Origin of the sequence: Dethiosulfovibrio peptidovorans DSM 11002 (assembly GCF_000172975.1) — a bacterium.
In the GTDB taxonomy this organism is placed as follows: domain Bacteria; phylum Synergistota; class Synergistia; order Synergistales; family Dethiosulfovibrionaceae; genus Dethiosulfovibrio; species Dethiosulfovibrio peptidovorans.
Map to the genome: position 1 here is coordinate 617055 of NZ_ABTR02000001.1, position 57671 is coordinate 674725.

The following is a 57671-nucleotide window of genomic DNA, read 5'->3' on the forward strand; positions in this document are numbered from 1 at the left end:
ACCTGATGACGGGCTTCTCCATCGCTCCCCTCCAGGCCGTGACGGTTACCGGCATGACCGTAGCGGCGATGAGCCTCCTCTTCACCGCCTTCCTGATCCTCAGAAGGATAATCGTAGGTCCCGAGGCGGAGGGACTCTTCACCCTGATGGCGATAAACTTCTTTCTGATGGGGGTGACCATGATCTCCGTAGGCATAGGAGGAGAATACATAGGCCGAGTCTACCAAGAGGTAAGACAGAGACCTCGCTACGTCGTCAGACAGGTCTATCAGGAGGAGGAAGAACTATGAGTAAACCGGCTATAGTGGTCTTCGCCTATAACGAGGTGGGATACCGCTGCCTGGAAACCCTGTTCGACATGGAAGCCAACGTGGTGGCGGTAGTTACCTACACCGACGACCCCGACGAGGAAATATGGTTCCGATCGGTGGCCGAACTGGCCAGGAGCAGAGGTATAGAGCCCTTGCTCGACCTGGACCTGAAGGACCAGCAGAACGTAAAGACGATAAAGAAACTCAAGCCCAAGCTGATCTTCTCCTTTTACTACCGCGACGTCATACCGGAGAAGATCCTCAAGATCGCAAAGCTGGGAGCCTACAACATGCACGGATCACTGCTGCCCCGCTACAGAGGAAGGGCCTGCGTCAACTGGGCCATACTGAACGGGGAGAAAGAGACTGGAGCGACGCTCCACCGCATGACCTCTAAGGTAGACAGAGGCGAGGTAATAGACCAGGAAGTCGTCAGGATCGAGGAAACCGATGGGGCCAAAGAGGTCTTCCTGAAGGTATGCGACGCGGCGGCGGAGATAGTGGCAAGGACCCTTCCTGAACTGGAGTCGGGCAGGGTCGTCGGAGCCGCTCAGGACGAGACCATGGCCACCGAGTTCGGAGGCAGGAGACCAGAGGACGGAATAATACGCTGGTCCAACGACAGCCGAAGGATATACAACCTCATAAGGGCCGTGACCCATCCCTACCCCGGAGCCTACACCGACTACAGAGGCAAAAAGCTCTTCATCTGGTGGGGAAAACCCCAGGAAGGGACCTCACTGGGGAAACCCGGCGAGGTGCTGTCGCTGGACCCCCTAACCGTGGCGACCGGACGGGGAAACCTCAGGGTACTGAGGGCCCAGCTGGATGGAGAGATCGAGATGGACGGACCGGACTTCGCCCGGAAAAACCTGAACGTAGGGACCCTGCTGGGACAGGACTAAAGACGGAGGAAAAACATGAACGTATTCTTGTTAGGAGCAAACGGCTTCATAGGATCCCATCTGATAGATAGGATACTGGAAAAGACCGACTGGACAGTGACGGCCTTTGACCTGAGAGACGACAACCTGAGAGGCTCGGACAACCCCAGGCTATCGATCAAACTGGGGGATCTCTACGAGGAGGATCGCTGGATAGAGGACGAGATAGCCCGCAGCGACGTGGTTATCCCTCTGGCCGGGATAGCCAAACCGGCCTATTACATAACCAACCCCCTTATGACCTTCGAACTGGACTTCGAACAGAACCTCAAGATAGTCCGGATGTGCGCCGAACACGGAATAAGGATTATCTTCCCCTCCACATCTGAGGTGTACGGCATGAGCACCGGAGACTGGCTTATGGAGGACGAGAGCCTGCTTATCCAGGGGCCGATAAAGAACAGCAGATGGATATACAGCTGCAGCAAACAGATGATGGACAGGGTCATAGCCGCCTACGGTCAGGAAAAGGGACTTCCCTACACCCTGTTCAGGCCCTTCAACTGGATAGGCCCCAGACTGGATACCTTCAGGGACGCAGAAAATAGAAAGGCCCGTTCCATAACCCAGATGATCTACGACGTCTCGGTCGGGCGACCGATAACGCTGGTCGACGGAGGAAGGCAGAGGCGAAGCTTTACCTACGTCACAGACGGGGTGGACGCCCTTATAGCCATAATAGCCGACGTAAAAAAGAGCGCCGACGGCGAGATCTTCAACATAGGAAATCCCGACAGCAACCACTCCATAAAGGGGCTGGCGGTTGCGGTGGTGGATGCGATGAAGGACTTCCCAAAATTTGCCGAGGCCGCTTCCAAGGCTACCTTCGTGGAGAAGGACTCGACCGAGTATTACGGCAGAGGCTACGAGGACGTACAGGACAGAAAACCGTCCATATCCAAGGCGGAGGAGCTGCTGGACTGGCACCCCCAGGTCGACTTCCACGAGGCGGTCAGAAGGACCGTGGCCTTCTATGCGGATCGCCCTTAAAGTCGACGTCGACACACTGAGGGGATACCTCGAGGGAGTTCCCCGTCTGCTGAGACTGATGGACCGAAGGGGAATAAGGGGATCGTTCTTCTTCTCCTTCGGACCGGACAACTCGGGCAAGGCGGTACGACGGATATTCAGAAAGGGATTCATATCCAAGATGGTCCGAACCAATGCGCCTGGGACCTACGGCCTCAAGACCATGATGTACGGAACTCTGCTTCCGGCGCCCATGATAGTTCCCTCCGACCCCTCGATACTTAAAGAGGTCGCAAAGAGCGGCCAGGATACGGGGATACACTCCTGGGATCACGTGAAGTGGCAGGACCGTCTGGACCACCTGTCGGAATCGGAGATAGAGTCTCTTCTTCGAAAAGCCGGGAATATGTACCGAAAGGTTCTAGGGACGCCGTCTCTCTGCTGCGCCGCTCCGGCCTGGAAGACCAATCTCGCCAGCCTTTCCGTGCAGGACCGGATGGGACTTCTCTATGCCAGCGACTCCAGAGGGAAAACTCCCTTTCTTCCGTCTCTGAGGGGGAGGGTTTTCAGAACTCCTCAGATACCCACGACCCTCCCCACCATGGACGAGATACTCGGAAGGGACGGCTGCACTGCCGACAACGTCAACGACATCTACATGTCGCTTTTGACGGAGGGGCTGAACGTACACACGGTCCACGCGGAGATGGAGGGCATGTCTATGCTTTCCAAGCTGGACGAATTCGTGAAAAGGGCGAAATCCGACGGCACCGAGTTCGTTACCCTCAAGGAGGAGGCGGAGAAACTGAATAAAGAGGAACTTCCGATCTGCGAGATGAACCAAGGAGAGATCCCCGGCAGAGCCGGAGCGGTCTCGCTACAGGGGAGGGAGGTAGATAACCTTGAGGATAGGGGTCGATCTGGGAGGACATAAGATAGCCGCCGGAGTCGTGGAAAAGGGCAAGGTAGTAAACCGGGCCTGGGAACCCACCCCCAGGTCCAGAACGCCGGAGGAGACCACCGAAGCGGTGGAAAGACTGGTCAATTCCCTGAAGGTGAAGTCGACAGGATCCGTAGGGATAGGGCTCCCGGGGATGCTGTCCCTTGATAGAAGATCTGTGGTGAGACTGACCAACCTGCCTCGATGGGAGAACTTCCCCATGGCGGAGATCCTCGAGAAAAAGCTGTCCCTTCCGGTCACACTGGACAACGACGGCAACTGCGCGGCCCTGGGAGAGATGGAGTCGGGAGAGGCAGTTGGGATGAAGAACTTCGTGATGATGACCCTGGGCACGGGCATAGGAGGGGCTATCGTATCAGGAGGTCGTCTGATAAGAGGTCACAGAGGTCTGGCCGGAGAGATAGGACACGTGGCCCTCCTCCACAGCGCCCCCTGCAACTGCGGCGGCATGGGACACGGCGAGACCCTATTCTCGGCGGACACCTTCGACCTTCGGTGTTCGGGAAAAGGGGTTCCGTCGGTGCCGGAGCTCTGGGACCGACGGAACGACGAAGAGCACAGGGACTTCTGGAACCGGTCCCTGGAGGGGCTGGCCTGCGTGATTATATCGGCGATACACCTTCTCGATCCGGAGGCTATCGTCCTGGCAGGGGGGCTGTCGAACCTGCGAGGACTCGTCCGGGAGCTGCAACCTTTCCTGGAGGAGCGGCTGGCCATAGCTTTTCGACCGATGCCTCCTTTGAAAATATCCTCTCTCGGAAAGGACGGTCCAGTTATAGGAGCGGCGTCTCTGACGAGCACTCCCTGAGATAGTGGGACAGGACGAACCCCGGAGCGGAGGACGAGGCCAACAGGGAATAACAGCCGAGGGCGTGGATGAACTCTACGGGGTAGTCCATCTGACTCCAGACTGTGAATCCCCTATCGGCCAAGGAGGCTATACCCACCCCGGCGTAGCTGCCGGGGTTCTTCATGTCTCCCTCTGCCTGGCTACAGGCTATGACGTGGGGTTTGGGAAGCCCGTCGAAAGCCCTCTCGACCGCATGGAGAGCCCCGGAAGGGGCGTTGCCCGCTCCATAGCCCAATATGGCCAACACCCGCTCCTCCCCGGAAAGCCTGGGAGAAAAACCGGGGGTACAGAACAGCCAGGCCATCCGGCTACCTATATTCCTCGCCACATCCGGGCCGTGGCCCATGGCCTTCTCCGCCAGAGGAGACAAGGTATGGGAAAGAGGCTGTCTCACCGTTCCCTTTCTGTCCTTCCTGGCCCACTCCGGGTTGAAGTACATAGGCTGACCGTTGGTGGCCACGTAGGCGTCGGGATGAAGAGCCTGTGCCTTGTGGGCCCTGTTACCCGGGATCAGCTTCCAGTTGCAGTAGATCCATACCCCGGAGATATCCGAAAAGGCCACCTGGGCCGCTCCCCTGAGGTTTACCGTGACGTCCTCGGGCATATAATCCAACGTGAGCTGACTGCCTGTAAGCACTATTGGCACGTCCACATGGGGAAAACACAGGCTGAGCCAGGCAGAGGTATAGGCCATGGTGTCCGTTCCGTGAAGGATCAGAAAACCGGTAGCGCCGTTCTCTAGCTCTATAGCGATCGACGACGCCAGCTCTACCCAATGGCCCGGGTCTAGGTCGGAGCTGTCCAGTCCAGGGACTCCCCAGGGTTCGCGACATATCACGTCCACGTCTCTGCCAGCGAAAAAACCGGTGAGATGATCCCTCAGGGCACCTACCACCGTGCTGTCCGGCCCCTTGCCTCCTCCCTCTCCGAAGGCGCTGGCTATTGTGCCTCCGGTGAAAAGCACTACCAATCTCTGCAAATCCCGTCACGTCCTTTTTTCGCAAAATAAGGGTCCGGACGTATCCGTCCGGACCCGGTTCAAACGATATAGCCCCTACTCCACCAGCTCGTAGGCCTTGGAGGGAGCTCCACAGACCGGGCATTTGTCCGGAGCGGCTCCCTCCTCGATGTGACCACACACGGTGCACAGATAGTAGTCCACCGCCCTCTTCTCTGAGAGGTGCTCCAGGGCTCTTTTATACAGCTCGGCGTGGACCTTCTCCACCTCGTTGGCCAGGGAAAAGCCCTTATGGGCCTTCTTCTCACCCTCCGCCTCGGCGTCGTCGATGAAAGGAGGATACATCTCGGTGTACTCGTAGGTCTCGCCGGCTATGGCATCCTTGAGATTGGTCTCGGTGTCGCATATCTTGCCCATGTTGCGATAGTGCGTCTTGGCGTGAAGCGTCTCCGCCGCAGCGGCGGCCCTGAAGAGCTTGGCAACGGAGGTGAAACCTTCCTTATCTGCCACCTCGGAGTAGAAGAGATACTTTCTGTTGGCCTGGGACTCGCCGGAAAATGCCTCGGCGAGGTTGGCCATAGTCTTTTCGCCCATGATCAATTCCCCCTTGAAAAGATTTATATACTCTCTCAGGGGCATTATATCACGTGGGCTACCTCCGAGAAAATCGTTGATTCCGCCAGTTCAGGGGGTTATCGCCGTAGGGAATGGACCATCGATCGCACAGATCCCTCACGCAGAGAAGATGGATCACAGGAACTCCGCTACGTAGAAAACGGGAAAGCAGCCCCTCCGATGGCATGGATTCGAAGGGCTTCGACGTCGTCCCGCCAGGGAAGGAAGCCGATTGGTCCGAGTCACCGAATGTCACCGAGGCCCCCCCGACCCCTACGAAACATCCTATTTCACCGTCGGCGGCCTCGTCGTAAAGGGCCATCCTGACCTCGACACTCTTATCGAGGGACTCCTCGTAGATAAATCTCTCCTCCGATCCAAGTCTCAGGGCCTCGTCCAAGGACAGATCACGCCACTCCGGAAACAGAGGGGCATCGTATCTGTCGTCGTCTCCTCCCAGGGAGAACCCCAAAAGCTCGAAATCCAAAGAACCTCTGTCCTCCAGGAGCTTGACCATGTCCACAACGTTGAAGCCGACCCGGTTGGCCCCGTACATCGACGACCCCAGAGAGCAGATCAGAAGAGAGCGGAACCCCATTGCGTCGCAGGCGGACAGCACCGCCACCAGCAACCCCGGGAAAGAGCCGCTGGCTCCTATCGCCACGGAGTCACCCCTTTTCAACCCCATACGGCGAAATTCTCCTACCAGAGCCGCGGCGAAAAGGGGGTTCGACGAGGCTGTCTTGTCCTCCAGATGGCCCAGAGTGGTCGTGAGAGGGGTAAACTCCTCTCCTATCACTCCGATTCCGTATGGATCCAGGTCGGGGGACGCCACGATCCCCAATGCCTCTCTCTCGGACCTCAGGATCCTCAGGGAGTTCTCCATCGTTATCGAGGCGGCGATACCTTCGTCGCATCCCCATGAAAACGACCTCGGCAGGAGCGTGCTTCCCATAAGACAGCAGCATAACAGGACGCTACGATAAAGGCCCCCCTTAAGGGGGGCCTTCAATAGATCGATCACGGCAGAGCTATCTCTCGAGAGGTCCGTAACCGATGAAATCGTTCCACCACTGGGGATAGCCGGTGATCTTGAAGTTCCTGTAGCCCAGGGCGTAGTTACCCAGAAGGTGGTCGCCCAGCTTCAGCCAGGTACGGTTCCAGTCAACTGCCCTGTCGTAGGCGAAGCGGGTCAGCTGGTCGATGGCCTGGTTCTTCTTGCCCTGTCTCCAGAGCTTGGCCGCGTCCTTCTGTACCGCGTAGGTCTCGGTGAACTGCTCCCTCATCTTGGGATCCCTGAGGGCGTAGATCTCCTTGATGGCCTCGCAGTAGCGAAGTGTGGTCATCTCCTGGACGTAGGTGTTGACCCACCAACCGGAGTCGCGGCGGAAGTCCTCGTAACGGGATCCGACCTCGTAGAACTTGGGAAGCTTCCTCATGATCGGCCAAAGAGGGGTAAGGTAGGTCGTGTCGGGAGCGCCGTATCCGAACCAGCTGATGCCCTTGATCGGTGCGGGAAGCTTTGGATCAACCTCTCCGATGTGTACATAGCAGGTTCTGTGCATGTTGATGGATCTCTCCCAGGCACCCTCACCCTTGTTGGCGATTCTGATGGGGTTGCCCCAGGGTCCGGCGGCAGGTCCCTCGGTGAGGTCGTAATCGGTGCCCTCGTAGTAATCTCCCTTGATCTTGAAGATGTCCCAGGTGGAGAGCTTCTTATCGGGCTTCACGAAGAGGGGATAGTTATGCTCCTTGGGACTCTGCTTGAGAGAGGGAGCTACCAGTTCCTGGGCCCTCCAGACCCGCCTGGTGGAGTAGAGCCTGTCGTGATAGGGAGCGTAGACCTGGGCGGGGCTGAAACTCTTCCAGTTTACGTTGCCGTCTATCCAGCCCTTGTTGACGCCGTAGGAGACGATATTGGGAGAGTGCATGACGTTCTCCTTGTCGGTCAGGTCGATATCCCTGAGCCTGGCCCTGTTGGCCGCCACGAAGAACATATCGTCGGGCATGCGGACGGCGCACCAGAGGTCGCGGCCGTAAAATTCGGCGATCCAAACCTCGTCTCCATCGGTGATGTTGATGGTCTCTCCGCTGCCAGCCCAACCGAACTCCTCGACCAGGTCTCCCATGATCTTGACGGCCTCACGGGCGGTAGCGGCCCGCTCCAGGGCTATGTCCTGAGCCAGCCAACAGTCGATGATGCCGTCGCTGTCCTTCACCAGGTCCTTCTTTATCTCCTCGTTATCGGTTCCGAAGGTGGACTCGCCCATGGCGACGCCCATCTCGTTCATGAAGGAGTAACGACTCTTGAAGTAACGATAGGTATGGCTGGCCTGGGGCATCTCCCCCATGACGTCGCCGGGCTCGTAACCGTGATCGTTCATTATCAGCTTGCGAACCGATCCTTCCGGCCAATCCTTCTCCTCTATGATCCATAGTTTGAAGTTGGCACTGGTGGAATCGTCGTTATGGGTGATGATGGAAGTTCCGTTCACGGTGGCGTTCTTGCCGACTGCGACCACCGTACAGGCCGAGGCGACCAAGGCCATGGCCATTACCAGGCACAGCGCGACAGCAAAAGATGCCAGTTTCTTGTTCCTCATCGCTCACACTCCTTTATATAAATCCGGTTATCTCTACAAAAACTCTAGCCTTCTAGCCGCTATTTCAGCTTTCTCGACGGACCACCTCCGTTCATCCCGACTTTTAGAAACTCAGTTCCAGAAGACCCTAGTACTGTGGGCCTTTGTCGGGTCATGGAGATAATAGCCGATGCCGTTCTCCATGAGACCGTCGAACTCGGGCCACTGAAGCTGTATCTCCTTCTCGGGGAAAAAGTCGTTCATCTGACGGATCAGCTCGGCTATGGAGGACAGATGTCGCCCTACACGATATTTCATGGGGCTGCCGAACTCTATATCGTATTCGGGAACACAGTACAGAAGGCCATGCTCCGAGGCGGTCTGGAGGAACTCGTCCTTACCCTCCATCATTAGCTCCTCGGTTATCTTACCGGCCACCCGATCTATGAAGGGTTCCATTGTCTCCATCAGGACGGCCAGGACCCCCTCATATCCCTGCTCGGGGACGGGGGAGAAGTCTCCGACCTCCCTGTGAGAGAGCCCTCTCAAGCTCTTGGGGCTGGCCTCGCATTTCATCGGGAAGGTGGTGGCACTTAGCTCCATGGCCGCCATCATGGCAACGTCCAGAGCCCTGTCGTGGGCCACGTAGGTGCTAACCACCGGATACATCAGCGACGCCTCGTGGGTATCGCAGTACAGGTCGGCCTTTTCCTTCCTTATCAGCTCCATGATGGCGTAGGCCAGCTGTTCCGTCAGGTTACCGTCGGGACGACCGGGATATGTCCTGTTGAGGTTTCTGGCGTCTGTGTACGCCAGATTCTGCTTGGACGGATAGTGGACGTAGGTGAAGGGATCGGGCCACTGGTCCAGAGGATCGGTGGATCGATCTCCTATACGGTAGGCCCTGGGGCCGTGTTCGGTCTGCACATGTAGAAACTTGGGATAGGCGTTACCCAGCATGCCCACCTTGGAGGCGCTCAGGTTGGCGTGGGGAATTATGAACACCCTTCCCTTGGAGACGGAGATATTCTCCATGGCCACATAGGCCGCTAGCATGGTGGCAGGTTCGTAGGGATGGGTCCCCCCTAAAAAGACCAGGGTCCCACCTGGCACGCCCGAGTCGAACAGATAGACCGGCGTGTCCACTCCCGTTCCTTTTATGCCCTCGAAATAATCGCTGAGCATCACCTTCTCGGTGAAGGCCTCCGACACGACCACGGGTTCCTTGAAGTTCCGAAGCTCCATGAACTCCTTAGCGCCCAAAAAAGCGATAACCGCAACTACAGCCAGTACCGCTAGCTTTCTCTTTACCCCTGGGATCTCTCTTCTCTTCATCAAAACCACCTTACTTTATGTGAAGGACCCTGAGGACGAAGGGTATAAGGGTATAGGCATATACCACATCGTATATCAGGCTGGTCCTGGTCTTCCTGAAGAAGAGATTCCTTAGAAGCAGGAGTCCGAAAAAGGCGACTATAACGTAGTAGATCTGATGGATAACCTGGTTCAGCACCGTCGTCATGATCTTCTCCTCCTCACCGGATCACTAAAAACTTGAACGCGTTGGCGTTGATCAACATAAACAATGCGACCAGCCCCATGAACAGGGCCGGGACGAAAATTCCCTTGAGGAAGGACATATAGCTGCCCTCATAGCCCGACACCTCTATAGCCACCCTGCCGGATATCCTAGAGGGAGGAAGACAGTCTCCCAGAGGGAACATCAGGCTCAGGGCCGTCGCCACTATGGTCACGTCGAAGCCGACGGAGTTGAAGAGGAATATCATAGGAGTTCCCAGTATTATGGCGCTCCCGTAGCTAAGCGACCCCTGAGCCATCGGCAGCACGAAAAGGGCCGTCAGATATATGAAGATGGTCGGAAGGGTAACGAAGGTTATGGCTATAAGCCCTCTGACCCCGGTGGCGGTCATTATGTTGACCAGTACCCCTACGCTGATGACCGTGGCCAACAGAGGAAAGACCTGCTCCATCGTCTCCAGGACGGTATTTCCCCATTCTCCGACTGAACGCTTGATCGGAGAGCAAAGCACGGCCACTCCCGCGGAGATAAGAAAGTTGAGAGGTAACCCAACGGTGGGAACGCTGAAGGCCATGTACTTGGACAGAAGGACTATCACCAAAAAGGTGAGCATCGGAGCTAGTATACGGAACCAGTTCATGCCTTCCGGAGGAATCGGAAGTTCCTCCAGGATCTTCTCCTTGGGCTCGGGCTCCCCTCCCCTCAGCAGATAGACCACGGTGAAGACGGTGATCACCAGGATGGGGGCCAGAAGGGGAACGGAGAATCCTACGTAGGGCATGTTGGCCTGAGCGGCCATCAACATGGCCCAGAGGTTTATGGGAGGCGCCGCCGCCGCCAACATGGACGTGACGTATATGAAGGCAGTGGTCCTGACCGACGTGATACCCATGTACCGTAGGACCGTGGCGATCATGCCTCCCACGACGAACATCGATACGCTTCCCGCACCGGTGAGAGCGCCGGGGATCAGCATTATCACAGCCAGTATGGAAAAGAGCATCCACTTGCGATGGTAGAAACGCTCCACCATCTTGCGAATCAGGGCGTTCATGGCCCCGGTGGCGGAGTACATGTTGATGAAGACCGAGGCGGTGATGAAGATGAGCCCCACGTCGAAATAGGTGAAGGTCCCCTCCACGAGAAGCCTGACGGGAAACCACAGCCGCCCCGCCAGGGCACCGGCTATGGCTGTGATGACCATGGAGATCTCCGGCGACTTGAGCTTCCAGCTACAAAGGGCGAAGACCACCGCCATCACCGCCAGGACCATGGAAGTCTCGGCGTACATAGACAAAATCGACTTCCTCCTCGGCTACTTCGAGTACATATCCTTGACCACGTCCATAAAGTCGATGGTCTCGTCTATGATGGTCAGGGGAGCTCCGTTGGCCTCGGCCAGATCGGTAAAACGTCCGTCCCAGTCGCTGTCGTTCTTGACTATGAAACCCTGGGCATAGGGGGCTACGACGTCGATGGAACGTTCGTCGGCGCTGCCGGGCTTGCCTCTCCTGGCCTTACCCTCTATATGGGCAGCTATGACCTGGATCCCCTCTTTCTTGCAGGTCTCCATTATGGCTCCAAGCCTGTCGATCTCGTCGTCGATTGTGATCCCAGAGGCTCCGAGCCCCTTAGCGGACGAACCGATCATCACGAGCACCGTCTTATAACCACCGGATAGGATGTCCTCCGGCGTGGGCTCGGCATTGTAGGTCATGTCCTTCACAGCCTTGGACCGGCTGACAAGAAGCCGCCCCATCTTGCCTCCCGGTCCCTGACCGGCGTTGGTTATCAGAAGGGGCTCATCGCCCTTTAAAGGCGCGTCGCCGGTGACCGCCGCCATGGCGGAACCGACGAAAAACGAAAACAACGAAACGAGAACAGCTAGCACCACGGTGTTTCTTCTCATAAAAAATCGACCTCCCCAAAAAGATAGAAGAAAAAAACTTCTCTCACTACTTATTTAGAGTATCCCTTTTCACCCTATGAGGTCAACGATACACATTTGTTTTTTCAGAACAAAAAGGCAGGTTTATGCCGCCAACCGACAATAACAGATACATAAACAAAAATCAGAAGGCTCCTCAATGAAAAAAGGAATCCCTCTGATTTCATGGCCTAGCCTATTAAGTTATATTTTGTTCCCAAGAGTTTCGCCTCCATGGGAAAATCTTGAGAAGAACAGGGCCGCTCCGAGATAGACCGCCACTCCCGCTAGAGAGAGAAAGATAGACCGTCTCCCTACGTTACCTCTTACAGGCTCGGAGTCGAATGGAACCCCCTCCGCCAGGGCCAAGTCCCTAAGGTTGAGGAGATGGATAACGGTATACCCCTCCTTCAGAGACCTGCCTATAACCCCGTCACCTCCATGGGCTCCGGGCTTGGAGATGCCCGGAGGAAGTGACAGGACCGCCGGATCGTCTCCCATATTGGCGCTTGATCCCCCTATGGATACCACCACTTTGGGTTTCACCCGACCGATGAAGTCCATCTTCCAGTCGACGACCTCTTCCTTGGAGGACAAGGACAGCACGGGGACACCGGCTTTCATCGCAGCGGACGTCATTATGTCGATCCCCTCGGGGGAGATTCCCGATCCCACCTCGCCACCCCCTCCCAGGGTATAGCAGTAGGCTCTCGTGCTGAGGAATCCTCTTTTTCTGAGCACCTTCGCCATGGTGGGCCAAGGTGCCTTGGGATCGTTGCATCCCCAGGTGGAGGACCCAAGGGAGACCACCAGATGTACGTCCAGGTCGTAGAACTCCGACGCCATCAGCATGTTCAACAACAAGCCCGGGAAAGAGGAAGAAGACATTATCACCACCGGATCCCCCGCCGAAAGCCCCATAGATCGAAACCATCGAAGAAAGATGACTGCCCAATCGGGATGGCAGGCGGTCCTCTTGGAAGGGAGGCTGCCGAGGGTCGTAGACAGAGGACTCCACTCCAGGCCTATGAGCCCTAGGTTCCATGGATCGTCGGTGATGGAAGGAAAGGACCCGATGGAGCGCCGCCAGTCGGCCACCGACGTCTCCGCCTCTCTCACGCCGAACCAAAGCCGCTCCTCATCCATAGAAAGCCCGTCGCCTCCGACAAGATATATCAAGGCCATGACTCCTGTAAGCATAAGCAGAGACAGTATGCGACGACGGGAGCGTCTTCTGAGTCTGTCCCTGTATTCTCCGAGATCGAAGGTCACGACAGATAGCCTCCTATCGCAGCTACCACGGAGAAGCCCATGGATGTAGCGAAGGCGGCGGAGAAGGAGGATGTCAGGGTAACAAGAGGTCCCTGCCTCTGAAAATCGGCTGCCATCAACCCAGGAACCGCCCAGCCCAACCACAGGGCTCCCGGATCGGAAAAACCTCCCAGAATCATCTTTACCAGAAGAGCCACCGCCATGGAGAGGGCGATTCTCTGTCGACCGTAGATGACGAAGACCCTGGAGAGACTCTCCATGATGGTCCAGACGACGAAGGCCGCCGTCAGAGCCCATAATATCCTTACCGGGCTCCCCAAAGACATGGCCAGCACTCCGGGAGTTATAACCCCGCCGCAGGAGAGTCCGGTCCTCTCGTAAAAGTACATGCCTAGCAGGATCCCGATCAACAGGAGCCAAAGAGAGCTTTCCATCAAGACATCCTCTCAAGAATAATTTTGGCGTCCAACGGCAGGCCGTGGACGACATTGCCGCATCCGAAGACCAACCCAGCCCGTGACACCAGGGCTATAAGGTCCTCAGGCCTGTCGAGACCGACATAACGGGCTCCTCCACTTCGGAAAAAAGGCCTGTCCCCTATCACTATCCGGTCCTTCCAGCTCTCTTTCTCGATCCAGGGGGCGAACACCCTGAGACGGTTGCCCCTGTCCCTTCGATGGTTGAAGAGTACCGTGACGTCCTCTCTCCTCCATCCCAGAGAGTAGAAAAGCGACTCGCTCGACACCACGTCATTGGCGGAAAAGGCGAAGGCCAGCTTTCCCCCTCCCGCGTCCAGCACGGAGAAATCGGCAATATCAGGAAGGAGAGACTTTATCCCCTCCGTCACCTCCGGGCCCACGACCCCCGAAATACGACAGGCCTCCAGAGCCAAGGCTTCGTTGGAGACCCGATAGGATCGCGGCTCCGGAAGCTCCGGAACTACGGTGATCATACACCCCTTATTCTTCAACAAGGCCCGAACGAGAGGCCTATCCGCCTCCGCCCCAAGTAGGACCCTGCCGCCACCAGGGATCCCCTTACATAGGGCGACCGAGGCGGAATCCTCGTCGTTTCCCCAAGCGTCCTGGTGATCCGGTCTGACGTTTGTCAAGACGGTCAAAGTCGGATCGAGCCATAGGGAGGCGAGGTGCTGAAGGTCGGGAGATACAGCGCTGTTCTCCATAACGACCGCCTCGGCGTCCGACGGCATAGCATTTATCCACCATTTCATCTCTCTGACGTGAGCTCCGGAAGATCGATATATGGGCAGCTCCCCTCGAAGCGTGAGCGTCCTCGGTATCACTCCCGTTATCCTACCGTAGGCCTCGATCCCACCGGACACCAGGGCCCTGTGGATAAGTCGAACAACCGAGCTTTTGCCCCGGCTTCCTGTAACCAATATTCTTATGTTCACTCTATCAGTCCTTAATCCTGTCGTATATGTCGGCCAAGGCCACTATCCTGCCGCAGAGGGGGGATATCCTCGCCCTTAAGACCTCTAGGATAACCCGATCCGTCCCATTTTTCGTGATGGGTCGTGGCTATCTGTCTAGCCATCTCCAGCCACTCCGAATCGCCGAGTATATCGACGGCGTAGTCGGGATGACGGCGCATCTCGTCAAACTCCTCGTCGGTCAGAGGCCCCGGCTGGGACGGCCCCCTACTATGGCGACCAACCCGGCGAACTCACAGGAAAAACACTTTTTCAGATTGGAGACCATCACAGTAGCGATCGCGTCCAACGAGGCGGAGGAAAAACACCTCGGGAGAGGCGAATTCGACGAAATCCAAGCTATGACAATCATCTGGAAAACGAAAGACACCGACTATGGACGCAGAGATCCTGGGGATTGTCGCCGAACCAAAAGACCTCCAGCCTCTCGATAAGTCTGGCCATCTGCTCCGTCTCGTAGGGGAAGTCCTCCCTCGTGCGGAAGAACCCGTCGTCCCTGCCGGACAGGACCGGGGTGGAGGCTATGGTCGACAACACCGGGACCTTCAAGCCTCCGTTTGCGATCTCCGCAGCGGCTATGGCCTCCGGTATCACGGCGTAAGGCACCACGTTGTAGGCCACACCTATCCGCACCACCGGATGGAGGTAGCAGTAGACGAACCAGAAAAAGACGGCCGAGGTCCCCCTCCTCCTCACCGTCGACCACCCTCTTTCATCTCTCCGGCTCCCCTCTTGAACGGAAAGGACACCTCGAACGACATCCCCCGATCGGACAAGACGACCAGTCCCCCCCCTATCTGCCTTACCAGACCTCTGACGACGGTAAGCCCCAGGCTGTCCTCTTTATCCAGATCGTCGCAGCCGACGCCGTCGTCGGAGACGATCAAAGACACATTTCCGTTCTCGGACCTGAAGTCGACCTTTACCGTGCCACTTTCCCTGCCGGAAAAAGCGTGTTTGTAGGCGTTGGTGACCAGCTCGTTCACTATCAGACCGCAGGGTATGGCCACATCGACGTGGAGCCTGGTGTCGTCCGCCTCGACCTCTAAAGAGATATCCCGGCCATCTCCGTAGGTAGAGGAGATGATCCCGGTCAGTTCATCCAGATAATCGGCGAACTTTATATCGGAGAACTGAGAGTTTCTGTAGAGAAGCTCGTGGACGTAAGCCATGGCGAGCACTCTGCTTCGGCTTTCCAGAAAGGCGCTCACCACCGTGGGGTCGTCCGACCTGGACGCCTGTAGGCTCATCAGGCTCGAGACCACCTGAAGATTATTCTTGACCCTGTGATGAACCTCCTGCAACAGGATGTCCTTATCGTGCAGGGACGACTTCAACTCTCTATCCGCTATGACGAAATCGGTCCGATCCTCCACCATGGCCAACAAAATCGAAGGAGCCCCTTCGTCGTCGGTTATGGGCACCCTGGTCACTCGGAAGAAACGGGCGGTCAAACCGTCGGGTCCCGCAACATCGTAGGAAAGATCGGTCACCACCGGTCTGCCGGTCTCGAAGGCCTTACGGTCGTCCCGCACCATTATGTCTGCCAGTTCCGATGGGAACAGATCCCCTTCTGTCATGCCCAGGGCCTCCTCGGCGGGGATCTCCAGTACCTGGGAAAGCTTCGAATTCCATATGACGTAGGCCCCACCTACAGATAGGTCCTTGGCCGTGACCCCCACCGGCAGGTTATCGACGAGGGTGGACAGGAAGGCACCCTGAGAGAGAAGCTGTTCCTCCACCATTCTCTGAGAGGAGATGTCTCTTATGATCCCCAGGACGGAGATGACCTTGCTGTCGTCTGGCCCCCTCTCGGGCAGGAGGCGGACCTCCACCGTACCCCCCTCGAGCAGGGGGACCTCCATGACCTCTTGGTCTCCCTTTTGAAACACCCTCATAAGATTTTCCCTCGAAAGGGCGATACAGAGGCTTGAAAGCCCCGAGTCCTCCGGGGTCCGTCCCAAAGCCTCTCCCGGATCCACCCCCAACAGGGAACGCACGGCACCGGAGATGGAGCGAAAACGCCCGTCCGGACCTATTCTGAAGACCATGTCGGGCAACCCCTCCGCCAGAGATCGAAATTCCCTTTCGCTGGCCTCTATCCTCCTCGTGGCGGCCCGGATCTCCTCGGTCCTCCTGCGTACCTGCTCCTCCAGATATTCGGCCTCCTGTACCAGAGACTCCTGGGCTATCTTCAAATTAAGATGGGCCTCCACCCTTAGCAAAAGCTCCTGAGAGAAGAATGGCTTTACCACATAGTCTACAGCCCCCAGGGAGAGCCCTTTTATCCTGCTTTCCATATCGTTGATGGAGGACACGAACATAACAGGTATATGCCTCAGGGCTTGATCCGATTTTAGAACCCTGCAGACGTCGAAACCGGACATGCCGGGCATCTGAACGTCCATCAGGAACAGGTCAGGGGGCTCCCGTTCCGCAAGAGCCAGACAGGACGGACCGTCCAAAGCGACCGAGACCCGACATATAGGCGACAGAAGTTCCACCATCAGGTCCAGAAAAGCTCTGGAATCGTCTACTACCATGACAAGACTCTGAGATATGTCCTTCATCGGATCTCCTCCAAAGGGGATTTGATCATTAGATTATAGGGGATACCGCTAGGGATAACAAAGAAGGGGATGGGACGGAAAAACCGTCCCATCCCCTGTGGAGGAAGAAATACAGATCAGTAACCCACCACGTCGCCGTCCCTGCGGGAGTCGGCTCCTCCTATGAGGGTCGATTTATCGGGGTCGAAACATATCCCCTGAGCCCCTCCGAAATAGAGGTCGAACTCGTCCTTTACCTTTATCTTATGTCCTCTGAGCTTCAGGACATCCAGGGTACTCTGGGGAATTCGAGACTCCAGCTGAAGAACGTCCGGCTTGGTCCCGATGGCCCGGCAGGTAAACCTGGGAGCCTCTATGGCCTCGTCCATGGTCATGCCGAAATCCACTACATTGGTCATTATCTGAGCCACCGAGGTTATGATCCTCCAGGCTCCGGGAGTTCCCAATGCCATGAAAGGTCTACCTTGAGGATCGACCACTATGGTCGGACTCATGGAGGAAAGAGGCCTCTTCCCCGGCTCGGGAGCGTTTACGCTCTTCGGATTGGAGGAAAAATCGTCCATCTCGTCGTTGTAGACGAACCCGAACTCCGGATCGATCATGCTGGCTCCGAAGAAATAGTTGACCGTCTGGGTCATGGAGACTATGTTCCCCGACACATCCGCCACGGAGACGTGGGTAGTGGACCAGTGCTCGTCTACGGAGGGGTCGCTCTTGGGCACCTCCTGCATTGCTTTGTTCTCGTCTATCCTCTCCGCCAGGGTCTTGGCGTACTTCTTGGACTCAAGCATACCGTAGGGGATGTTTACGAAAGACGGGTCACCGAGGAAGTTACCCCTGTCCGAAAAGGCCATCTTGAAGGCCTCAGCCATGGTATGGATCGTTCTGGGAGAGTTGTGCCCCCAGTCGGAGAGGGGGAAGTTCTCCAGTATGTTAAGTATCTCGACCAGGGTTATACCTCCGGAAGAAGGAGGACACATGGAATAGATCCTGTAGTCCCTGTAGGTCCCCTCGGAGGGGAGTCTCAGCACCGGCTGATAGCGCTGAAGATCGTTCATGGTCATGATACCGCCCTGGTTGCGGATGTTGTCCACCATGGAACGGCCGATGGGGCCGTTGTAGAAGGCGTTCTTTCCATCCTTCGCTATCAGGCGGAAGGCCTTGGCCAGCTTGGGCTGCTTCACTATGGAGCCCGCCTCCAGGGGAAGACCGTCCTTGAGGAAGGGGTTGTCCTTCTCCGGAGTGAACTTGGACAGATCGCCGAAGTGACTTTCCACAGCTCCCGCAGTTGTCGGAGAAAGTGGGACCCCCTGTTCGGCGAGTCTTATGGCGGGCTCTATCACCTCGGCCAGGGTCATCGTTCCGTAGAGATCCAAAGCCATCTGATAGCCTGCCAGGGTTCCGGGAACTCCGACCGCCAGAGGACCGTAGGCGCTAATCTTGTCCGCCTTGGCCTTCTCCGAGGAATACATATCCTTCGTGGCCCCGGAAGGAGCCTCCTCGCGGTAGTCCAGAGCGACGACCTTTCCGGTGTCGGCCATCCGGATCACCATGAAACCGCCTCCGCCTATGCCGGAAGCGTTGGGCTCCACAACGTTGAGAGCCAAACCCGTCGCCACGGCGGCGTCCACAGCGTTTCCGCCCTTCTTCAGTATCTCGACTCCCGCCTCAGCGGCTAACCTGTTGGCGGCGGCCACCATTCCCTTGGAAGCGGTTACATCCTTCACCTCGTGAGATCCGGCTCCGAAAGCGACTCCCACCGAGACCGTCACGACCGCCACAGCGGTCGCCAAACCAATTATTCTTCTCCTCACTTCTTTCCCTCCTCGTTTTTCTCTCTACTTCCCGTCGAACCGATCGTCCGATAGGGGCAACAGGAAAGCTCCTATACCGCTCTCTATCATTTCCTCGTAAGAGGGGATGTTCTCCACCTCTACGGCTCCGCCCTCTTTGACGTCCCCGAGCATCTCCACGAAAAGCTTTATGGCCTCCACGTGTCTGGCGGTCCTCAGGTCCAGAGGCTGATCCCCCTCGTAAGGGATGAACAGCCTTCCCAGCTCCGCCGCCTTCAGGTAGGCCTTATCCTCACCGGTCAGCACCAGGGCCTCGTCGGTTCGACCTCTGAGTCGTCCCTGACTTGGGTTGCCCGACTCCATGAGTATGGCCATAGTGTCGGTGTTGTCGCCCCACTCTCTGTGGCTGAGGCCTCTGAAGTTGACCGGCGAAGGCTCGAGCCTCATGGGGACACCTCCCATCTCCAGCTCCATTGACACCATGGCAGCCAGCTCCATGGCCCTGTCGTGAGCCACTATCGCGTTGACCACCGGGTACTCCGGAGATGCCTCGTGAAGGTCGAAGGCCAGGTCCACCTTCTCCTCCCTGAGCAGCTGAATCACCGCATATGCAACCTGCTGGGTCAGGGCATCGTCCTTCACCCCCGGATAGGCCCTGTTGAGATTGCTCTTGGAGCTTCCCGCCAACTGTTGCCCCGACTGAGCGTGTATGTATATGTCCGGATCGGGCCACTGATAGACCGGGTTGCTCGCCCTGGAGCCGTAACGGAACCAACGGGTCCCTCCCGGAACGTCCAGATGAAAATACTGAGGCGACGCCTCCTGAGGCGAGTTGTGTCCCATGGCCGTCATGTTGGCGAAGGGTATCACTAGGAGCTTACCCTTGGTAACCCGAGCTCTCTCGAGGTATATGATCGCCGTCATAGTACCGGCCGGTTCGTTGGGATGGGTTCCTCCCATGATCATCACAGTACCTCCAGGAACTCCGCTGTCCTGAACGTAGACGGGGGTATCCGCCGGGGTCCCCTCGAGTGGCTCGAACCAGTCGGAGAGCATCCTCTTTACGAACCCCTCGGAGGGCTTCACTGGATCGGGCTCTCTCATCGCCAGAAAACTTTGGGCCGACAGGAAAGAGAGGACGCAAACCGCCACCAGCAGGGCTACCGCCGTAGCGGCATTTCCCTTAAAAGTCTTCACGGTCACACCTCCCTACTTGACCAAAAGGAAACGGAGCACCAAGGGGACGAGCACCATGGCGGCTGTCACCTGCTTCCAGAAGGAGCGCTCTCTGAACATACAACGAACCACGAGAGCCATCACGAACAGGACTATAGCTCTGTATATCAAGGTCATCATCCGGCTCCACCTCCTAGAAAATCAACTTCGCCAGAGGCTCGGCCATCAGTATTACGGCTATGCCCCATCCGGCTGTGAGGACCGCGGGGAACATACAGTGCCGCAGTACCTTGAAGTAATTGTCCTCCCCTACCACCTGGGCGGCGAATATACCGGCCAAGGCCGTGGGGGGCATCAGGTCGCCCAAAGACGCCACCAGGCTGAGGGCGGAGGCCACCACTATCTCGTTTTGCCCGAGCAGGGCGAGCAGGAAAGGCACTCCCAGTACCGAGGCGGATCCGAAGGACGAGACCGCACCGAAAAGTGGCATGGACGTCGCTATACCCAGATAGAGGGTCCATGAAGGCAAAGCCAGGGCCGAGACGACGACGAAACCTCTCACACCGGTCAGGGTCATTATCTGTATGAACATACCGACCCCCATAAGTATTCCCATGACTGGAAGGGCCTCGTCGACCGCCTCCGTCACGGTTTCCAGTGGGTTCCATCTGGACCCGGAAAGCAGTCCCGCCGCGGAGGCCAGAAGAAAATCGAGGGGCATGCCCAAAGACGGCCATATATGGGGAAACATCCTCTCTCCCCCCAACAGGACCACCAGCACCACCACTGGCAGGAAGAGCCTCGGCGTCAGAACGACCCCGCTCATTCTGGCCAGTTCGGCGTCCAGTGCGGCCTCGTCTCGCTCTTTCCTGACGTAGGGGTATATGAGCAGAAGGGAACAGACCACCGCCAGAGGGAGAGTGCATATCAACAGAGGGAAACCGAAACCCACGTAGGGGATATCGACTCCGGCCCCTATTATCATGGCCGGTATGCTTATGGGAGGGGCTATCATCCCGAACAGAGCTCCCATGGATATGGCCGCGGCGGTCTTCACCACCGGAACCCCCAGTTTTATCAATACCGGAGCCACCAGAGCACCGGTCGTAAGGACCGCCGCGGTGGACGATCCGGTTATCATGCCAGGGACCATTATGAGAAACATTATCCCCAGACTCAGAAAGACCGGATAGTTCCTGAATCGCCTTATGACCCAGGCGGCCACCGAGTCGAGTAGACCTATACGCTGCACCACCTTCATGAAGATCATGGCGGTGGCTATTATCAGTATGGTATCTATGTAGCCGAACTCTCCCTCGATCAGGTGCCTTATGGGAACGCCGTTTCCAGACGCCAGAGCTCCGGATATGGCCGCCAAGGCCATGGCGACGGCTATGGGGAGCTTCCAGGCGAAGGCGGAAAAGGCGAAAACCCCTATCATCAGGAGGGTGTATATTCCCTCCGGCCAAAACCACGACATAGCGTAGATCTACCTACAGGATTTCCCAGGAAGCGAGGATCTTCTCCAGAGGAGCCTTGGTCCCTCTGACGTTGGGGACGACCTCGGGCTCCACCGGTTTATCTCCGAGAAGACTCTCGAAAAGACCATCCTGATCCGCCCCGTCCACCAGGATCAGGCCGTCCGAATATGGCACGGCGGCGGAGATGAACAGATCGGACAAGGTCCCTCTGCGCCCCGGGCCTCCGACGTGCATGACCAACACCTTGACTCCGTCGGCCTTCGCCTTGTCCAGCAGGGCCTCGGCTCTAGCCACCTCCTGATCCTTGTCGATTCCGGCGGCTCCCAGTCCCTTGGAGCTACCACCCACCACCGCTATGAGTACCTTGTGATCCGACAGATCATCGGCCTTCATTAGAGGATCGTAATCGGGCTTGACGCTCAAGGACTTGAGCACTACCTTGACCATCATGGCATCCGGGCTCTGTCCCACCGAGGTCAGGGCGACGTCCGCCGCCGAAGCGAAGGACACGGTAGTCACGATCACCATGAAAGCCGCCGCAAGACCTATAAGATATCTTTTCATCTCATTACCTCCTCGAAAATATGAAAAAACTGTAAGGCAGCGAGATCTGAAATTCCTCCCGCTGCCCTACAGTTTAAGCTCGAATATCCAAGGAATCCATATTTTCTATCTTTTTTATCACGGCAACCCTCCGCGGTAGTAGCTTCTGGGACGGCCGCTTCTTCCGTCCTCCTGACGACGCACCTTTTTGATCTGTCCCTTTCTAACCAGGTACTCCAGATACCTATTGGCGGTGGGATAGGAGACCCCCGTCAGATCTGCCACCTCCGAGGCGGACAGATAGACCCCCTCCGATAAAAGCGAATCGTAGATTTTACGGGCGGTTTCCTCCGAGATTCCTCTGTCCCCTCCCTCCCACCGTCCGGCCCTCCTGTAACGGGAGAGCTCCCTATGAAGGCCTATCCTGGCGGAGAAATCGGCCAGTCGAATCGGTTTGCAGACAAAATCGTCCGCTCCCGCTATGATCAGCTCCCGGGCGACATCCGGTCGCTCCTCCACGGTAAGGGCCATGAGCACCACCGACGAGGAGAGCTTTCTGGCCCTTCGTATAACCTCTAGTCCACTCATTATCGGCATATGAAAATCCACCAACAGTACGTCGACAGTGTCGTCTGAGACCCAGTTCAGAGCGGTCTCGGGATCGTCGGAGGTCCTCATGGACCACCCCAAAGAGGAAGCCATAACCTCCAGCGTGTAGAGGACTTCCCTATCGTCGTCAACCGCGCCCAGATAAAGGCTCATATTTTCCACTCCTATCCTCGAAAGGCGGGGCGCTCAGCTCGACCGAGGCTCCGCCGTCCGGACCGCTCCCCAACTCGAACTTCCAACCGTGAGAATCGGTCACATCTTTCACGAAAGCCAGTCCTAGGCCGGACGATCCCCACCGGGATCCCCCCTTGTCGATATCGTCTCCGAACCCCGGACCGTTATCCCTGACGAAAAGGACGATATTCCCGTCCCGACTCTCCGAGACTCCGAGGAAGATCCTGGGATCCGAACGCCCTACCGTCGCCCTGTGGGAGTTGTCCAGCAGATTCACCACAGCCCGGGAAAACCTTATTAGATTGACCCTTATAGAACGGTTCCTCAACTCCTCCGGTATCTCCAGACGCAAAGCCGACGACCACTCCAGCGGCCTTATCTGGGAAAGCGAGTAATCCAACAGATCCGACACCGACACGACCTGTACCGCCGTGGGATCTTTTATCTCCGATATCATCTGGTTCATCCTGGAGGCCGCCCCCTGAATCCTGTCGGAGTGGCGAACCGCCGTGGGATCCGTCGAAGTCTGGGATATCACGTCCGACAATCCCATCACCGCCGTCAGAGGCCTCTTCAGATCGTGGACCAGATACTGCATCTCTCGATAGACCCGGCTCTCGGTCTGATCCTGCCTGAGCCTGGACAGCTCTCTTTCCCTTTTTCTCAACAGCCTGAGCTGGGCCAACCTCTTCTCATAGCCGACGAAAAGCTCCGTTATTACCAAGGCCATGGCGAAACTGAAAACGAAGGACATCGTTCCGACCACGTCGAGCACCACGTCCCTGTCCATCAGTGTAGCCACCTCCTTGATCGCCAGACTGAGCTCGCCCCATCCGAAACCGTAGTCGGTCAGCTTGGGAATGACATCGAGCCACTGCATCGACAGGACCAACGCCCCCAAAACTATCGTCCTGTTTCCCGGCCTCACAACATCCCGACTCAGATACTGGACCATGGCCACGCTGATCAGCGCCATCACGGCGGGGCCTCCGAAGTGGGGAACCGAGGGCATTCGAAAGGCCCACGCCGCCACGTAGGAACCGGGGATTCCCAGCAGAGGTATCCATCGGCCGGGACCGAAATTATCTAAGTCTCTGAAACACTGTCCCAGCAGAAACCATCCTGTGTAGAGCATAAAGGCCCTGACCGCGTTGGTCCCCACCAAGACAGTGGCTGAGACCAGAAGAAAACCGCTGTCCAGAAGCCTAACCGATCTGTCCAACGTGGACAGGACCGCCCTTATGGGCCAATCGACGAAATGGGACAAAACCCAGGCAAAGAGCAACCCGGAGGCCCACAACACCAAGGCCGGCCTTCTCTCCGACAATACCATCACCCCTTCGAATCAAGGGTACAGCACTACGACCCCCAATGGAAGTTTTTACTTATTTGACAGGACAAAACTTTCAGGCTAGGATGACTAAAGACGGAAATCCTGCAAGAAATAACTTATATGATTTTTTTCAACTACGAAAGGGGCGAAAGCCTTGCTCAAAGAGAAGATAATCGCCGGGATGAAGGACTTCTCCACCACTCAAGCCAAGGTGGCCCGTTTCATACTGGAGAACCCCAGGGAGGCCCCGTTCATGACGGCAAACCAGATGGCGGAGTCGGTGGACACCAGCGAATCGTCGGTAATACGGTTCGCATCCATGCTCGGCTATTCCGGCTATCCCGAGCTGAAGGAGGCAATGAAGAGTCTTTTGCTGGACCAGATGACCACCATAGAGAGAATGGCCGTCTACGACGACGACCCGAGGGAATCGCCCTGTCACAGAATAATGACTCTGGACATGCTGGACCTGGGAGAATCACAGACCAACCTGAACCCCCAGGGCATCCGTTCCTGGGCCTCGGAGGTACTCGAGGCCCCCGCCATCTACATGGCTGCCCAGAGAAGCTCCCTCGCTCTGGCGGGATACCTTTCCTTCTACCTCAGCTGGTTCCATCCCTCGGTGCACCAGCTGAACGACACCCTCATAAGAGAACAAATGACCACGGCGCCTAAGGGCAGCATGATGATAGGGATAAGCTTCCCCAGATATTCCAGATGGACCGTAGATGCCATGAAGCTGGGCCGATCTCTGGGACTGACCCTGACGGCTATAAGCGACAGCCCCCATAACCCGATGACGGAGGCCGACCCGGAACACGTGTTGACCGCTCCGTGCAGGCATATTTCCTTCATCGACTCTCTGACCGCTCCGATGAGCCTGATGAACTGTCTGATCATGGCGGTCGCGGACGAGATGGGCGATGAAGCCAAGAAAAGGCTCCAGGAACTGGAAGAACTCTGGACAGAAAACCCGGTCTATACGGTCAAGTGAACCGTAAAACTATCAGGAGGTGTGAAGGGGAATGGATTTCGGCAAATTGATACCCAGGAGCTACAAAAACGAGCTCAGAAAGGCGGTACGAGGCGAGGGAATATACCTTTACGACGAGGACGGCAGGGAGTTTATCGACGGATGTAGCGGAGCCCTTATCTCCAGCCTGGGACACGGCAACAAAGAGGTGGCGAAGGCCGTATACGATCAGCTCGTTAAGCTGGAGTTCGCCCATCCCTCCAGGTGGAGAAACGACGCCACCCTTGAGGCGGCGGAAGAAGTGGCGTCCATAGCTCCCGGAGATCTGAAGAACGTCTGGTTCGTCAGCGGAGGCAGCGAGGCCATAGAGTCGGCCCTCAAGATCGCCAGACAGTATTTCGTCGAAAGAGACGGCAAGGGATCCGGCAAGACCACTTTCATAGCTCGTTGGAACTCATACCACGGTTCCACCATAGGGACCATGGGACTGGCCGGAAGCATGCCTCGCCGGAGGGACTTCACACCCCTTTTCCAGGAGACGCCGAAGATCCAGCCCCACTACTGCTACAGATGTCCCTACGGACAGACCTATCCGTCCTGCGATTTGAGGTGCGCCAGATCCCTGGAGAACGAGATACTCCGCCTGGGACCGGAAAGGGTACTGGCCTTCGTGGCCGAACCGGTGGTGGGTTCCACGGTGGGAGGGCTCCATCCTCCGGTGGAATACTGGCCCATCGTCAGGGAGATCTGCACCAAATACGACGTACTGCTCATCGCCGACGAGGTCATGACCGGAATAGGCCGCACAGGCAAGGCCTTCTGCGTGAACCACTGGGACGTGATTCCCGACATCATATGCTCCGCCAAGGCCATGGCCAGCGGCTACTCCCCCGCCGGTGCCATATTGGTCAGCCAAAAACTGGTAGACGTATTGAAGGGAGGCTCCGGAGCCTTCCAGCACGGGCATACATACAACGCCAACCCCGCCACGGCCGCGGCGGTGACGGCAACCCTTCGGATAATGAAGCGGGACGGATTATTCGAGAACGCCGCCGCCAGAGGCGAGGAACTCATGAAGGGGCTGAGGGAACTCATGGACATTCCCATAGTGGGAGAGGTCCGAGGCATGGGGCTCATGAGAGGTGTAGAGATAGTGGCGGACAAGGCCACCAAGGCTCCGTTCCCGGCGAAGACCAAGGCCGCCGCCGTGGTCACATCCTGCTGCATGGACCACGGCCTGGTCGTATACCCCGGAACGGGGATGATCAGCGGAGTGGCGGGAGATCAGTTCCTGGTGGCCCCTCCTCTGATAGTCACGTCGGAGCAGATAGGGGAAATACTTGCCAGACTCCGCAGCGGCTTGGAGGATGCAGTAAAAAAACTTAACGGTTAGATATCGCCAACCAACGCACGGGAGGTGGTCGAAAAAACGGGCATGGAGAACCGACGGTAACGAGAGAGGAAACATTTCCCTAAATCCGAGAGGAGGAGATCGAAAAGATGAAGAGAAAGGCTATAGCACTTGCCCTGTTGTTCGCGGTGGCTTTGACCGGCACCGCCATGGCGAAAACGTTTATAACCATAGGATCCGGAGGGGTCGGAGGCACCTACTACCCCCTGGGAGGCTCTATGGCCGAGGTACTGACCAAGGCAGACATAGACGTCAAGGCTACATCCCGCTCCACCGCGGCATCGAAGGAAAACTGCCGCCTGGTCGCATCGGGCAGAGCCCAGATAGGCATGACCATGGGGTCCACCCTCTACCAGGCCTTCACCGGCACTGGGGCCTTCGAGAAGGACGGCAAGCTCCCCCTGGAGATCCTCTTCAACATGTATCCCGCCCCGGAACATCTCGTCACCACCAACAGGACCGGGATCACCACCTTTGAGGATCTCAAGGGTAAAAGGGTCTCCATAGGAGCCCCCGGAAGCGGCAACCAGGTACTGGCCAGGATGATACTGGCAGCCGCCGGAATAGATCCGGAGAAAGACTTCTCCATGCAGCAGCTGACCCAGCCGGAAGCCGCCATGGCCCTCAAGGACGGCAATCTGGACGCGGTGTTCTGGAACTTCGCCGCTCCGGGATCGGCGGTTCTCGAGGTCGCGGCGGTTCGCGACGTCGTCCTCATCCCCCTTCCGGAGGATCTTGTGAAGAAGGTCGTGGAGGAGAACTCCTTCCTCTTTCCCTACACCATAAAGAAAGAGGTCTACCCCGGCCAGCCGGAGGACGTCCTCACCGTGGCAGACGGCAACTACCTGGTTGTCAAGAAGGGGATGGACGAGAAGCTCGGCTACGACCTTACCAAGACTCTCATAGAGAACAGAAAGGCCTTCATGCAGGTAACCCAGCAGGCGGTCCACTTCGCCCCTGAAGAGGCCAGCGTGGGGATAATCCCCTTCACCCCGGGAGCGGTGAAATTCTTCAAGGAGAAGGGCATCGAGATCGACTAAGGGCGACAAGAAGATTCCATGCAATAGAGGGCTCCCGAAATTTCCGGGAGCCCTTATATCCCCCACTTCGGAGGTTTTCATATGAGCGAAGAAATCCTAAAAAACCCGCTTCCGGTGGAGGAACCGGACTCCAAAAAACGGACCCTCACGGGATGGCAATACACGCTGGTGGCGGGGTTGGCCTTGGCCGCTTCGTCCTTTCACCTCTACACCGCCGCCTTCGGGCTTTTCGCCGCCATGTACCAGCGCAGCGTTCACTGGCTTTTCATGGGCGTCATACTGTTTCTGATATACCCGGCATCCAAAAACCGACCTAAAGACCGCATAGACCCTCTGGACTGGGTCCTGGCGATCCTGCTCTCGATAGGTTGTCTCAACATATTGCTGAACTGGCAGGAGATAGCCATCAGACAGGGGGCCCCCATAGCCTCCGACGTCTATCTTGGAGTGATAATGGTGGTCCTCGTCATAGAGGGGACCAGGAGAGCCATGGGATGGCCGCTTCCGATTATGGCGATCATATCGTTGCTCTACGCGTTCTTCGGCCCCTACTTCCCCGGGATACTGGCCCACGGAGGGATCCCCATAGGGGAGCTGGCTCCCTTCCAGTACCTCAGGACCGACGGGATATTCGGGGTACCCCTGGGGGTCTCGGCCAGCTTCATCTTCCTTTTCGTCCTCTTCGGGGCCTTCCTGAGCACGTCCGGAGCAGGACAGTTCTTCATAGATCTGGCCGTCGCTCTGACCGGACGCAGTCAGGGAGGACCGGGAAAGGCGGCGGTGGTCTCCAGCGCCCTCATGGGAACGGTATCCGGGAGCTCCTGCGCCAACACGGTCACAACAGGGGCATTCACCATCCCATTGATGAAGCAGTCGGGCTACAGCAGCGAGTTCGCCGGCGCCATAGTGGCGGCGGCCTCAACGGGGGGACAGGTGATGCCCCCTGTAATGGGAGCGGCAGCATTCATAATGGCCCAGTTCCTCGGAATATCCTACTGGGAGATCGTCGTGGCAGCGGCCATACCGGCCACGCTGTACTTCGTCTCCATAATGGCGATGGTCCACTTCAGGGCCGGAAAGATCGGCATGAAGCGGCTTAGCGGAGAGGACCTGCCCAAAGCCGGCAAGGTGCTCAAAGAGGGATGGCATCTGCTGATCCCCATAATTACCTTGATAGCGTTCCTCGCCACCGGCTACTCGCCGGTGAAGGCGGTCTTCTGGTCCATAGTCTTTTTGATCGGCTGCTCCTGGCTCGGCAAAAAGGAACACCGCATGACCCCTGGAAGAATACTCCAGGCCATGATAGACGGCGCCATAGGAGCAGTGGACGTGGCAGCGGCATGCGCCTGCTCTGGGATAGTCATAGGGGTAATAGGGATCACCGGAGTAGGACTGGCCTTCTCATCCTTCGTCCTCAGCCTATCCCACGGCATACTGCCTTTTGCTCTGATGCTCACCATGGTCGGATCGATAATACTCGGAATGGGAGTTCCCACCACGGCTCAGTACATCATAACCTCGACCCTGGCGGCTCCTGCCCTGGCGGAGATGGGCGTTCCCATGATGGCGGCCCACCTCTTCTGCCTCTACTTCGGGGTTTTAGCGGACGTGACTCCTCCCGTGGCCCTGGCCACCTATGCGGCATCTGGGATAGCGAAGTCGAACCCGATGAAGACCGGCTTCACCGCTCTGATCGTCGCGGTGGCGGGATTCCTCGTTCCATATATGTTCGTGTATAACCACTATCTCTTGTTCCAGGGCAACATCTTCCAGATAGCCATAGGTTGCGGCTCGGCCTTCCTGTGCATCATCGGCCTGGCCTCCGGGGTTCAGGGCTACTTCCTGACCCACATAAACATCGTGGAGAGAGCCGCCTTGCTAGCGACGCCGTTTTTGATAATAGCTCCCTACATGACCGCCAATCTGATAGCTGTTGGGCTCATGGTAGCGGTGTTCATGTTCCAGAAACTCAAGCTTTCGAGAGCCGCCCAGCTCTCATCCAACGGATAAGAGGGAGACGAAGTACGACGTTAGAAAGGAGTTGTGCAGTCCAATGCCCATAAAAGTGGTTAAACCGGTCATGTCGCCTTCCGAGGCGGTCTCCTCCATAGAGGACGGAGCCTCGATCATGGTCGGAGGATTCAACTACGGAGGTGTTCCCTACACCTTGGTGGAGGCCCTCTGCGAAGCCGGCACCAAGGACCTGCATCTGATAGCCAACGACACGGTCTACGCCGACGACAGACACCCCGACGGGGTGGGACACGGTTCCCTGGTGGTGAATGGACAGGTATCCAAGGTTACGGCCTCCCATATAGGTCTCAACAAGGTGACCCAAAAGCTCTACAACGAGGGGAAGATGGAGCTGGAGCTCGTCCCTCAGGGAACCTTCGTCGAGAGGATAAGGGCCGGTGGATTCGGCCTCGGCGGATTCCTCACCCCTACAGGGGTAGGCACGGTCGTGGAGGAAGGCAAACAGGTGATGGAGGTCCAGGGCAAAAAGTACATCCTGGAGCTCCCCCTGAAAGCCGACGTGGCATTGATAAAAGCCCACAGAGCGGACCGCTACGGGAACCTGACCTACTTCGGAACGAGTAGAAACTTCAATCCCGCCATGGCCACGGCGGCGGAACTGGTCATAGCGGAGGTGGACTCGGTGGTGGAACAGGGGGAGATCGACCCCAACGACGTGGTCACTCCGGGAATCCTTGTGGATATTCTAGTGCTGAAGGGGGACTCCTACTATGCTTCCCGTACTTGATGGAGAACTGATACGCCATCGAATAGCCCGACGGATCGCGATGGACCTGGAGGACGGCTCGGTCGTAAACCTGGGGATAGGAATTCCCACCCTGGTATCGGACCACATACCGGAAGGAGTCGAGGTCGTCTTCCAGACAGAGAACGGAGTGGTCGGAGCGGGACCTAAACCGGAAAAGACCGACTGGCGCTTCATAGGCGCAGGAGGCAGATGTCTGACCATACTGCCAGGAGGCGCCCTGGTGGCCAGCGACTTCAGCTTCGGAATGATAAGAGGCGGCCATCTGGACGCCACCGTGCTGGGAGCCCTCCAGATAGACGAGGACGCCAATCTGGCTAACTGGATGGTACCGGGCAAGATGGTGCCGGGAATGGGAGGAGCCATGGACCTGGTCTCGGGGGCCAGAAGGGTCATAGTCGCCACCACCCACGTAACCAAAAAGGGAGAACCCAAGATAATACCCAAGTGCACCCTCCCCCTAACCGGAGCCAACGTGGTGGACACGGTAGTCACCGAATTCGCCCTGTTCCGTTTTATGGAGGGGAAGCTGACCCTCTGCGAGATAGCACCGGAGGTCACACTCGAGGACATAGAGGAACACACGGCAGCCTCCTTCGCCGTGGTAAAGGACCTACCCACTATGAAGGGCTGCGACATGGAGAAAGAGGAGCGTGAAGCCTGATGGGCAAACCGGTAATATTGAGCGCCTGTAGGACTCCCGGGGGTAAATACGGAGGTTCCCTTTCCAAGAAGACCGCTCCGGACCTGGGGGCCATAGCGATAGCCGAGGCTATAAGACGTTCCGGCGTATCACCGGACGACCTGGGAGAGGTGATAATGGGCAACGGATGGCAAGCGGGAGTGGGAGCCAACCCTGCCCGCATCGCCATGTATCGTGCCGGTGTTCCTTCGTCGATTCCGGCCTTCACGGTGAATAAGAGATGCGGTTCCAGCGTCAAGACCGCCATGCTGATAGCCGACAGGATCCGCCTGGGGGACATAAAGGCAGGGGTCGCCGGAGGGATGGAGAGCGCAAGCAACGTCCCCTACCTGCTGGAGGGAGCCAGATGGGGATACCGAATGGGAGACAAGACGGCCTTGGACGGCCTCCACAGGGACGGATTCATGTGTCCTCTGGCTGGGATGATGATGGGCGCCACCGGGGAGATTCTGGCGGAGGAAAACTCCATATCCCGAGAGGAACAGGACTGTTACGCCCTGGAAAGCCACAGAAAAGCCGTAGCGGCCATAGAGTCGGGGGCCTTCAGGGAAGAGATAGTTCCCGTGACCATAAAGGACCGTAAAAAGGGCGAGATAACGGTGGACACCGACGAGATACCCAGGGCTGACACCTCTCTGGAAAAGCTGGCGAAACTGCCCCCGGTGTTCCGAAAGGACGGTACCATCTCGGCGGGCAGCAGCTCAGCCCTCTGCGACGCCGGAAGCGCCATGGTCATAGCCGACGAGGACTGGGCAAGGGCTAACGGCTACGAGCCTCTGGCGGAGATACTGGGCTACTCTCCCGGAGCGCTGGACGCCGAACACATGGGGCTTGGACCTACCGTAGCCACCCCGAAAGCCCTGGAGATGGCCGGGCTGAAATTGGAGGACATGGATCTGATAGAGCTGAACGAGGCCTTCGCGGTGCAGGTCCTGGCGGTACATAGAAACATGCCCTTCGACATGGACAGATGCAACGTCTTCGGAGGAGCCATAGCCCTGGGACACCCCATAGGCGCGACCGGGGCCAAGCTCATAGCTACCATGGTCTACGGCCTCAGACACAGGGACCAGGAGCTCGGGCTGGTCACTGCCTGCATAGGCGGCGGCCAGGGGGTCGCCATGGTACTCAAACGCCTCTAGCTCGGATATCCCATAAAAGAATCGACGGGGACCTCTTTAAGGGTCCCCGTTTTTCACGGACAAGATAAAGATCAGTAAAGATCAATTCTCAGATACGCTTAACCTTGCCAATCCACGGTGGAGTACAAATATACTCTGTTGCATTTAGTTCTATATATAGACACTAATTTGACAATTACTCCGTCTAGATCTATCCTCGTTAATGGGGAGACCGCTTTCTGAACCAAAGGTCTAGTTTTTGGGGTATAAAGGTAGGCGCATGTTTAGAGGGGTTCCAAATCTCACATCATCGCAGGAGGGTGGAACTATGTCGAAATTGAGCAAAAAGCGCATCGAGGTAAACGGCGTTCAGATGGACGTGGCGGCCGACGATAACGAGATGCTGGTCAACGTCATCCGCAGGCAGCTCGGACTCACTGGAACGAAACTGGGATGCGGCAAAGGACAGTGTGGAGCCTGCAACGTCATAATGGACGGCAAGGTTGTAAGATCCTGCATAACCAAATGGAGCAAGGTCCCCGAATGCGCCGAGATACTGACGGTCGAGGGGCTCGGCACTCCTACCGCGCTTCACGCCATACAGTGGGCCTTCATAGCCAACGCCGCGGTTCAGTGCGGCTTCTGCACCCCTGGCTTCATCATGGCGGCCAAGGCGTTGCTGGACGAAAACCCCTCCCCCACCAGGGAAGAGGTCCGAGAATGGTTCCAAAAGACCAGAAACGTCTGCCGATGCACCGGCTACAGACACATAGTCGACGCTGTAATGGAGGCTGCCGAGGTGCTAAGAGGCGAAAAGCCTATGACCGACTTCGCCAAAAAGCTCAACCCGGACGGGACCCTCTGGGGCTCCTCCTATCCCAGACCCAGCGCCGCCTTCAAGGTCACAGGTCTCTGGGATTTCGGCGACGACGCCAGGGACAAGCTGCCTGAAGGGGCACTCTACGCGGCCATAGCCCAGGCCGAGGTCTCCCACGCCAACATAAAATCCATAGACACCTCCGAGGCAGAGGCGATGCCGGGAGTCTTCAAGGTCATAACCGCCAAGGACGTCAAGGGGAACAACCGTATCAACGGCCTGACCTTCCCGAGCAACAAGGGAGACGGATGGGACCGCCCCATTCTCTGCGACGAGAAGATATTCCAGTACGGCGACGCCTACGCTATGGTCTGCGCCGACACGGAGGAACATGCCAGAGAGGCGGCCAAGGCGATCAAGGTCGACCTGGAGGTCCTTCCAGCCTACCTCAACGCCATGGACGCCAAGGCGGACGACGCCATAGAGATCCATCCGGGAACGCCCAACGTCTACTACGAGCAGGGGATAATCAAGGGCGACGAGACCTCGGAGATAATGAAAAAATGCGCCTTCGAGGTGGATGGAGATTTCTACCTACAGAGACAGCCCCATCTGACCATGGAAACCGACGTGGGATACGGCTACTACGACGAGGACGGGGTTCTCTGCATCCACTCCAAGAGCATCGGAATCCACATACACCACGCCATGATAGTGGACGGTCTTGGCCTCGAGCCGGAGAAACTCCGTCTCATACAGAACAACGCCGGCGGAACCTTCGGCTATAAGTTCAGCCCCACCATGGAATCCCTCATAGGGGTAGCGGTTATGGCCACGGACAGGCCCGTTTTCCTGCGTTACGACATGGAGCAGCACATAACCTACACGGGCAAGAGATCGCCGTTCTGGATGAACATGCGCTACGGAGCGGACGAAAAGGGACAGATAAAGGCCATGGAGTCGGAATACTACGTAGACCACGGCCCCTACTCGGAGTTCGGAGACCTTCTGACGGTCAGAGGGGTTCAGTTCATGGGATCCCCCTACGGTATAGAGAACATAAGGGGAAAGGGATACACCGTCTGCACCAACCACGCCTGGGGCTCGGCCTTCCGGGGATACGGGTCTCCTCAGGCCTTCCTGGCGACGGAGGTCCTGATGGACATGCTTGCGGAGAAGATGGGCATGGACCCCCTGGATATAAGGGAGAAAAACGTTAACGTCTGCGCCGAGACCGGCGGGACCTTCCCGTCGGGACAACCCTTCGACGCCTATCCGTTCCCCGAGATGGTCCGGCGAATACGCCCCAAATACGAGGAGGCCAAGAAGAAGGCCAAGGCCGAGTCCACCGACCAGGTCAAACGTGGCGTGGGAATCTCTCTGGGCATATACGGTTGCGGCCTGGACGGAGAGGACAGCAGCTCCGCCGCGGTAGAGATGCTCCCCGACGGGGTCAGAGTCTACGACGCCTGGGAGGATCACGGCCAGGGAGCGGACGCCGGTACCAGAGGCACCGCGTCCAAGGCGCTCGAGCCACTGGGGCTGAAACCGGAACAGATAAAGCTCTACAAAAACGACACGGCCAAGTGCCCCAACTCGGGACCTGCCGGAGGCAGCCGTTCCCAGGTTATGACCGGCAATGCCATAAGGGTGGCCTGCGAGAAACTCCTCCACTCCCTCGAAAAGGACGACGGCACCTACCGAACCTACGACGAGATGGTCGCTGAGAAGCTGCCCCTCAAGTACGAGGGAACCTGGACAGCCACCATGTGCTCCGCCTGCGATCCCGTCACGGGACAGGGAGAGCCCTTCCCCGTCTACATGTACGGCCTTTTCATGACCGAGGTCGCCGTGGACGTAGCCACGGGAAAGACCACCGTCGAGGGAATGACCCTTATAGGCGACGTGGGAACCATAAACAACAAGGAGGTCGTGGACGGACAACTTTACGGAGGTATGGCCCAGGGCATAGGCCTGGCTCTCACGGAGGATTTCGAGGACATAGACAGACAGAGGACAATAGCCTCCTGCGGAGTGCCCTACATCAAGGACATACCGGACGCCCTGACGCTGGACTACGTCGAGACCCCGAGGGAACACGGCCCCTTCGGAGCCGCCGGATGCGGCGAGCTTCCTCTGACTTCACCTCACGCCTCGGTGATAAACGCAATCCACGACGCCACGGGAGCCTGGGTAACCCATCTGCCAGCAACCCCTGCAAAAGTTAAGGCAGCCATGGAGGAACTCCGTTAGAGAGGAGACGATACCGCTATGGACAACCGCCGGATGAGGGAACTTGAGGAAATGTGTATCCAGGAAGACCCTCCCTTCTGTCAGGCAGCATGCCCTCTGGGCATGGACGGCAGGGGACTCTGTTCCGATCTGGCGGCGGGAACGGTCGACAAGGCCAGAGCGAAGGTGGAGGAGGGGATTCCCGTGCCCCTCCTCCTCTGTCGTATATGCGACGAGCCCTGCAAAACAGCCTGCCCGAAGGGACGCTCCGGAGACGCCATATCCATGGCACTTCTGGAGCGCTACTCCCTGGAGAACGGCAAGACTCCGAGAAAGAGGCCGTCCTTCCTGCCGCCAAGAACGGACCGAATAGCCCTCGTGGGCTCCGGGCTGGCCGCCATGGCCGCCATGGAGAGCCTGAGGGCTAAACGCTATCTGCCCCGGGTATACATCCCGGACGGAGACCTTGCCGCCCGACTGAGAGAGGACGACAGGATGCCTCGGGATCTGCTGGACGAGACGTTGGAACGACTTCTGGAAGGGTTGAACGTAGTGGCGGAGAGCCCTTCTCTGGAGGAGCTGTCCGAGTTCGACGGGGTCGTCATAGCAGACGGATCTCCCCTGAGATACCCCGGTCCGACGGACGACGTCACCTTCGCCACCGAAGTGGCCGGACTGTTCTCCCTGCCCCTGCCGTCCGGCTCCCCCTCCACCGAGGCCAGGAGAGGGCTGGAGGCGGTCCTCTCCCTGGAGAGACACCTACAGGGGGCCTCCCTTGAATCGGAACGGACGAAAAAGGCCGACAGAAACACCAGGCTGAGGGCACCGGAGGACGACACCCCATCGGAGGCGATCGTTCCCAGAGGGGGAACCTACAGCTCCGAGGAGGCCACAGCCGAGGCGGCCAGATGTCTTACATGTCAATGTCTCATATGCCACCCCTGGTGTCTGTATCTACAGGAATACGGGGGGTCGCCTAGAAAATATATAAGGACCTATCACAACAACCTCATAATCAACAAGGGAAACAGGACGGCCAACAGGATGATAGACTCCTGCAGCCTCTGCGGGCTATGCGCCGAGGTCTGCCCGACCGGTCTGGACGTAGGCCAGGCCAGCTTGGAGTCCAGGAGAAAGATGGTGGATACCGGCCACATGCCTCCGTCGCACCACGACTACCCCCTCAGGGACATGGCCTCCGCCCTGGAGGAGACAGACTTCCTGCTGGATCCCACCGGTGGCTCGCCCGAATGGCTTTTCTTCCCTGGATGCCAGCTGGGGGCATCCGAGCCTCGCTGGGTAACCGAATCCTACCGCTACCTTACGGACCGGCTCGAATCCGTCGCCCTATGGGTAAGCTGCTGCGGCGCCCCCGCCAGATGGGGAGGCAGAGAGGCCCTCTACATGGACGTAATGGACCTGTGGATCGAGAGATGGGAGGAGCTGGGCCGCCCCAAGGTCGTGACCGCCTGCTCCACCTGCCACGGTCTGTTGAAGGAAAGGCTTCCGGAGGACACAGCCGTCACCCTGTGGGAGACGATGGATAAACTGGGCCTCCCCGAGGAAGGAGACGTCTCCGCCGAGACTGTCACCGTCAGCGACCCCTGCACGGCCAGAGACGACCGGACAGCTCAAGAGGCGGTCAGGAACCTGCTTAGAAGGCGGGGCCTGGCCCTGGAGGAACATCCCCGTTCCGGCAGGACCACCGAATGCTGCGGCTTCGGAGGACTGGTCTTCTCAGCCAACCCCGACCTGGCGAAAAGGTCCGCCGCCAGAAGGGTACAGGAGGCAGGACACCCTATGGTGGTATCCTGCGCCATGTGCCGGGAGCTATACGCCAGGACCGGTCATCCCACCTGGCATATACTGGAACTGCTACTCTCCCCCGAGGGTAAGGCACCGTCGCCCAGGCCGTTCCCCGGTTGGAGCGCCAGACGGGAGAACCGCAAGAAGCTCAAGGCCGAGATGACGTCGGGAACGACCCCGAAAAAACCGTCCGAATCGCTCGTCATGGACGAGGAACTGAGGCAAAATCTGGACGACCGATGGATAATAGAGGAGGAGATTCTCAAGGTCATAGAGGAAGCCCAGTCGGGAGGTCCCAGGCTCAGGAGAAAGGACTCGGATGTATATCTAGCCTACTCGGTGCTGGGTCAGAGGACCCTGTGGGTAGAGTACTCTCCCGAGGGAAACCGCTGGAGGATCCACGACTCCTACAGCCATCGAATGACCATCCAGGAGGTGACGAGATGAGGCCGGACCCCGTAGCTGAGGCCTTCGCCCGGTCGGAGGAATGGATCTGCGACGAATGCGGAGTCGAGCTAGAGACGGAGGAGGTCACATTGGCCTACCTGGGAGCTTCCTTCCCTGCAAAGATACCCAGATGCCCCAGTTGCGGCATGGTGTTCATCCCCTCCACCGTAGCCCTGGGCAAGATGCTCCAGGTGGAACAGGGACTGGAGGACAAATGAGCCTCTACGAAGACCTGGCCCTAGCCGATGGAGACATGCACCCCGGCGGAAGTGAGGCAACAAAAAGGCTCATAGAGTTCGGCCGTCCCTACTGCGGTCTGAGAGCCCTGGACGTGGGATCAGGCAGAGGAGACGGACTGGAGACGCTGCACCGATCGGGCTTCACCACCTGGGGAATCGAGCCGTCCCCCATCCTGGCCGACATGGCGGCGAAGAGGGCTCCCTACTCCACCGTCGAGATAGGAAGGTCCGAATCGCTTCCCTTTCCCGACGATTTCTTCGACCTGGTGATCTTCGAGTGCGTCCTGTCCCTCACGGACCCATCGACTGCCCTCAGGGAGACCGTCCGGGTTCTTAGGCCCTCGGGAAAGGCTTTGATCCAGGATCTGGTAGGCAGGGCGACGGGAGAGGGATGTCTCGGAGGATGCAGGACCCTGGAGGGATGGCGGGAGGCAATCGAGGGCTCCGGCCTTTCCGTGACCAAACTGATCCGGACGGATCTAGAGGTGAAAAGCTACTGGGCCTCCGCCGTCTTTCACGGAAGGCCTCTGCCGTGCTGCGAAAGTGGACCGACCTCCATAGGCGAGTTTCTATGCGAGGCGGTGAAGAATGGACAGAAGGGATGATAAGACCATGGACGCTCTGGACATGAGAACCGCCGAGCTTTCCGCCCAGGGTTACTGCTGCACCCAGGTGGTGGCTTCGGTGGCGCTGGATCTCATATGCAGGGATAACCCGGATCTCCTCAGGGCCCTGCACGGCTTCGGAGGAGGGATGGGAGGGACCAAGGGAATATGCGGAGCCCTGTCGGGAGGGATAGCCTTTCTCGGCCTCTACGGGGGAAAGGGAGGCCCTGAGGAGGACAGGGACGAAGAGCTGTATCCCATGGTGGCCGAGCTGAAGAGCTGGTTTCTCGAAAGATGGGGGACCCTGGAGTGTTCCGAGCTGGCCGGAGAAGAGGGAGAGAGAAAGAGTTTCGTCTGCCCCGAACTGGTTGCTGAGACCGCCAGAAAGTGCATATCCCTCCTGGAGAGCCGAGGGATAAACCCGGAAAATGGAAGATAGGGAAATCGGCAGGACCGAGAGCCTCTGCCCCGAGTGCCTCAGGAGGATCCCCGCCGCAAGGGTAAGGCAGGGATCCCGAGTTTTCCTGGAGAAGACCTGCCCCGAACACGGAGACTTCTCGTCGATCATATGGCGAGGGCGCCCATCCATGGAGGACTGGTACCGCCGCCTAAGTCGCTCTCCCCGAGGCAATCCCCAGACATCCGAGATGGAGGGATGTCCCTATGACTGCGGACTCTGCCCGGATCATCGTCAGGGAACCTGCACCGCCGTCCTGGAGGTTACGAAGAGATGCGACCTCCGATGTCCCTTCTGTTTCGCCGACGGAAGCGAAGGCGGCTCGGACGTCCCTGTGAACGAACTGATACGACGGCTGGAGACCCTCTCAAAAAGGGAGGAATGCGTCCTCCAGCTATCCGGAGGGGAGCCGACCGTTAGGGACGACCTGCCCTATATCGTGGAAAGAGCCAGATCCATGGGATTCGACTTCATCCAGCTCAACAGCAACGGACTCAGAATATCCCGAGACCTACCCTATCTGAAGAAACTGGCCCGAGCTGGTCTCGACTCGGTATATCTTCAGTTCGACGGGGTGGACGACTCGGTCCACCGGGCCATGAGAGGCCGCCCCATGGCGAGGATCAAGTCGAGAGCCTTGGAGAACTGCTCCCGGACGGGAGTGGCTGCGACACTGGTGGCGACCTTGGTGCCCGAGCGAAACCTGGACCAGATAGGAAGGATAATCCGATACGGACTGTCCCGCGTTCCCACTGTCAGGGGAGTTCACCTCCAGCCGGTAAGCTATTTCGGCAGGATACCCTACAGACCGAAGGACGAGGACAGGGTGACCCTTCCGGAGGTCCTGGAGCTGGTGGAATCCCAGACCGAAGGTCTCTTCGCCAAAAGACACCTGGTCCCCCCCGGGTGAGAGCACTCACTGTGCTCCTGGCATGGAGACTTCGTGATAGACGACGCGGGACGGCCCAGACCGAGCCCCAGAGGAAGCTGCCGCGAAAAAGACGAGGCGGAAGGTCACCGGTCGGGAACGGTGAGAAACGTCAAGGGAAGATGGTCCCCTCCCACTGCTCCATTCAAATTGGACGGCCCCTTCGCCCTTTGGGACCGCTTTCTGGCAAAGAGGTCCCGGCGGACCTTTACACTGTCCTGCATGGCCTTCCAGGACTGCTACACCGTCGACCTGGAAAGGCTGAAGAACTGCTGCATCCACGTGGTGGGCCCCGGGGGCAGGCTGATCCCCTTCTGCGCCAGGTACTGCACCGCCTCCGACGGAACCCCTCTATACCCGGAGAGATGAAATGGATTTAGTAAAAGAGCTCAACTCGTCCATAGAGAGGATGAGGGCCGTCCCCTACTGGAGGGAGAGACTGAAAAACTGCCCGAAGAGGCTGGAATCCCCGGAGGACCTGCTATCTTTCCCGCTGCTCGAAGAGGGCGAACTGCGCCGCCGTGGGAGGGAGATGGTGCTGGTTCCTCCGGGAGACATAGGGAGGATAGTCACACTGAGGTCCTCCGGCACCACCGGGCCACCCAAGAGGGTATATCTGTCGCCGGTGGACCTGGAGAGGACGGTCCGCTACTTCGCCTGGGGGCTCACCACCTTCTGCTCCTCCGGCGACAGACTGGCGGTCCTCTATCCCGGCGAGTCCAGATGGTCCGTCAGGGATATGCTGATTACGGCGGCGAAGAAAGTCGGCCTTGTCGCCACGGCCAGAGGATCCATGGATCTTCGGGAGCTCATGGAAGGGCTGACCGAGGGCAGATGGGACGTCCTGGCAGGGACCCCGGCACAGCTGGCCGCTGTGGCCAGGGAACTGAAAGGACGACGGTTTCGAATTCGACTGAGATCGGCCCTGTCCTCCGGGGCCCTGTTAAGCCATCGGACGAGGGAGGCCTTCTCGGAAGCCACCGGAGCGGAGATATTCGATCACTGGGGATGCAGGGAGGGAGGCTACGGAGGAGCGCTGGAATGCCGCTCCCACAGGGGCATGCACATGAGGCCGGGCATACTGGCCGAGGTCCTGGACCGCCGGGGGAATCCCAGTCCGGACGAAACGCCTGGGGCTCTGGTCATAACCACCTACGGAGCCCACGGCATGCCGCTACTTCGATACAAGACCGGAGACCTGGCCCTGTTGGACCGGTCCCCATGCCACTGCGGCAACGGCTATCCGAGACTATCCGTACTGGGAAGGCTCGAAGAGATCGGAACCGACGATCCCATGGACTGGGCAAGCGATCTGGAGGGCTGGGGCAAAAGGCCCTCGTCATTTCAGGGATCGGGAAAGAGGGCCCCGAGTGCGACGTAGAGACAGCACAGAGCCATGAGGGTCAAACAGGCGGACAGCACCGGCCCGGAGGACAGCACCATACCCCATAGAGCCACGTTCGACGGAAGAGAAGGAAGGGACCCCATGGCGGAACCCATCAGCCACAGTTCCCCAAGGGTCTCGACGAGGCCGAGAGATCCCCACAGAAAGGCCGCTGCGACCAGCAGCCGCGAGCTGAAATAACTGGCGGCCCTCCAGCCCCTGGCATCGCTTTGGAAACACATCACGGTAGACAGGATCAGGACCCCCAACAGAAGGGAGAAAGTCGGCAAGGGATGAAATCTCCTCTTGATCCTTCCCGCCCATGACGTAAGGCGGGAGGCGTCGGTCGATCCGAGGACGAAAAGAGCCCCTCCGTCGTGACGAAAATACCTCAACAGGGCCCCGGCGGTCTCCACAGGATCGGACCCATCGGCCCTCCTCTGCCCCGCCGCCCACTCGTCGAAAAGGGCTAGACGAACCGGAACCAGGTCCTCCAGATCTGCCCTAATGGCCTCTCGGGCATCGCGACCGAGGCCGGAGGAAACGACTCCATCGGTCAGCTCGGCGACCTTCCCGGACAGGGCTATCAAGATACCGGCCAAAAAGGCGGCCCAGAGAACAGGGACAACCCGATCCCTCCAGTTGTCCAGTATGGAAGTCAAGACGGATCGAAACAAGGACAAGCACCTCCCCAAAATACAGGGCCATCCCCTTCTTCCAAGAGAGCCCAGAACTAAAAATTTGCGCTATACTTGGAACTATATCATACGGGGACCTCTAAAAGCTCACGTCCGAGCGTCCTCGGAGAGGTCGTCCCGACGGAGCCCGTTCGAGCCCGTCTTTTCGACCTGCCGTCGTGTAGTACGAATGGGGCGACAGGACGTGTCCTCCGAGGCGGTCCGTACGAAACAGGCAGGTCGAAAAGACGCTCGGGCGAGACAGGGCGCAGGCGGGACGACCTCTACGAGGAGACCCGGACGTAGTTTTTAGAGGTGCCCTTTAGAGACCCCCATATCTCCCATCCGGAGAAAGGAGCTGTATAGCGATGAAAAAAGACATCGGAACCGTCACCCCTCTCTACCCGGCGCCGGACCTCATAGTGGGAACCTACAACGAAAACGGCGCACCCAACGGAATGGCCGCTGCCTGGGGTGGAGTCTGCTGCTCCGAGCCGCCCTGCGTGGCTGTAGCGGTCAGAAAAGAAAGACACACCTACGGAGCAATCTCGAGGAGAGAGGCCTTCACAGTCAACATTCCCTCGGAGGACCTGGTCGAACAGGCGGACCTGTTCGGCCTCTGCTCCGGCGCAGAACACGACAAATTCGCCCTGACGAAGCTCACTGCTGTGAAGGGGACCAAGGTGGACGCCCCTACCATAGAGGAGTTCCCCATCTCCATGGAATGCCGGCTGATCAAGACCGTGGAGATAGGATCCCACGTTCAGTTCATAGGCGAGGTCGTGGCCTGCTGGGTGGACGACGACTGTCTGGACGAAAAGGGCAGCCCCTCGCCGGAAAAGGTACGACCGGTCATATTCATGCCCCAGTCGGGCCGCTACTACCGAATGGGCTCGGAGATAGCCCGAGCCTACAAGGCCGGCAGGAAATTTCTGGAGGAGGAGAAGCGGTGAGGTCCGCCCACGTAGGCATCAGGGTATCGGACCTGGAGAGGTCCCTCTCCTTCTACGTAGATAAGCTGGGATGCCGTCTCAGCCACAGAATAGACACCCAGACCAGCCGCCTGGCCTTCATAACCGCCGGTGAGACGACATTCGAGCTGGTCGAAAAGGCCCCTATGACGGAACACAACGGAGCTATCCATCTGGCCTTCGTTGTAGAGGACATGGACGAAACGGTGAAAAAACTGGAGGAAAGCGGAATCCATCTGGACAAAAACGGTATAAATTCCTTCCAAGGAGGAAAAATCCTCTTCTTCCAAGGCCCCGACGGAGAAACCCTGGAGCTCTGCCAGGATGTCGGAACCGCCATCTGACGAGACGCAAACGTAACTTTTCAGAGATATTCATAAGGGTACCTCTAAAAACTCACGTCCGAGTTTCCTCGGAGAGGTCGTTTAGGCTCCGAGGAGTAGCGTTTTTGGAGATGCCCATAAAAGAATCTACGAAAAAAACCCCGACCAGATCGGGGTTTTTTCATTTAGCAAAAAGGGGTATCGCTTGACGGAACACTCTCTCAGGGGTAATCTTATGTTGTTCCACAAACGTTACGATCAAATCGAGAGGAATGAGGTTCATGGCCGAAAACGGCGGAATCAGGGTCCTGGACAGGGCCATAGCGATACTGGACCTTATGTCGAGCTCCAGCGATAGAACCGGCATAACCGATATCGCAGAGGCCACCGGGCTTCCCAAGGCCACGGTGCACAGGATCCTTCAGGGATTGGTCTCGGGAAAGGCGGTTCTCCAGAGCAGCGACGGAGGGTACGTCATAGGTCCCGCCGTGTTGGCCTGGGCGGATGCCTTCAAGGCTAGATGGGTCCTGCCCAAGTTGGGAAAGACCGTGCTCAGAAAGCTCTGGGAGGGAACCAGGGAGACAGTTCACCTCACCGCTTTCGACGGCAAGCAGGCCTACTACGTGGACAAGATAGAGAGCCCCCATCCGGTGGGGATGAGATCCCGAGTAGGGGCCCCTCTCTGTCTCCACACCACCGCCGCAGGGAGGGCCATACTGGCCAACCTTCCGGAGGAGGAGCTGAGAAGCTATCTTAACTCGGCTACGTGGGAACCGAAGACCGATAAGACCGTCGCATCCGAGAAAGAACTGTTCCTCATACTCGACTCGGCGAGGCTGAGGGGCTACGCCTCGGAGAACGAGGAAAACGAGGAAGGAATCCGCTGCGTAGGGTCCGCCATCCTGAGAGGCGCGGAAAGCCGGCCGATAGGGGCCATAAGCGTATCGGTACCGGCCTACAGGCTGGAGGACGGCGACGTAGCCGCATTGGGAGAGGCGGTAAAGGAAGCCGCCTCCGATATAACGGCCCTCATGAACGGGTCGAAATAAGGAGGAATAAGGACCATGGCAAGCGACAAGGCCGGAATAATCCGTTCCATCGGAGAGGCCGGAGTGGTGGCAGTCATAAGGGCCGAGGACGCCAGACAGGGAATGGACCTGGCCAAGGCGGTGAACGCCGGGGGGATCCCGGCGGTAGAGGTCACCATGACGGTTCCAGGGGCGATCGATATACTCGAGACAATGGCCTCCGAGGGAGGTCCTCTCCTGGGAGCCGGTACGGTGCTGGACCCGGAGACGGCAAGGGCCTGCATCCTCGCCGGAGCCAAGTTCATAGTGGCGCCCAACCTCAACGAGGATGTCCTGAAAATATGCAACCGCTACTCCGTTCCCTGTATGCCCGGAATCGGAACTGTCACGGAGCTGATAAGGGCCCTGGAGATGGGGGCCGACGTGGTCAAGGCCTTTCCCGGCGAGGTGCTGGGGCCGTCTTTCATAAAGGCGGTAAAGGGCCCTGTACCCAACGCCAGGATAATGCCCACTGGAGGGGTTTCCCTGGATAACCTGGACAGATGGTTCGCCGCGGGGGCCTTCGCGGTAGGTATGGGCGGAGCCCTCACCAAGCCAGGAGGCGTATCGGGAGACATGGAACTGGTCGCAGAGACCGCCCGCAGAATCATGGACCGAATAGCGGAAATAAGAGGAGGCAAATAGAATGGCCGCCGTCGTCACGTTCGGAGAGATAATGCTCAGACTCTCCCCCAAGGGCAAGGAAAAGCTCTTTCAGACCTCCGACCTAGTAGGAACCTTCGGAGGGGCAGAGGGAAACGTAGCGGTCTCCCTCGCGAACTACGGGGAGGACGTCGCCTTGGTGACCGCCCTCCCGGCCAACCCGATCGGAGACGCATGTGTGGCCGAGCTGAGAAGACACGGGGTGGACACCTCCCTCATAAGGAGAAGCGGCGACCGGGTCGGAATATACTACGCAGAGACCGGGGCCTGCTGTCGCCCGTCCAAGGTGGTATACGACAGGGCCGACTCCTCCATCGCCCGGGCAAAACCGGGAGACTTCGACTGGGGCGACGTCCTGGAGGGGGTTCAGTGGTTTCACACCACGGGGATAACCCCCGCGGTGGCGGAGGGGACCTCCGCTCTGGTCCTGGAGGCTCTCCGAGCCTGTAAGAAACGGGGGATCACCGTCTCCTGCGACCTCAACTACCGCAAGAAACTCTGGAAGTGGGGCAAGCCCGCCACGGAGGTAATGACGGAAATAGCCGAATACGTGGACGTGGCCATAGCCAACGAGGAGGACTGTCAGAAGAGCTTGGGCATCCAGGTGGACTCGGACGTCACCTCCGGCAAGCTGGACAGGTCGGCTTACGAAAAGCTGGGGGAGAAGGTCCTGGAGACCTACCCGAACATGAAGAGCCTGGCCGTAACTCTTAGGGAAAGCCACAGCGCCGACCACAACGGATGGTCCGCCATGCTGGCCACCAGAGGAGAGGAGACCGTCTTCAGCCGACGATACGACATAACCCCCATAGTGGACCGCATCGGAGGAGGAGACTCTTTCGGGGCCGGACTGATCCACGGGATGAGATCCTTCGAGAGCCGATCGGACGCACTTGAGTTCGCCGTAGCCGCCTCGGCACTGAAACACACGGTATACGGCGACTTCAACTTGGTCTCCCGGGAGGACGTCCTCACCCTTATGGGAGGGGACGGATCCGGAAGGGTCCAGAGATAGACCGAGGCCATTACCCGACTCGATCGGGATAGGCAATACGAATAAATCACATAAGGGAGGAACAAAACCAATGAAACGTCTGTTGTCGCTTCTAGTAGCTCTGACCGTGGTTCTCGCAGCCACCGGCGCCATGGCGGCGGATTTCCCCGCCAAGAACGTCAAGCTCATCGTCCCCTTCTCCGCCGGAGGGGGCACCGATGCAGTAGCCCGCTCTTTGGCCAGCGTAGCCGAGAAATACCTGGGACAGCCTGTGGTCATCATCAACAAGACCGGGGGCAGCGGTGCCGTAGGCATGACCGAGGGAGCCATGTCCAAAAAGGACGGATACACCGTCACCATGGTCACCAGGGAGATAGCCTGGCTCTTCCAGATGGGGCTGGCCCAGGTGAAGCCCTCCGACTTCGACGCCATAACTCTGGTCAACGAGGACCCAGCCATCGTCCTGGTCCGTCCGGACTCCGAGTTCCAATCCGTCGAGAAACTGATCGAATCGGCCAAGGCCGACTCGGGCAGCGTCAAGTTCGCCAGCACGGCGAAGCCGAACTTCTACCTCCTGGCACTGGAGCTCAACCAGAACGTCACCTTCAACCAGATCCCCTATAACGGAGCGGCCGAGGCCATCCCCGCCGTCATGGGCGGCCATGTGGACTTCACCATGGTCAACCCCGGTGAGGCCATCTCCCAGATACAGGCAAAACAGCTCAAGGCTCTGGGAGTCTGCTCCGACGCCAGACTCCCAGGCCTGCCCGAGGTTCCTACCATGACCGAGCTGGGATACCCCATAGTGACCGGTACGTGGAGAGGCCTGGCTGTGCCTAAGGGAACCCCCGAGGACGTAAAGGCAACCCTCGAGGAGGCCTTCGCCAAGGCGGTGGCAGACCCCGAGTTCCAGGAATTCATGGACAAGAGAAAGCTGGGCATCCGTTACATGAACTCGAAGGACTTCACCTCATTCATGGAGAAAGACGTGAAGGGTCTTACGGCGATAGTCGAGGCCGTCAAAAAGCAGCAGGGCAAGTAGGCCCCTACATTCCGGGGCATCTTTAAAGGTGCCCCGGATCTTTGGGAGGTATTCCACATGAGAAGAGCCGATGCAGTCGCCGCCCTGGTCTTCATGTCGCTGGGAGGGGCCGCACTATACCAGACGACCTTGTTCGACCAAACCCTTATAACAGACAACTACCTGGGGGCCACCTTCTTTCCGAGGATGGTCGCCATAGCCATGGTAATCATGGCCATATCCCTTCTCTGGGGATCGAGAAAAACTCTGACCGAAGAGGGAGACGAAAAAACGATGTTCGGCCCCGGGATCCTTCGCCCCTTAGCCGGTGCCGTGATAGTGGGAGTATATTCCTGGGCTCTGGAACCCTTAGGCTTCATAATATCCACCGTTATGCTGAACGTAGCCATACTTCTGACCTTCGGAGTGAAAAAGATACCCTTGCTGTTGATTCTGCCGACTACGGCTACTCTGATCATCTACTGGGTTTTCTATAAACTTCTGACCGTACCCCTCCCGGAGGGGATATTCTTCCTCTAGAAAGGGAGGCGTAGAACTATGATAGATCTCCTCGTACAGGGATTGGGAACCGCCCTGTCGCCCCAGGTCTTCCCCTTCCTGTTCTTCGGGGTGATGGGAGGCATAGCCATAGGCTCTCTGCCGGGACTTACCGCGACCATGGGAGTGGCCGTGCTGCTTCCTCTGACCTTTGGGATGGAGTCCACCAGAGCGCTGGTTCTTCTCGTAGGCATATACATAGGGGCCATCTACGGAGGATCCATATCGGCGATTCTCCTGAAGACCCCCGGCACCCCCGCCGCAGCGGCCACAGTTTTGGACGGCCATCAGATGGCCAGCCGGGGAGAGGCCGCAAAGGCCCTGAGCATATCCGCCATAGCCTCCTTCGTAGGAGGCATGGTGAGCACTATTATGCTCATATCGTTCTCGCCGATACTGGCCAAGTTCGCCCTCCGATTCGGCGCTCCCGAATACTTCGCCCTAGCGGTTTTCGGTCTTTCCATAATAGCCTCCATATCGGGGAAACACCCCATAAAGGGGCTTCTAGCCGGGATGTTTGGGCTGCTGGTTGCGACGGTGGGGCTGGACCCCGTAACGAGCTACCCCAGATTCACCTTCAATCAGATGCACCTCTACAACGGCTTCTCAATTATACCGGTGCTCATAGGCCTTTTCGCCCTTTCGGAGGCCTTCGTACAGATGGAAAACTTCCGAGTAGGGAGCAAGATAGACACGAATTTCAAGAGAGGGATCGTGTCTCTCAAGGAAACCATCGGCCTTCTACCGACGATGCTGAAGTCCGCCTTGATGGGAACGATCATAGGGTCCATCCCGGGGGCGGGTGCCGATATAGCCGCCTTCGTGACCTACAACGAGGCCAGGAGGTCCTCCAAGAATTCCAAGGCATTCGGAACCGGGTGTATGGAGGGCATAGCCGCCCCAGAGGCGGGCAACAACGGAGTAACGGGAGGAGCGTTGGTACCTCTTCTCACACTAGGAGTACCGGGAGACGCGGTAGCTGCCATAATGCTGGGAGCCCTCATAATACAGGGGCTACAGCCGGGACCTCTGCTCTTCACCCAGAACGCCGACGTAATATACGGACTATTCGCCTCCATGCTGGTGGGCAACGTCCTCATGCTCGCCCTGGGATTGCTCGGGGTGAAACTCTTCTGCCGGGTCGTGGAGATACCAAAGAGGGTCATCATACCGGTAATCATAACCCTCTCGGTGGTGGGAGCCTACTCGATGAACAACAGTGTCTTCGACGTATGGGTGGCCCTGGGATTCGGAGTAATAGGCTATCTGATGCAGAAGGTCGAGATGCCGGCATCGCCGGTCATTCTGGCAGTCATACTCGGCCCCATGGCGGAGAGCAACCTACGACGGGCGGTGCTCATGTATCAGGGCCATTACGATTTTCTCTGGTCGAGACCGATAACGGTGCTGTTCCTGGCCCTTGCGGCGATCTCCCTCTTCTCCTCCTGGATGAGGGCAAAAAAAGAGAGAAACGTCTGACATAATTATCCCTCAAGGCTATATAATCGGGAGGTCTCGCCTAGGCGAGACCTCCTTTCGTTGACGTAGCCCCGTGAAATCCCTAAAATAACCCCCGTTAACAAGTTAAAATAAACGTGGGAGACCGTACCGGAACTCCCCAGAAAAACAGAGGAGAAGATCCCATGAGAAAACTCATAGAGACAGCCCTCGTAAGACCGGTCACGGTGGTCATACTGACCACCGCACTGATAGTGTTCGGGGTATATGCCTTCGCCAACATGGGGATGGAACGGATGCCCAACGTGGACCTGCCCTACGTCATGGTTCAGACCACCATGGAGGGCGCTAGCCCATCGGTGGTGGACAACGACATAACAGACGTACTGGAAGAGCAGATCAACACCATAGACGGCATAAAGAACATCGACTCCAGCAGCTACGAGGGAAGATCGGTGATAGCCATAGAGTTCCAGCTGGATAAGGACGTCGACGTAGCCGCATCGGACGTCAGGGCCAAGGTGAACCTGGCCAGAGGAAGTCTGCCCGACGAGGCGGACGACCCGGTGGTGGACAAGTTCAGCTTCGACGACATGGCCATCATGACCATAGCGGTCAACAGCACCGCCGACATGAGATCCACCTCCACCTACGTGGACAAGATCGCGAGGCAGAGGCTCCAGACGGTGAAAGGAGTCGGCAACGCCCAGGCGGTCGGACTCAGGGAAAGGGAGATAAGAATCTGGTTGGATCCCATAGCCCTACAGGCTCGAGGATTGACCGCCACGGACATCAAAAACGCCATCAACGAGAAGCACGTCGAGCTCCCGGCAGGAAGGATAGAGTCGGAAAGCCAGGAGTTCGGCATCAGACTGGCCGGAGAATACGGCTCCATAGAGGCGCTGAGCCAGATGGCTGTAGCCCGAAGAAACGGCGCACTGGTGAGGCTGAAGGACGTCGCCCGAGTGGAGGACGGCTTCGAGGACCGACGAAGCATAGCCACCTACGACGGGAAGGAGACCATCCTCATACAGATCCGTAAGCAGAGGGGCACCAACGAGGTCGCCCTGGCCAAAGACGTAAAGGCCATGGTAGACACTCTGAACGCCACCGCTCCGAAGGGGATATCGCTGAAGATCGTCCAGGACACGTCTCGGTTCATCATAAGATCCATGAACGGCGTCAGAGGAGACATAATCATGGGAATCATGATGACCTCGATCATAATGTTCCTATTCCTCCGTACCATAAGGGCCACCTTCGTTGCGGTCATAACCATACCGGTATGCCTCATAGGGACACTTATCGTCCTAGACGGTCTCGGCGTAACCATCAACAACATGACCATGCTGGGGCTATCCCTGGCTGTCGGCATGGTAGTCGACAGCACCACAGTCGTGATGGAGAACATCCACCGTCACAAGGAGATGGGCAAGACCGCCATGAGGTCCTCCGCCGACGGAGGTTCCGAGGTAGGGTTCTCCGTCCTGGCCGGAGCCGCGACCACCATGGCCGTTTTCCTGCCGGTGGCCTTCATGAGCGGCATAATAGGGCGGTTCTTCTACGCCTTCGGAATAACGGTGGCCATGACCATACTTATATCTCTGATATTGTCCCTTACACTGACCCCCTTCCTCTGCTCCAGGATACTTGGACGACAGACCGAATCGGCACTCACCAGGGCCATGGAGGCCCCGTTCCTGGTATTGGAGCGGCTCTACACCGGTTTGCTTGGAGCAGCCGTAAGACATAGGCTCATAACCCTGATAGTGGCGGTAGCCATATTCGCTTCCGGACTCTGGATGGCCACTCAATTGGGCTCGGAGTTCTTTCCCAACGAGGATAGAGGACGATTCAAGATAAACTTCGAGCTTTCCGCAGAGGCCTCTCTGCAACAGACAGAGGACTTCCTCCTGGAACTGGGGAAACTGGTCCGTCAGGACCCTAGAGTGGTCTACACCTACGGCACGGTGGGATCGGGACAGGGCGGCGAAGTCTATAAAGGGACAATAACCGTTGAGCTGGTGCCCAGGGACGAAAGGGCTCCCTTCTACGTCATAATGGGAGAATACCGCAAGAAGCTGGCGGTCTATCGAGACGTAGATATCACACTGGGACGTTGGGGAGGATCGGACATATCGCTGGTCCTTCAGGGAGACAGCACCGAAGAACTGGCCGACATAGGAGAGGCCATGAAGGCGGAGCTGGAGCAAAAGAGCGTCGGCCTGGTGGACATAACCACAAACCTCAGAATGAACAAACCCAGGATAAACCTGGACATAGACAGAAACCTCGCCGACGACCTGGGGATCAGCATGAGGGACCTGTCGACGGAGATAAAGACCTACTTCGGAGGAACCAATGCCGGGAGCTTCAAAGAGGGAGGCTATCGCTACGACATAAGGCTCAGAGCCGGAGCGGAGGATCGGGACGCGCCTGAGAAGATCTCCGACATAGCGGTTCGGGGTGGAGACGGCGAGCTCGTAAGACTTCCGGGCCTGGTGACCCCAAGGATAGAGCTGGCCCCTAACGTAATAAAGAGACACAACAGACAGAGATCCCTGGGAATAGGGGCCAACACCGACGGCATATCCCCCGGAGAGGGAATAGTACAGCTCGAGGAGATATTCGACCGTTACGCCCCTTCGGACGGCTCGGTCACCATGTTTCCCTCAGGGGACACTGAGAACATGAGGGAGAGCTTCGCGTCTCTCACCACAGCTCTGGCATTCGCCATACTGCTGGTCTACATGGTGATGGCAATACAGTTCGAGTCCTTCATGCACCCTCTTACCATCATGTTCGCACTACCCCTGATGACCGCCGGTGCCTTCGGACTTCTCCTGTTAACCGGGATAAGACTCAGCGTGATGAGTTTTATGGGCATAATCCTGCTGGTGGGAATAGTGGTAAACAACGCCATTCTCCTGGTCGACTTCACCAACCAACAGAGGGAACAGGGCATGGACAAGATCTCGGCCATAATGAAAGCCGCACCCCTGAGGCTGCGACCGATACTCATGACCACCTGCTCCACCATGGTCGGAATGCTTCCGATAGCCCTGGGACTCAGCGAAGGAGGCGAGATCAGACAGCCTATGTCCATAACGGTCATAGGGGGCCTGTTCACCGCCACCCTTCTGACTCTGGTGGTCATCCCGGTGATATACCTGATCGTCGACGACATGACGGACCGGGTGAAGAGAGTCTTCTCCAGGGCTGGCGCCATCGTCAGAGGACGCAGGATGGCAGCCTCCGGACGGCTTCCCGGACAGACTACCGAAAGGGGTAAGACAGCCAGATGAAAACGAAGAAAACGATAGGCATCGCCGTCGCGATGATGGCGATACTTTCCGCCGCACCGCCCGTGTCCGCAACCTCCCTGACCCTTGAAGACGCGGTCAGGATCGGGGTGGAAGAGGGAATAGAGGTTCTGAAGAGCGCCCAGGACATGGACAAGAGCGAGGCGGGAAAGCTGGTAGCCCGATCGGCACTCTTTCCATCTCTTTCTCTAGGGGGCAAATACAAAAGACAGGACGAAAGACACGCTCTTGCGGAAGAGGCAAACTCCTACGGCATATCGATAACTGCCACCCAACCGGTGTACACAGGGGGAAAAGCCACCGCTTTGCTCAAACAATCCCAAGCCTACGAAACCTCCGTTCTGGAAACAGTGACCGACGCAAAGGAGACTGTGGCCTACTCGGTCATACGCCAGTTCTACGACGTTCTCCACTTGAGGGAAAACGTGGTTGCAGCCAGGGACTCGATGGCCTTCGCCGAGAGTCACCTGAAGGAAGTCGTAAAGAAAGAGGCCCTGGGCATCGCAAACCGTTTCGAGGTCACTAGAGCGGAACAACAGCTGAGCGGCTACAGAACCCAGCTCATAACCGCCATCAACGACCTGGAATCGGCGAAGATCGCCCTTTTGACCACACTGAGGATGGACCCCGAATCGGACGTGGATATCTCGGGAGATCTCGACTTCGTCCCCTACGTCGGCGACAGAGAGGGCTCTCTCGAAAGGGCCATGGCGAACAGGCCGGACCTGAAGGCGTCCCTTTCATCGCTGGAGACACAGCGACAGGAGATACAGATCGCCGCCAGCGGACTGAGACCTAAGGTCGATCTGAAAGCCTCCTATACCTGGGACGACCCCAAGGAAAGCGACGGTACCGACGACGACGACTGGGAGATAGCCCTGGAGGTGGACGTCCCGATACTGGACAGGAACGTCACCAAGGCCCAGATAATGACGGAAAAGGCCAACCTGAGACAGAAAGAGCTGGACCTTCAAAAGCTTCGGGAAGCCATAAGAAGCGAGGTCTCCCAGGCCTGGCTTAACCTGGAGACGGCGAAACAGGCGGTGGAATCCACGTCGAAAGACCTCGAATTGGCCTCGGAATCCCTTAGGTTGGCCCAGGTAGGCTACAGAGAGGGAGTCAGCACCCAGATAGACGTTCTGGACGCCCAGGCATCTTACACCAAGGCCAGAAAGGAACACGCCACGGCGGTTAGCGCATATTCGGTCCAGGTGGCGGCTCTGGAGAGAACCGAGGGAGAGCTTGTCTCCCATATCCTGAAAGAAGACGGAGGTGAAGACAGATGAAAATAGCCGTTGTCATCGCTCTGGCGGCCATGTTGCTCTGGGGATCCACCGGGTTCGCTCAAAACGCCGTCGTGACCGTGCAGACCGTGGAGATAACTCCCAAGGTGGAAAGGGGCTTCTCCGAGAACGGCACCCTAGAGGCAGTAGACGAGGTTACCCTCTACCCCAGGGTAAACGGAAGATTGATAAAGAGCTTCGTGAAACAGGGCGATTCGGTCTCTCCCGGAGACCCTATAGCGGAGCTGGACCACAGAGACGTCGACGCCCAGATATCTCAGGCCGAGGCACAGATAGCCGTCGCCCAGGCCCAGGTTGCCCAAGCCATGGCGGAGCTTGAAAACGCCAAGAGGGAGAGGGATCGCTATCTCAGGCTGGTCAAAGAAGGGTTCTCCACCCAGCAACAGCTGGACTCGAAGGAAACGGACTACCGAACCGCCAAGGCAGCGGTAGATCTCAGCAGAGCCCAAGTCCGACAAAATAGGGCCAACTTGGAAAGACTACAGGTCGACCTGTCCGAATACACGCTGAAGGCATCCATTCAGGGGATCGTGGTAAACGACTACGCCAGGACCCCGGGAGAGATGATAAGCCCTCAGACCCCTCTGGCTCGGATCGCCGACATATCAAGGCTGAAGGCGGTCATCCAGGCTCCGGAAAGCCACGCCAGACTGATAGAACAGGGAATGAAGGCCTTCGTGACGATAGGAGGGACCAAGCTGGAGGGCAAGGTCTATCGGGTCAGTCCCTTCGTAGACCCCAGCACCAGGACGACACAGGTGGAGGTAGCTGTGGAGAACGATGGGGACCTCAAGCCCGGAATGTTCGCCAGGGTCTTCATCGTTGAGGAAACCATGGAAAACACCGTGATGATACCGATGGACTCGGTGATCTCCGAGGAGGGCGGCTCTTTCGTCTTCGTGGTGGAGGACGGAAAGGCGAGAAAGAAACCGGTCTCATTGGGGCGATCCGTCGGAAGGGACGTCAATGTACAGGATGGACTTGCGGAAGGAGATCGACTGATCGTCCTGGGAGGGAAAAGTCTCTCCGACGGAGACCAGATAACGATCCGTTAGAACGCTTCGACTGAAGGGAACGACAAAAGGGACGCCTCGAGGCGTCCCTTTTGTCGCATAGGAAGAAACGAGATGTATAATGAAAGAGGTGGTAGTGTTTCCTATAGAGGAGGGATATCCATGAAACGAACGGTTTTTCTCTTCCTGCTCCTATCGGTTCTGTGCGTCTCGTCCGCCCAGGGGGAAAGCCTGAAGGAAATCAGGGAGAAAGGAGAACTTCGCCATCTCGGCGTGCCCTACGCTCACTTCGTGAGCGGAAGCGGAGACGGACTCGACGTGGAGCTGATGAAAAGATTCGCCTCCTTCCTAGGGGTGAATTACTCTTTCGTCCCGACGGACTGGCAAAATCTCGTGCCCGACCTCCTGGGAAAAGAGATAAAAAAAGACGGATCTCTTTCCGAGACGACGAGACCTATAAGAGGAGACCTTATAGCCTCCGGCCTGACAGTCCTGGGCTGGAGAGAGAAACTGCTCGACTTCTCCAGCCCCACCTTCACCACCCAGGTCTGGCTTGTGACTCGAGCCAACAACCCGATAAGACCAATAAAACCGTCGGGCGACCCGACGAAGGACATAGAGTCAACCAAGGAACTGGTGAGGGGAAAATCCCTAATGGGCTCTCCCGGCACCTGTTTGGATCCCGCCCTGTACGGGCTAAGAGATCTAGCTAAAGAGCTCGCGTACTTCGAGGGGAACCTGAACGACCTGATCCCAGCCCTTATCTCCGGTCGTTCGGAGCTGCTGCTTCTGGACGTCCCGGACGTCCTGGTCGGCCTGGCCTCGTGGCCCGGCCAGATCAAGGTTCTAGGCCCGATCTCTCATAAACAGGATATGGCAGTGGCCTTTCCAAAGGGATCCGACCTGAGAGAGGAATTCGAGAGGTTCTTCTCCGAACTGGTTGACGAAGGAGAGTACTCCCTCATGGTGGAGAAATACTATCCGTCCATAACGGAATTCCCATGAAGCGCTCCTTACCGACGCTCAAGAAGGCCCTGGCTGTATCGGTCGGTCTTTTTCTGGCTTTGATAGCGGTCCTGATAGTGGTAAACTACCGGTCTCAGAGATCCTTCGAGAGACAGACTGTGAAAGCCCTCCAGATACAGGCGGACAACATGGCCTCAATAATAGGCTACATACTATTCGAGAGAAGACAGGATGCCTACGACATAGCGGAGAGCAAGGAACTTACCGCCTACTTTCAAGGGCGGGACCTCGGCATGTCCAGGGAATACGGGCTTAAGGCCAGCCGGGAAAACCTTCAGACCCTGCTGAAGAGAAAGCTCCAGAACACAATGTTCGAAAACGACATGGTCTACTCCAGAATAGCGGTAATACTGGGCGACGGCAGCCCCCTCGCAGTGACCCCGGCAGTACAGGGCAACCCTCCCGATTGGCTCAAATACCGTTACACTCTCAACCCCTCGGGGCGGATCGTAACCGAGTGGGAGAACGGAGAAAGCCGACTGGTGATATCATACCCCTACTTCTACAAGGGGAAGTACGAGGGTCAGATAGTGCTGTGGATGACCCCGTCGGACATACTGACCAGACTCAGAGCGAGACAGAGCACCGAACCGTGGAACAACATATTCCTCACCACCTGGAACGGACAGAGGGTGACGTCGCCGTTCGAGAACCCCAAGGAGGCCAGCAAGATATTCCACCACCTGGAGGGAGCGGAGGAACCGATGGAGGTAAAGGTGGGAGAGGAGGACAAGCCCACCGAGGTCCTGGCAGCAAAGGCGGCGGTTCCGGGAGCGTCGTTGTTCCTCTTCCTAGTGACCCCTAGAGACAGGATCTTCGGCTCCGCAACCCCCTACGGCAACCTGATCATAATGGGAGCCTCCGCTCTGCTGCTCCTGGGAGGCGGACTCTTCCTCCTGAGGGAAAACACCAAGGCCGTGATACTGAAGGCCAAGGTCGATGAGGCGGAAAAAAATCAGACGACCGTCAAGGAACACAACGAAAGGCTCAAGACCGAGATAAGGGACCGAAAAAAAGCGGAAAGCGCCCTTCAGGGACAGCTATCCTTCATGCAGGTCTTATTGGATACAATCCCAAACCCGGTTTACTACTTCGATAAAAACGGCATAATACTGGGTTGTAACAGAGCCTTTTCCTCCCTGCTCGGCAAAGAGGGATGGGGAACGATCGGCACATCCATGGTAGAGCTGCTGCCCACGAAGGCAGCGGAAAAACTCATGGACCTCGGAGAGAGGGTTCTGAACGGCCACGAACCGGTCCGATTCCAGCTTCCCATGGATATCGACGGCCAGGAATACCGCTTTTTCTTCAATCAGGCGGCCTTCCGGTTGAACGAGAATAATTCCGGTGTGGTAGGGGTTATGGAGGACGTCACGGCCCTCATTCAAAACGCCGTCGAGCTCAGAAAGGCCAAGGAAGAGGCGGAGAGGGCCAACAGAGCGAAGAGCGCCTTTCTGGCCAACATGAGCCACGAGATCAGGACCCCGATGAACGCCGTGTTGGGCATGACCGAGCTCGCCCTGGAGACCACCTACGACGAGGACCAGAGAGAATATCTGGAGACGATACACGAAGCCTCCTGTTCGCTGATGGACATAATCAACGACATACTGGACATATCCAAGATCGAATCGGGACACATGGAGATAGACAGCCACCCCTTCGACCTTGGCGAGGTCGCATGGAAATCCGCCAGTTACCTCGCTAAGGAAGCCCACGGCAAGGGCCTGGAACTGAACGTAGACATAGACGAGGAGCTGGCGGAAAGCTACATAGGCGATTCGGTGAGGATAAGACAGATAATGGTCAACCTGCTTAGCAACGCAGTCAAATTCACCGACGAAGGGGAGATCCTCATGTCGGTGAAGGCTATGGAAAAAACGGCAAAGATGGATTCGGTAGAGATAAGGATAGAAGACACAGGAATAGGGCTGTCCGAAAAAGAAATAGCCAGGATATTCTCTCCCTTCATCCAGGCCGACGTATCGACGACCAAGCGCTACGGAGGCACAGGACTCGGCCTGTCCATATGTAAAAAATTGGTGGAGATCATGGGAGGCAAACTGGAGGTTCAAAGCGCTCCCGGAAAGGGAAGCGTCTTCAGCTTCACTATTCCCCTGACGATAGGAGATCGAAACAGGCAGGACCTCCATCCCGAACTGAGATCCCGTTCGGCCCTTATAGTGGACGACAACGAGACCAACAGGGCCATACTTAGCCGCAAGCTGTCCGCCTGGGGCATGGAAGTCCACCAAGCAAAATCAGGAGAG

54 protein-coding genes (2 of these 54 cut by a window edge) are annotated in these 57671 nt (G+C 57.7%); 32 read left to right on the forward strand and 22 right to left on the reverse strand.

The window, feature by feature from the left end; all coding sequences use genetic code 11:
• The 5 genes in view from DPEP_RS03125 to DPEP_RS03140 are tightly spaced (at most 15 nt apart) and all read left to right on the forward strand, a layout consistent with a single transcriptional unit that may run on beyond the window.
• On the forward strand, positions 1-290 hold the 3' portion of the coding sequence (locus DPEP_RS03125; RefSeq protein ID WP_005659492.1) for a glycosyltransferase. It extends 652 nt beyond the left edge of the window; only the last 290 of its 942 coding nucleotides appear in the window; the start codon falls outside the window, past its left edge; its stop codon occupies positions 288-290.
• A complete protein-coding gene (locus tag DPEP_RS12630; protein ID WP_005659493.1) occupies positions 287-1216 on the forward strand; it encodes a formyltransferase in 930 nt (309 codons plus the stop codon). Before DPEP_RS03125 ends, DPEP_RS12630 begins: the two co-directional genes overlap by 4 nt.
• Positions 1217-1231: 15 nt before the next feature.
• Positions 1232-2245: a bifunctional UDP-4-keto-pentose/UDP-xylose synthase gene (locus DPEP_RS12635; protein WP_005659495.1), complete on the forward strand. Its 1014-nt coding sequence runs from the start codon at positions 1232-1234 to the stop codon at positions 2243-2245.
• Positions 2229-3158 (forward strand): 4-deoxy-4-formamido-L-arabinose-phosphoundecaprenol deformylase, encoded by a 930-nt coding sequence (locus DPEP_RS03135; protein WP_005659497.1) that lies wholly within the window; start codon positions 2229-2231, stop codon positions 3156-3158. Before DPEP_RS12635 ends, DPEP_RS03135 begins: the two co-directional genes overlap by 17 nt.
• Positions 3127-3993 carry an ROK family protein gene (locus DPEP_RS03140; protein WP_005659498.1) on the forward strand — a complete coding sequence of 289 codons (867 nt, stop codon included), beginning with the start codon at positions 3127-3129 and terminating at the stop codon, positions 3991-3993. Before DPEP_RS03135 ends, DPEP_RS03140 begins: the two co-directional genes overlap by 32 nt.
• Here the strand turns inward: DPEP_RS03140 and DPEP_RS03145 are convergent.
• The 21 genes from DPEP_RS03145 to DPEP_RS03235 form a co-directional block, all read right to left on the reverse strand.
• Positions 3959-5014 carry an asparaginase gene (locus DPEP_RS03145; protein ID WP_005659500.1) on the reverse strand — a complete coding sequence of 352 codons (1056 nt, stop codon included), beginning with the start codon at positions 5012-5014 and terminating at the stop codon, positions 3959-3961. The genes DPEP_RS03140 and DPEP_RS03145 overlap by 35 nt on opposite strands.
• Positions 5015-5089: 75 nt before the next feature.
• Positions 5090-5587, reverse strand: a complete 498-nt coding sequence (locus DPEP_RS03150) for a rubrerythrin family protein (RefSeq protein WP_005659502.1) — start codon at positions 5585-5587, stop codon at positions 5090-5092.
• Positions 5588-5645: 58 nt separating this feature from the next.
• Positions 5646-6632, reverse strand: coding sequence for a poly-gamma-glutamate system protein (pgsW, locus tag DPEP_RS03155; RefSeq protein WP_005659504.1), 987 nt, complete (start codon positions 6630-6632; stop codon positions 5646-5648).
• Between the two features lie 7 nt (positions 6633-6639).
• Positions 6640-8211: a dipeptidase gene (locus DPEP_RS03160; RefSeq protein ID WP_005659506.1), complete on the reverse strand. Its 1572-nt coding sequence runs from the start codon at positions 8209-8211 to the stop codon at positions 6640-6642.
• A 111-nt stretch (positions 8212-8322) separates the two neighbouring features.
• On the reverse strand, positions 8323-9525 hold the full coding sequence (locus DPEP_RS03165) for a M14 family metallopeptidase (protein ID WP_005659508.1): 1203 nt from the start codon (positions 9523-9525) through the stop codon (positions 8323-8325).
• 10 nt (positions 9526-9535) lie between these two features.
• Positions 9536-9712 (reverse strand): hypothetical protein, encoded by a 177-nt coding sequence (locus tag DPEP_RS13360; protein WP_005659511.1) that lies wholly within the window; start codon positions 9710-9712, stop codon positions 9536-9538.
• Positions 9713-9725: 13 nt separating this feature from the next.
• Positions 9726-11021: a transporter permease gene (locus tag DPEP_RS03170; RefSeq protein ID WP_040382918.1), complete on the reverse strand. Its 1296-nt coding sequence runs from the start codon at positions 11019-11021 to the stop codon at positions 9726-9728.
• Between the two features lie 24 nt (positions 11022-11045).
• Entirely contained in the window at positions 11046-11639 is a 594-nt protein-coding gene (locus DPEP_RS03175; RefSeq protein WP_005659514.1) for a DUF6305 family protein, read from the reverse strand.
• Positions 11640-11861: 222 nt separating this feature from the next.
• Entirely contained in the window at positions 11862-12929 is a 1068-nt protein-coding gene (pgsW, locus tag DPEP_RS03180; protein WP_005659516.1) for a poly-gamma-glutamate system protein, read from the reverse strand.
• A complete protein-coding gene (locus DPEP_RS03185) occupies positions 12926-13363 on the reverse strand; it encodes a poly-gamma-glutamate biosynthesis protein PgsC/CapC (RefSeq protein WP_005659519.1) in 438 nt (145 codons plus the stop codon). The genes pgsW (DPEP_RS03180) and DPEP_RS03185 overlap by 4 nt, the downstream gene beginning before the upstream one ends.
• The gene (locus DPEP_RS03190; protein ID WP_005659520.1) at positions 13363-14343 is read right to left on the reverse strand and encodes a Mur ligase family protein; all 981 of its coding nucleotides are present in this window, start codon (positions 14341-14343) and stop codon (positions 13363-13365) included. The genes DPEP_RS03185 and DPEP_RS03190 overlap by 1 nt, the downstream gene beginning before the upstream one ends.
• An 11-nt stretch (positions 14344-14354) precedes the next feature.
• The gene (locus tag DPEP_RS03195) at positions 14355-14543 is read right to left on the reverse strand and encodes an HD-GYP domain-containing protein (protein ID WP_005659522.1); all 189 of its coding nucleotides are present in this window, start codon (positions 14541-14543) and stop codon (positions 14355-14357) included.
• A gap of 187 nt (positions 14544-14730) precedes the next feature.
• Positions 14731-15078, reverse strand: a complete 348-nt coding sequence (locus DPEP_RS03200) for a hypothetical protein (protein ID WP_005659525.1) — start codon at positions 15076-15078, stop codon at positions 14731-14733.
• The gene (locus DPEP_RS03205) at positions 15075-16952 is read right to left on the reverse strand and encodes a histidine kinase dimerization/phosphoacceptor domain -containing protein (protein ID WP_005659527.1); all 1878 of its coding nucleotides are present in this window, start codon (positions 16950-16952) and stop codon (positions 15075-15077) included. Before DPEP_RS03205 ends, DPEP_RS03200 begins: the two co-directional genes overlap by 4 nt.
• 116 nt (positions 16953-17068) lie before the next feature.
• Positions 17069-18766 carry a gamma-glutamyltransferase gene (gene ggt, locus DPEP_RS03210; RefSeq protein ID WP_005659531.1) on the reverse strand — a complete coding sequence of 566 codons (1698 nt, stop codon included), beginning with the start codon at positions 18764-18766 and terminating at the stop codon, positions 17069-17071.
• Positions 18767-18790: 24 nt separating this feature from the next.
• Positions 18791-19942, reverse strand: a complete 1152-nt coding sequence (locus DPEP_RS03215) for a succinylglutamate desuccinylase/aspartoacylase family protein (protein ID WP_005659533.1) — start codon at positions 19940-19942, stop codon at positions 18791-18793.
• Between the two features lie 12 nt (positions 19943-19954).
• A complete protein-coding gene (locus DPEP_RS13200) occupies positions 19955-20101 on the reverse strand; it encodes a hypothetical protein (RefSeq protein WP_005659535.1) in 147 nt (48 codons plus the stop codon).
• Positions 20102-20114: 13 nt separating this feature from the next.
• The gene (locus DPEP_RS03220; protein ID WP_005659537.1) at positions 20115-21401 is read right to left on the reverse strand and encodes a TRAP transporter large permease subunit; all 1287 of its coding nucleotides are present in this window, start codon (positions 21399-21401) and stop codon (positions 20115-20117) included.
• Between the two features lie 13 nt (positions 21402-21414).
• On the reverse strand, positions 21415-21966 hold the full coding sequence (locus DPEP_RS03225; protein ID WP_005659539.1) for a DUF6305 family protein: 552 nt from the start codon (positions 21964-21966) through the stop codon (positions 21415-21417).
• Positions 21967-22083: 117 nt separating this feature from the next.
• On the reverse strand, positions 22084-22707 hold the full coding sequence (locus tag DPEP_RS03230; protein ID WP_005659541.1) for a response regulator: 624 nt from the start codon (positions 22705-22707) through the stop codon (positions 22084-22086).
• Entirely contained in the window at positions 22682-24055 is a 1374-nt protein-coding gene (locus tag DPEP_RS03235) for a sensor histidine kinase (RefSeq protein ID WP_050771285.1), read from the reverse strand. Before DPEP_RS03235 ends, DPEP_RS03230 begins: the two co-directional genes overlap by 26 nt.
• A gap of 160 nt (positions 24056-24215) precedes the next feature.
• Here DPEP_RS03235 and DPEP_RS03240 point away from each other — a divergent pair, with 160 nt between their 5' ends.
• From DPEP_RS03240 to DPEP_RS03305, 14 genes are all read left to right on the forward strand, one after another.
• Positions 24216-25055 carry a MurR/RpiR family transcriptional regulator gene (locus DPEP_RS03240; RefSeq protein ID WP_005659546.1) on the forward strand — a complete coding sequence of 280 codons (840 nt, stop codon included), beginning with the start codon at positions 24216-24218 and terminating at the stop codon, positions 25053-25055.
• 31 nt (positions 25056-25086) lie between these two features.
• Positions 25087-26427, forward strand: a complete 1341-nt coding sequence (locus DPEP_RS03245) for an aspartate aminotransferase family protein (RefSeq protein ID WP_005659548.1) — start codon at positions 25087-25089, stop codon at positions 26425-26427.
• A 107-nt stretch (positions 26428-26534) separates the two neighbouring features.
• Complete coding sequence (locus DPEP_RS03250; protein ID WP_005659550.1) at positions 26535-27485, forward strand: TAXI family TRAP transporter solute-binding subunit; 951 nt, start codon at positions 26535-26537, stop codon at positions 27483-27485.
• Between the two features lie 81 nt (positions 27486-27566).
• Entirely contained in the window at positions 27567-29495 is a 1929-nt protein-coding gene (locus DPEP_RS03255; protein ID WP_005659552.1) for a TRAP transporter permease, read from the forward strand.
• Between the two features lie 43 nt (positions 29496-29538).
• Positions 29539-30246 carry a CoA transferase subunit A gene (locus tag DPEP_RS03260; RefSeq protein WP_005659554.1) on the forward strand — a complete coding sequence of 236 codons (708 nt, stop codon included), beginning with the start codon at positions 29539-29541 and terminating at the stop codon, positions 30244-30246.
• Positions 30230-30928, forward strand: coding sequence for a 3-oxoacid CoA-transferase subunit B (locus DPEP_RS03265; RefSeq protein ID WP_005659556.1), 699 nt, complete (start codon positions 30230-30232; stop codon positions 30926-30928). The genes DPEP_RS03260 and DPEP_RS03265 overlap by 17 nt, the downstream gene beginning before the upstream one ends.
• Entirely contained in the window at positions 30928-32109 is a 1182-nt protein-coding gene (locus tag DPEP_RS03270; protein WP_005659558.1) for a thiolase family protein, read from the forward strand. The genes DPEP_RS03265 and DPEP_RS03270 overlap by 1 nt, the downstream gene beginning before the upstream one ends.
• Before the next feature lie 307 nt (positions 32110-32416).
• Positions 32417-35158, forward strand: coding sequence for a molybdopterin-dependent aldehyde oxidoreductase (locus DPEP_RS03275; protein ID WP_005659559.1), 2742 nt, complete (start codon positions 32417-32419; stop codon positions 35156-35158).
• 18 nt (positions 35159-35176) lie between these two features.
• Positions 35177-37390 (forward strand): pyridine nucleotide-disulfide oxidoreductase/dicluster-binding protein, encoded by a 2214-nt coding sequence (locus DPEP_RS03280; RefSeq protein WP_005659561.1) that lies wholly within the window; start codon positions 35177-35179, stop codon positions 37388-37390.
• Positions 37387-37608 carry a DVU_1557 family redox protein gene (locus DPEP_RS03285; RefSeq protein ID WP_005659563.1) on the forward strand — a complete coding sequence of 74 codons (222 nt, stop codon included), beginning with the start codon at positions 37387-37389 and terminating at the stop codon, positions 37606-37608. The genes DPEP_RS03280 and DPEP_RS03285 overlap by 4 nt, the downstream gene beginning before the upstream one ends.
• The gene (locus tag DPEP_RS12640) at positions 37605-38234 is read left to right on the forward strand and encodes a class I SAM-dependent methyltransferase (protein WP_005659565.1); all 630 of its coding nucleotides are present in this window, start codon (positions 37605-37607) and stop codon (positions 38232-38234) included. The genes DPEP_RS03285 and DPEP_RS12640 overlap by 4 nt, the downstream gene beginning before the upstream one ends.
• A complete protein-coding gene (locus DPEP_RS03295) occupies positions 38218-38673 on the forward strand; it encodes a DVU_1555 family C-GCAxxG-C-C protein (RefSeq protein WP_005659566.1) in 456 nt (151 codons plus the stop codon). Before DPEP_RS12640 ends, DPEP_RS03295 begins: the two co-directional genes overlap by 17 nt.
• A complete protein-coding gene (trsS, locus tag DPEP_RS03300; protein ID WP_327020587.1) occupies positions 38663-39988 on the forward strand; it encodes a radical SAM (seleno)protein TrsS in 1326 nt (441 codons plus the stop codon). The genes DPEP_RS03295 and trsS overlap by 11 nt, the downstream gene beginning before the upstream one ends.
• A gap of 1 nt (position 39989) precedes the next feature.
• Entirely contained in the window at positions 39990-41000 is a 1011-nt protein-coding gene (locus tag DPEP_RS03305) for a phenylacetate--CoA ligase family protein (RefSeq protein WP_005659572.1), read from the forward strand.
• Here the strand turns inward: DPEP_RS03305 and DPEP_RS03310 are convergent.
• On the reverse strand, positions 40964-41686 hold the full coding sequence (locus tag DPEP_RS03310; RefSeq protein WP_198003023.1) for a hypothetical protein: 723 nt from the start codon (positions 41684-41686) through the stop codon (positions 40964-40966). The two genes, DPEP_RS03305 and DPEP_RS03310, sit on opposite strands and share 37 nt — an antisense overlap.
• 362 nt (positions 41687-42048) lie before the next feature.
• Between DPEP_RS03310 and DPEP_RS03315 the strand changes: the two genes are divergently transcribed.
• The 13 genes from DPEP_RS03315 to DPEP_RS12650 form a co-directional block, all read left to right on the forward strand.
• The gene (locus DPEP_RS03315) at positions 42049-42633 is read left to right on the forward strand and encodes a flavin reductase family protein (protein WP_005659575.1); all 585 of its coding nucleotides are present in this window, start codon (positions 42049-42051) and stop codon (positions 42631-42633) included.
• The gene (locus DPEP_RS13365; protein WP_005659576.1) at positions 42630-42995 is read left to right on the forward strand and encodes a VOC family protein; all 366 of its coding nucleotides are present in this window, start codon (positions 42630-42632) and stop codon (positions 42993-42995) included. Before DPEP_RS03315 ends, DPEP_RS13365 begins: the two co-directional genes overlap by 4 nt.
• Before the next feature lie 260 nt (positions 42996-43255).
• A complete protein-coding gene (locus DPEP_RS03325) occupies positions 43256-44023 on the forward strand; it encodes an IclR family transcriptional regulator (RefSeq protein ID WP_005659578.1) in 768 nt (255 codons plus the stop codon).
• 15 nt (positions 44024-44038) lie between these two features.
• Complete coding sequence (locus DPEP_RS03330) at positions 44039-44686, forward strand: bifunctional 2-keto-4-hydroxyglutarate aldolase/2-keto-3-deoxy-6-phosphogluconate aldolase (protein ID WP_005659579.1); 648 nt, start codon at positions 44039-44041, stop codon at positions 44684-44686.
• A 1-nt stretch (position 44687) separates the two neighbouring features.
• Positions 44688-45719 carry a sugar kinase gene (locus tag DPEP_RS03335; protein ID WP_005659580.1) on the forward strand — a complete coding sequence of 344 codons (1032 nt, stop codon included), beginning with the start codon at positions 44688-44690 and terminating at the stop codon, positions 45717-45719.
• A gap of 70 nt (positions 45720-45789) precedes the next feature.
• A complete protein-coding gene (locus tag DPEP_RS03340) occupies positions 45790-46740 on the forward strand; it encodes a Bug family tripartite tricarboxylate transporter substrate binding protein (RefSeq protein WP_005659581.1) in 951 nt (316 codons plus the stop codon).
• Between the two features lie 57 nt (positions 46741-46797).
• Entirely contained in the window at positions 46798-47259 is a 462-nt protein-coding gene (locus DPEP_RS12645) for a tripartite tricarboxylate transporter TctB family protein (protein ID WP_005659582.1), read from the forward strand.
• A gap of 18 nt (positions 47260-47277) precedes the next feature.
• Positions 47278-48756 (forward strand): tripartite tricarboxylate transporter permease, encoded by a 1479-nt coding sequence (locus DPEP_RS03350; protein ID WP_005659584.1) that lies wholly within the window; start codon positions 47278-47280, stop codon positions 48754-48756.
• 164 nt (positions 48757-48920) lie between these two features.
• A complete protein-coding gene (locus DPEP_RS03355) occupies positions 48921-52040 on the forward strand; it encodes an efflux RND transporter permease subunit (protein WP_005659585.1) in 3120 nt (1039 codons plus the stop codon).
• Positions 52037-53344: a TolC family protein gene (locus tag DPEP_RS03360; RefSeq protein ID WP_005659587.1), complete on the forward strand. Its 1308-nt coding sequence runs from the start codon at positions 52037-52039 to the stop codon at positions 53342-53344. The genes DPEP_RS03355 and DPEP_RS03360 overlap by 4 nt, the downstream gene beginning before the upstream one ends.
• Positions 53341-54417, forward strand: a complete 1077-nt coding sequence (locus DPEP_RS03365) for an efflux RND transporter periplasmic adaptor subunit (protein ID WP_005659588.1) — start codon at positions 53341-53343, stop codon at positions 54415-54417. Before DPEP_RS03360 ends, DPEP_RS03365 begins: the two co-directional genes overlap by 4 nt.
• A 120-nt stretch (positions 54418-54537) precedes the next feature.
• Positions 54538-55380, forward strand: a complete 843-nt coding sequence (locus DPEP_RS03370; protein ID WP_005659590.1) for a transporter substrate-binding domain-containing protein — start codon at positions 54538-54540, stop codon at positions 55378-55380.
• Positions 55377-57671, forward strand: the 5' portion of a protein-coding gene (locus tag DPEP_RS12650) for a response regulator (RefSeq protein WP_005659591.1). It continues 1095 nt past the right edge of the window; the window shows 2295 of its 3390 coding nt (coding positions 1-2295); it begins with the start codon at positions 55377-55379; its stop codon lies beyond the right edge, outside the window. Before DPEP_RS03370 ends, DPEP_RS12650 begins: the two co-directional genes overlap by 4 nt.

Bases quoted from the DNA above. Each gene is read 5' to 3' on its own strand.
- DPEP_RS12630 (WP_005659493.1), top strand. From the start codon at position 287: ATGAGTAAACCGGCTATAGTGGTCTTCGCCTATAACGAGGTGGGATAC.
- DPEP_RS12635 (WP_005659495.1), top strand. From the start codon at position 1,232: ATGAACGTATTCTTGTTAGGAGCAAACGGCTTCATAGGATCCCATCTG.
- DPEP_RS03135 (WP_005659497.1), top strand. From the start codon at position 2,229: ATGCGGATCGCCCTTAAAGTCGACGTCGACACACTGAGGGGATACCTC.
- DPEP_RS03150 (WP_005659502.1), bottom strand. From the start codon at position 5,587: ATGGGCGAAAAGACTATGGCCAACCTCGCCGAGGCATTTTCCGGCGAG.
- DPEP_RS03160 (WP_005659506.1), bottom strand. From the start codon at position 8,211: ATGAGGAACAAGAAACTGGCATCTTTTGCTGTCGCGCTGTGCCTGGTA.
- DPEP_RS03165 (WP_005659508.1), bottom strand. From the start codon at position 9,525: ATGAAGAGAAGAGAGATCCCAGGGGTAAAGAGAAAGCTAGCGGTACTG.
- DPEP_RS13360 (WP_005659511.1), bottom strand. From the start codon at position 9,712: ATGACGACGGTGCTGAACCAGGTTATCCATCAGATCTACTACGTTATA.
- DPEP_RS03170 (WP_040382918.1), bottom strand. From the start codon at position 11,021: ATGTACGCCGAGACTTCCATGGTCCTGGCGGTGATGGCGGTGGTCTTC.
- DPEP_RS03175 (WP_005659514.1), bottom strand. From the start codon at position 11,639: ATGAGAAGAAACACCGTGGTGCTAGCTGTTCTCGTTTCGTTGTTTTCG.
- DPEP_RS03185 (WP_005659519.1), bottom strand. From the start codon at position 13,363: ATGGAAAGCTCTCTTTGGCTCCTGTTGATCGGGATCCTGCTAGGCATG.
- DPEP_RS03195 (WP_005659522.1), bottom strand. From the start codon at position 14,543: ATGCGCCGTCATCCCGACTACGCCGTCGATATACTCGGCGATTCGGAG.
- DPEP_RS03205 (WP_005659527.1), bottom strand. From the start codon at position 16,952: ATGAAGGACATATCTCAGAGTCTTGTCATGGTAGTAGACGATTCCAGA.
- DPEP_RS13200 (WP_005659535.1), bottom strand. From the start codon at position 20,101: ATGATGACCTTGATATACAGAGCTATAGTCCTGTTCGTGATGGCTCTC.
- DPEP_RS03220 (WP_005659537.1), bottom strand. From the start codon at position 21,401: ATGTCGTGGTTTTGGCCGGAGGGAATATACACCCTCCTGATGATAGGG.
- DPEP_RS03225 (WP_005659539.1), bottom strand. From the start codon at position 21,966: ATGAAAAGATATCTTATAGGTCTTGCGGCGGCTTTCATGGTGATCGTG.
- DPEP_RS03230 (WP_005659541.1), bottom strand. From the start codon at position 22,707: ATGAGCCTTTATCTGGGCGCGGTTGACGACGATAGGGAAGTCCTCTAC.
- DPEP_RS03245 (WP_005659548.1), top strand. From the start codon at position 25,087: ATGGATTTCGGCAAATTGATACCCAGGAGCTACAAAAACGAGCTCAGA.
- DPEP_RS03250 (WP_005659550.1), top strand. From the start codon at position 26,535: ATGAAGAGAAAGGCTATAGCACTTGCCCTGTTGTTCGCGGTGGCTTTG.
- DPEP_RS03255 (WP_005659552.1), top strand. From the start codon at position 27,567: ATGAGCGAAGAAATCCTAAAAAACCCGCTTCCGGTGGAGGAACCGGAC.
- DPEP_RS03260 (WP_005659554.1), top strand. From the start codon at position 29,539: ATGCCCATAAAAGTGGTTAAACCGGTCATGTCGCCTTCCGAGGCGGTC.
- DPEP_RS03265 (WP_005659556.1), top strand. From the start codon at position 30,230: ATGCTTCCCGTACTTGATGGAGAACTGATACGCCATCGAATAGCCCGA.
- DPEP_RS03270 (WP_005659558.1), top strand. From the start codon at position 30,928: ATGGGCAAACCGGTAATATTGAGCGCCTGTAGGACTCCCGGGGGTAAA.
- DPEP_RS03275 (WP_005659559.1), top strand. From the start codon at position 32,417: ATGTCGAAATTGAGCAAAAAGCGCATCGAGGTAAACGGCGTTCAGATG.
- DPEP_RS03280 (WP_005659561.1), top strand. From the start codon at position 35,177: ATGGACAACCGCCGGATGAGGGAACTTGAGGAAATGTGTATCCAGGAA.
- DPEP_RS03285 (WP_005659563.1), top strand. From the start codon at position 37,387: ATGAGGCCGGACCCCGTAGCTGAGGCCTTCGCCCGGTCGGAGGAATGG.
- DPEP_RS12640 (WP_005659565.1), top strand. From the start codon at position 37,605: ATGAGCCTCTACGAAGACCTGGCCCTAGCCGATGGAGACATGCACCCC.
- DPEP_RS03295 (WP_005659566.1), top strand. From the start codon at position 38,218: ATGGACAGAAGGGATGATAAGACCATGGACGCTCTGGACATGAGAACC.
- DPEP_RS03305 (WP_005659572.1), top strand. From the start codon at position 39,990: ATGGATTTAGTAAAAGAGCTCAACTCGTCCATAGAGAGGATGAGGGCC.
- DPEP_RS03315 (WP_005659575.1), top strand. From the start codon at position 42,049: ATGAAAAAAGACATCGGAACCGTCACCCCTCTCTACCCGGCGCCGGAC.
- DPEP_RS03325 (WP_005659578.1), top strand. From the start codon at position 43,256: ATGGCCGAAAACGGCGGAATCAGGGTCCTGGACAGGGCCATAGCGATA.
- DPEP_RS03330 (WP_005659579.1), top strand. From the start codon at position 44,039: ATGGCAAGCGACAAGGCCGGAATAATCCGTTCCATCGGAGAGGCCGGA.
- DPEP_RS03335 (WP_005659580.1), top strand. From the start codon at position 44,688: ATGGCCGCCGTCGTCACGTTCGGAGAGATAATGCTCAGACTCTCCCCC.
- DPEP_RS03340 (WP_005659581.1), top strand. From the start codon at position 45,790: ATGAAACGTCTGTTGTCGCTTCTAGTAGCTCTGACCGTGGTTCTCGCA.
- DPEP_RS12645 (WP_005659582.1), top strand. From the start codon at position 46,798: ATGAGAAGAGCCGATGCAGTCGCCGCCCTGGTCTTCATGTCGCTGGGA.
- DPEP_RS03350 (WP_005659584.1), top strand. From the start codon at position 47,278: ATGATAGATCTCCTCGTACAGGGATTGGGAACCGCCCTGTCGCCCCAG.
- DPEP_RS03355 (WP_005659585.1), top strand. From the start codon at position 48,921: ATGAGAAAACTCATAGAGACAGCCCTCGTAAGACCGGTCACGGTGGTC.
- DPEP_RS03360 (WP_005659587.1), top strand. From the start codon at position 52,037: ATGAAAACGAAGAAAACGATAGGCATCGCCGTCGCGATGATGGCGATA.
- DPEP_RS03365 (WP_005659588.1), top strand. From the start codon at position 53,341: ATGAAAATAGCCGTTGTCATCGCTCTGGCGGCCATGTTGCTCTGGGGA.
- DPEP_RS03370 (WP_005659590.1), top strand. From the start codon at position 54,538: ATGAAACGAACGGTTTTTCTCTTCCTGCTCCTATCGGTTCTGTGCGTC.